The following is a 56,351-nucleotide window of genomic DNA, read 5'->3' on the forward strand; positions in this document are numbered from 1 at the left end:
CACCATCAAGTCGATCACCGATTTCGGTATCTTCATTGGTCTGGACGGCGGCATCGACGGTCTGGTTCACCTGTCGGACATCTCCTGGAACGAAGTCGGCGAAGAAGCCGTGCGTCGCTTCAAGAAAGGCGACGAGCTGGACACTGTAATCCTGTCGGTTGACCCAGAGCGTGAGCGCATCTCGCTGGGTATCAAGCAACTGGAAAGCGATCCGTTCTCCGAGTACGTCACTGTCAATGACAAAGGCGCTATCGTTCGCGGTACCGTTAAAGAAGTTGACGCCAAAGGCGCCATCATCACGCTGGCAGACGACATCGAAGCGACTCTGAAAGCTTCCGAAATCAGCCGTGACCGCGTTGAAGACGCGCGTAACGTTCTGAAAGAAGGCGAAGAGATCGAAGCGAAGATCATCAGCGTTGACCGTAAGAGCCGCGTAATCAGCTTGTCCATCAAGTCGAAAGACGTTGAAGACGAGAAAGAAGCGATTCAGAGCCTGCGTAGCAAGCCTGACACCGCTGAGAACACAGGTCCTACCACTCTGGGCGACCTGCTGCGTGCTCAAATGGAAAAACAGAACTGAGTTCTGTCTGACCATTGAAAAGGGCGACTTCGGTCGCCCTTTTTTGTGGGCGCTGGTTTTTCCGCAAGCTTGGAGGGAGTCTTTCAGTCGCCACAAGGCCCGGTGGGCAAGGGTTGTAAAAAATAATGGCCTACTGCCTGGACTCACTGTTCATATATGTGCATGTGCGGGCTGTTCAAATACTTTCGATCGTGCTAAAACCTTCAAAGCGCTTAACCTAGCTGCTTGAAAAAGAAGGGAAAAATATGACGAAGTCGGAGTTGATCGAACGAATTGTCACCCATCAAGGACTGCTCTCATCAAAGGATGTGGAGCTGGCCATCAAGACCATGCTTGAACAGATGTCGCAATGCCTCGCAACAGGCGACCGTATTGAAATACGGGGCTTTGGCAGCTTTTCGCTGCACTACCGTGCGCCACGCGTGGGTCGTAATCCAAAAACCGGTCAATCCGTCAGTCTCGACGGAAAATTCGTTCCTCACTTCAAGCCCGGAAAAGAACTGCGCGATCGAGTGAACGAAGAGGAGGAGCACGGGCTCCAATGATTTTCTGAAGGAGCGCTGAATGCGAAATCTCAAACGCCTGATTTTCTTCGTCGTTGTCGTGCTGATCGTTGCGGCAACGGTGGTCTTCATGCTGGAAAATCAGCAGCCTGTGGCGTTGGTGTTTTTTGGCTGGTCTGCTCCCGAGCTTTCGGTTGCGGTGCCAGTGATTCTGGCGTTGTTGGTGGGTATGTCGATCGGACCGGTTCTGGCCTGGATGACCCGCTTTCGCAAAAAGCCCAAACCGTCTCGTTTCGCATGATCAAGCTGCTCTCAAGGCACGAATTCCCTCTCGTGTCCTGAGGGAAGTGTTCCTGAGTATTTCCGAAAACTCTCGAAAAACTTAACGACTGAAGAAGGTGTTCAGTCCCGTTAAGCTGCTCCGCTTTCCAAGGTAGTGAAGCGAGAGGGAGCCTCATGAAATACCCAGAAATCATCCATCACGGCGCTGGAGAGGGTGTAACAGGGTCTTGCCACGAACTGCGGGTCGACGCTGGCTTCGGTCTTCTAGTTGACTGCGGACTGTTTCAGGGCGATGAAGCTGAGCTGATGGCGCGTTTCGGCGAAACAGCCTCCAGCATTGATTTTGAAGTTTCCCATCTCAAGTTGTTGATCGTTACTCACGTCCATGCCGATCACATCGGGCGTATTCCTGAGTTGCTATCGGCCGGGTTCAAGGGGCCGATCCTGTGCAGCGAGCCGTCGGCCCAACTGTTGCCGTTGATGCTTGAAGACTCACTCCGCGTCGGGCCGGGGTACGATGAGCATCAGATCGAACGATGCCTCAAGCAGGTGCAGCAGAGAATCATCGCGGCTCCATTTGACGCATGGCTGGGTGTGCTCGATACGCCGACAGCTTCCTGTCGAATTCGTTTGCAGCGTGCTGGCCATGTGCTGGGTTCTGCTTATGTCGAGTGCGATGTTGGCTATCCGCAAGCGCAAAAAAATCAGCGGATCGTGTTTTCCGGCGACCTGGGCTCGTCCCATGTGCCCATTCTTCCTGAACCAAAATCTCCCGAAAAAGCCGATCTTCTAGTATTGGAAAGTACGTACGGGGACCGGTTGCATGAAGATCGCGCTACGCGAAAGGCGCGTCTTGAAGCGGTCATCGATAAGGCCCTGGCTGACCATGGCACGGTGCTCATTCCTGCATTCAGCATCGGTCGGGCCCAGGAGTTGTTGTACGAGATCGAAGACATTCTCCATCGCAAGTCGCTGTCTTGTGCGATTGATGAGGGACGTGACGCAGCTCTTCCTGTTAACTGGCCGCAGCTACCAGTATTGCTGGACTCGCCGCTGGCCGAGCTTTTGACTCAGGTCTATCGATCATTCGATGACATTTGGGACGACGAGGCGACCGAGCGACTGAAGGAAGGGCGCAGACCTTTGGGCTTCAAGCAACTGATCACGATCGATACCCACGCCAGGCATTTGCAGACGGTCAATTACCTGGCAAGCACGGGACGTCCCGCAATTGTCATCGCAGGTCACGGCATGTGTGCAGGTGGGCGCATCGTCAATTACCTGAAAGCCATGCTGGGGGATTCTCGACACAATGTCGTGTTCGTGGGGTATCAGGCCAAAGGCACTCCGGGTGCTGCCATCCAGAAACATGGCCCGGTGGGTGGTTACGTGACGCTCGATAAAGAGCGCTATGCAATCAAGGCTGGCGTTGAATCTCTTGGCGGGTACTCCGCTCACGCGGATCAGAGGGAACTGGTGGACTTTGTGACGGGGATGAGTGATTGGCCCTCCGAGATTCGCCTGGTTCATGGGCAGGATCTGGCGAAGAAGAAGCTTGAACAGGTTCTGCAGCGGCAATATGCATCCCGATCCAGGCAGGTTGTGATTCGGTAGTCGGGATGAATCCGTCGTCTTGCGATAAAGTCCGCAGCGCTCTATTTCAACGGGCGGCTGAGAGATTGAACTACCTTTTTGCTATCATCCAGCCCCTGTGATTCAAGGGTAAAGGGATCTCCTTCCGCTCAGCTACAAAGAAATTTATGGTCGCGTGGATAACAAATCTTCGTTTTAAGTGCCTAACCCCTCGCCTCAGCATTGAGCGAGGGTGCGCGCGGCCTGAGGATCGGGCCGTTTTATACTGAGCCAAGAAGCCGATGGGCTTCTTTTGTCGCATAGGTTTTTACACATGAATTCCGTCTATCCCGCTATTCAGACACGCTGCTTCAAGGCTTACGATATCCGTGGCCAGGTCCCCAATGATCTGGATGCCGACATCGCGTACCGCATTGGTCGGGCGATGGTTGTTGAACTGAGCGCCAAAAATATCGTGGTCGGTCGGGACATGCGTCTTGAAAGTCCTTCGTTGGCTCTAGCGCTGACCAGAGGTATTCAGGATGCTGGTGCCGATGTCATCGACATCGGCTTGTGTGGCACCGAAGAAGTTTATTTCGCCACCAGTCACTATGTCGCCGACGGTGGGGTGATGGTTACGGCCAGTCATAACCCTAAAGGGTATAACGGCATGAAGCTGGTTCAGCGCGAGTCGCGTCCGATCAGTGGAGACACCGGGTTGGATGCCATCAGGCAGCGCGTCGATGCGGGGAATTTCGGCAGCGTTGCTGCGCAGAAGGGTGGTGTCACGCACGCTCCGGACAAGTCGGCGTACATCGAGCACTTGCTGGGGTACGTCAAAGATGCTGACCTCCGTCCTTTGAAAATTCTGGCCGATCCCGGAAACGGTGCTGTCGGCCCTGCCTTGGATACGATCAGATCGCGACTGCCGTTTGAATGGGTCATCATTAATGCTGTGCCTGATGGCAACTTCCCTAATGGTGTTCCGAACCCCCTGTTGCCCGAAAATCGCAACATCACTCGGGATGCGCTAATCAAACATGGTTGTGATCTGGGGCTGGCGTGGGATGGCGACTTTGACCGTTGTTTCTTTTTTGATGAAAAGGGCCGGTTTGTCGAAGGCTATTATCTGGTCGGTCTTTTGGCCGAGATGCTTCTCAAGCAGCATCCGGGCTCAAGGATCATCCATGATCCGCGCCTGACCTGGAACACGATCGACCAAGTCAAACTGGCAGGCGGTACGCCGGTATTGTGCAAAACCGGACACGCATTCATTAAAGAGCGTATGCGCAAAGAAGATGCGGTGTACGGCGGCGAGATGAGTGCTCACCATTACTTCCGTGATTTTGCCTACTGTGACAGTGGCATGATCCCTTGGCTTTTGGTAACCGCGTTGATGTCGGTGTCCGGCAAGTCGTTCTCCCAACTAGTGGATGAGCGTATGGCCGCTTACCCTTGCAGTGGCGAAATCAACTATAAAGTCGACGACGTCAAGACCGTCTTGAACAAGGTGCTGGAGCATTATTCGCCTTCGTGCTCCCACATCGACAAGACCGATGGCATCAGCCTTGAGTTTGCCGACTGGCGCTTTAACTTGCGCGGTTCAAACACTGAGCCGTTGTTACGTTTGAATGTCGAGAGTCGACGTAACGCTGAACTGGTCGCGTCGAAGGTGAGGGAAATCGAGGCGTTGCTTAGCAGTAAGTAATCGTTTGCAAGCCACGGGCCTGGGCAGTCTTGCGCCAGGCTCGTGTGCGTTTTAACGGAATGATTGAATATGATCAGAAAGGTCCTGGTGACAGGAAGCGCCGGGCTGGTCGGTCGTGCGTTGGTCAGCACGCTTGCGAGCCTTCCCGAAGCTGGCGTCGTCGCCGTTTCGAGGGGCGGTGAGCACCCTGCCGTGCCGGGCGTGGAGTACCGGAATGTCGGCAATATCGACGCTCAAACTCCATGGGAGTCTCACCTGGCGGACGTGGACTGCGTGATTCACGCTGCCGCTCGTGTGCATGTTATGCGCGATACTGCTGCGGACCCGCTTGTGCTCTTTCGGGAGGTTAACACAGCAGGGACGCTCAACCTTGCAAGGCAGGCGGCGCAAGCGGGTGTACGGCGCTTCATCTTCATCAGTTCGGTCAAGGTGAACGGAGAGTCCACCGAGAAAGACGTGGCGTTTCGCCCAGATGATAACCCCAAACCTTCCGATCCTTACGCCATTTCCAAGTACGAAGCAGAGCAGGGGCTTCTGGCACTTGCCGAACAGTGTGAGATGGACGTCGTGATCATTCGTCCCGTGCTCGTTTACGGGCCGGGAGTCAAAGCCAATTTCCTGCATCTCATGCGGCTTGTGTACAAAGGTATTCCTCTTCCGTTAGGCAGCATAAATAATGCGCGCAGCCTGGTCGGACTGGACAATCTCGTCGACTTCATTCGTGTATGCATTGATCATCCCGCGGCGGCCAACCAGATATTCCTGGTCAGCGATGGACATGATTTGTCCACCGCCGGATTGATCCAAGGGCTGAGAGCGCACATGCCGACATCGGGCTGGTTGGTACCGGTCCCGCAATCCTTACTGTATTTAGGGGCTACGTTGTTTGGGCGGCGGGCTGCCGCGCAACGGGTATTGGGGTCATTGCGCGTGGACATCGCGAAAAGTCGTGAGCTATTGCAGTGGTCACCTCCGGTATCCGTCGATCAGGGCCTGAGAAAAACCGTAGAGCACTTTCTAGCATCGGATCAAAAATGAATCATGGGTCGTTAGTTTTAGCGTTGGTCGGGTTTTCATTCGTTCTCACGTATTACCTCCGGCGGTATGCGTTGCAAAGAAGTTTGCTTGATATCCCCAATGACAGGAGTTCACACACGATCCCGACGCCCCGGGGAGGTGGAGTAGCGATTGTCATCGTTTTTCTGCTGGCGCTGGCAGGGTCGCTGGGAGTTGGGACTCTTGCCTTTCCCGAATTTCTGGCATTGTTTGGCGCAGGCTCGTTCATTGCGGCGCTGGGTTTTCTGGATGATCACGGTCATATCGCCGCGCGTTGGCGCCTGTTGGGGCATTTTTTTGCTGCAGGCTGGGTGTTGTTGTGGCTGGGAGGGTTTCCGGCGATTACGGTGCTGGGCGCATCGCTCGACCTGGGCGTCCCGGGCCATGTGCTGGCGGCGTTTTATCTCGTTTGGTTGCTCAATCTTTATAACTTCATGGATGGCATTGATGGCATTGCCAGTGTCGAGGCCATCAGCGTTTGCGCGGGCGCTGCGTTGATGTATGCAATGAGCGGAGTCTTCGGGCCAGTTTGGCTGCTGGTGATGCTCGGCAGTTCGGTTGCAGGCTTTCTTATCTGGAACTTTCCACCTGCGAAGATCTTCATGGGGGATGCAGGCAGTGGCTTTTTGGGCATCATCCTTGGGGGGTTGTCGCTTCAGGCTGCATGGATTTCCTCGCAGTTCTTCTGGGCATGGCTTATTCTCCTGGGGGTTTTCATCGTAGACGCTACAGTTACCCTCATTCGTCGACTCGTTCGAGGCGACAAGGTCTATGAGGCTCACCGAAGCCATGCTTACCAATACGCCTCTCGCAGGTTCGGTCGGCATCTTCCAGTGACGTCCGCAGTCGGTGTAATCAACCTGTGTTGGCTTTTGCCTGTTGCCATCTGCGTTACCCGTTTTGGGCTGGATGGCGTTGTAGGCGTGGGGATTGCATATGTCCCGCTTGTGATTCTCGCCATACGTTTTAATGCAGGAAAGCTGGAAAGACATGACGTGTGAATGTCAGTTGGGGCGACTAATCGGTTTTAGGCGGCCAGCAGGAATCAAGAGTCGCTTTAAGGGTCGATAAGAGGGAGTTTTGAACGCGTGTTTGAGGGAAGCATGGATAGATTACGCGCATCGTTATTGGGGCTGCCCCGGCGCAGAAAACGTGTCATACAAGTCGCCACCGACATATGTCTGGTGTGGTTCGCCTTGTGGATGGCGTTCGTGGTTCGTCTTGGAATCGACGACCTCATCAATCCGTTGCAAATCCACACCTGGCTGTTCATCAGCGCCCCCATCGTCGCGATTCCGTTGTTCATTCGGATTGGTATGTACCGCGCGGTCATGCGCTACTTCGGTAATGATGCGCTCATTGCCATTATCAAGGCCGTCAGCCTTTCTGCTTTGATTCTGGGCGTCGTCGTCTATCTGTACAGTAACCATCAGCACGTCGTGCCCCGATCTGTGATGTTCAACTATTGGTGGTTGAGTCTGGTGATGATCGGTGGCCTGCGCCTTGCGATGCGCCAGTATTTTCTCGGGGACTGGTTTTCGGCGGCCCAGCACGTGCCGTTCACCACCCGTGATGACGGGCTGCCGAAGGTGGCGGTGTATGGCGCAGGAGCCGCAGGTAACCAACTGGTGGCCGCGCTTCGAATGGGCCGCTCGATGCGTCCGGTCGCCTTTATCGATGACGATGACTCCATCTCGAATCGGGTGATTTCGGGCCTTCAGGTCTATAAACCCAAGCATATTCAGCAGATGATCGACGTGACGGGCGCACAGGAAATTCTCTTGGCGATTCCCTCGTCTGCCAGGGCGCGTCGCCGGGAGATCCTAGGTTTTCTCGAAGGTTTTCCGCTGCACGTGCGCAGCGTGCCGAATTTTTCCGATCTTGCCACCGGTCGGGTGAGAGTCGATGATCTTCAGGAAGTGGACATTGCGGATCTGCTGGGGCGCGATGCGGTTCCGGCGCAAGATGAGCTGTTGGAGCATTGCATCAAGAATCAGTGCGTGTTGGTGACGGGAGCGGGCGGTTCGATCGGTTCTGAGCTGTGTCGGCAGATCATCGCGCTCAAACCCACGACGTTGTTGTTGCTCGATCACAGTGAATTCAATCTCTACTCCATCTTGACCGAGCTGGAGCGGCGGATCGAGCGCGAGTCGTTGAAGGTCACGCTTGTGCCGATGCTCGGGTCGGTGCGCAATCACGGCAAGTTGCTGGACTTGATGAAGACCTGGAAGGTCGATACGGTTTATCACGCTGCGGCGTATAAGCATGTGCCGATGGTTGAGCACAATATCGAGGAGGGTGTGCTCAATAACGTGGTGGGGACCCTGAATGCGGCGCAAGCGGCCCTACAGGCGGGGGTGGCTAACTTTGTGCTGATTTCCACCGACAAGGCCGTACGCCCCACGAATGTCATGGGCAGCACCAAGCGTCTCGCAGAATTGGTGCTTCAAGCACTGAGTCGGGAAACGGCACCGGTCATGTTCGGTGACCGCGCCAATGTGCATCAGGTCAACAAGACCCGATTCATTATGGTGCGTTTCGGTAACGTGCTGGGGTCGTCCGGCTCGGTCATTCCGCTGTTTCACCAGCAGATCAAATCGGGCGGACCGTTGACGGTCACGCACCCCAAGATCACCCGGTATTTCATGACCATCCCCGAGGCCGCGCAACTGGTCATTCAGGCGGGTTCGATGGGGCAGGGTGGCGACGTGTTCGTGCTCGATATGGGCGAACCGGTGCGGATTATCGAGCTGGCGGAAAAGATGGTTCACTTGTCGGGTTTGAGCATTCGCTCCGAAAAGAACCCACTAGGGGACATTGCCATCGAGTTCACGGGGCTGCGTCCGGGTGAAAAACTCTATGAAGAGTTGCTGATCGGTGACAACGTTTCCGAGACTCGTCACCCGATGATCATGAGCGCTCAAGAAGACTACCTGTCGTGGGATGTTTTCAAACAAAACCTGTCGTTATTGTTGAAGGCGCTGGATGAGGATGATTACAACAAAGTTCGTCAGATCCTTCGAGACACGGTGAGCGGATATGCGCCAGACGGTGACATCGTTGACTGGATTTATCAGCAGCGCCGTCGTGAGCCCTAGGCGCTTCATCCTTCGTGAAATGTTTGTTTACGCTGTTTCTTGCGATGTCTGTGTCGGGATCTGCCCCGTATCACTGCGTGATCGCGGTCCTACATAATCGGTAACCGATCACCGCGTTGACGTGATCTCCTCGTCATCTACGTTTGGAAAGCAGCTCAGGAATGCTGCTTTCCAACCCAACGATGACATGGAGCATGACTCAATGCGCACTTCCTATCTCTCGTCCCTCATCTTCGCCCTGTTCGCCAGTACGTCTGTAGCCGTCAATGCCGCGCCGGGAACCTCCGCGCCTTCGCCTTCCTCAACCATTTCCGTTCAAGTCCCATCGCCCGAATCGTCGCACAAGGTCAACATCAACAACGCGACTGCAGAAACCTTACAGAAGGAGCTGTCGGGCATTGGTTCTGCTAAAGCATCGGCGATCGTCGCCTATCGTGAGGAGAATGGAGCCTTCACGTCCGTAGATGAACTGATTGAGGTAAAGGGAATCGGCAAGGCGCTGCTGGACAAAAACCGGGACAAGCTTTCCCTCGATTGACGTAGCGCCGAGCACGAAAAAGACCGATCAGCTGATCGGTCTTTTTTTGCACGTCTACAGTCAAGCGTGTTCCTTCTGTGTTTTCTGCTCTTGACATAAAAAATGTCGGGCGACATATAATTCGCAAAATTACGAGCGTAATATCAGCCCGTTGCTACTCTCAATCCCCACGGAGAAATGCCCCATGAGCACCAACAGCACCCTCGGTACAGCCCTCATCACTGGCGCCTCGTCAGGTATCGGCGCCACATACGCGGACCGCCTGGCCAAACGCGGTTTTGACTTGCTGCTGGTTGCTCGCGATCAGGCACGTCTGGAAACGATCGCGTCCGATTTGCGCGCCAAGGCCTCGGTCAAGGTTGAGGTGCTGAAGGCCGATTTGACGGATGCCACAGACGTTGCAGGGCTTGAGCAGCGCTTGCGCGAGGATGCATCGATCACCCTACTGTTGAACAACGCGGGTGTGGCGTTGAGCACGCCGCTGTCGCAAGCGAATCTGGGGGAGGTGGATCGTCTGATCCAGTTGAACATCGTAGCCTTGACCCACCTGTCCTCTGCGGCGGCGGGGGCATTTGCTGCGAAAGGGGCGGGGGCGATCATCAATATTGCGTCGGTGGTCCCCATGATCCCTGAGCGCTTCAACGCGGTGTATGCGGCCAGCAAGGCCTATGTGTTGAGCCTGACTCAATCGCTCAACGCTGAGATTGGCGAGAAAGGTGTCCAGATTCAGGCGGTGATGCCGGGAGCGACGCGCACCGAGATCTGGGAGCGTTCGGGTCTGGACATCAATGCTTTTCCGGCCGAGATGGTGATGGATGTCAACGAGATGGTGGACGCTGCGCTGAGCGGTTTCGATCAGAAAGAACTGGTGACCATCCCGTCGCTGCCCAACGCCGCCGATTGGCAGACGTTCGTCAATGCGCGCCTGGCGTTGGGGCCGAATCTTTCTTTGCAGCATGCGGCAGACCGTTACAAGACCACTGGCGCTTGATTCGCGTCCGTGACCGTTCTGAAAGTGAAAAGGTGAAGGCATGAGCGAACGTCGCATCGTAGTGACGGGGATGGGGTTGGTGACGCCATTGGGCACTGGCGTCGAAGCGGTCTGGCAACGTTTGTTGCAGGGCCGCTCCGGCATCGTGCGGTTGCCTGAAGAGACCGTGGCGGATCTGCCTGGCAAGGTCGGCGGGTTGGTGCCGCTGTTGGCCGACGATGCTGAAGCGGGCTTCGATGCGGATTTGGCCGCACCGCCGAAAGAGCAGAAGAAAATGGACCGCTTCATTCTGTTCGCGCTGGCGGCGGCTCAGCAGGCGATCACCCAAGCGGGTTGGGCGCCGTCGACCGATGAAGAGCGTGAGCGTACGGCGACCGTCATTGGTTCGGGGATCGGTGGGTTTGTCACCATCGCCGAAGCGGTACGCACCACTGACAGCCGTGGCCCTCGCAAGCTGTCACCGTTTACGGTCCCCGCTTTTCTGGTCAATCTGGCTGCCGGGCATGTGTCGATCCAGCATGGTTTCAAGGGCCCGCTTGGCGCTCCGGTCACGGCTTGTGCCGCCGGGGTGCAGGCCATCGGTGACGCCGCCCGGATGATCCTTGCGGGTGAAGTGGATATCGCCGTTTGCGGTGGTGCCGAAGCCTGCGTCGATCGTGTGTCATTGGGCGGTTTTGCGGCCGCCCGGGCGTTGTCCAGTGGCTTCAATGACAACCCCGAGCGGGCCTCTCGTCCGTTTGATCGCGACCGCGACGGCTTTGTCATGGGAGAGGGCGCCGGAATAGTGGTGATCGAAACCCTGGAGCATGCGTTGGCGCGAGGCGCGACCCCCATCGTCGAACTGGTGGGTTACGGCACCAGTGCTGATGCCTACCACCTCACGGCCGGGCCGGAGGATGGCAGCGGTGCTCGCCGGGCCATGCAGGCTGCCATTCGCCAGGCCGGCATCAAACCGTCGGACATTCAGCACCTCAATGCCCATGCCACCTCCACCCCGGTAGGGGACAAAGGGGAGATGGCAGCGATCAAAACGGTATTCGGTGATCAGAACGGCGTTGCGGTGACCTCGACCAAATCGGCGACCGGGCATTTGCTGGGCGCAGCGGGCGGGATCGAGGCGATTTTCACCGCCCTGGCGATTCGCGATCAGATCGCACCGATGACACTCAATCTGGAGAACCCGGACGAAGCGGCAGAGGGTATCGACCTTATCCGGGGTGAAGCCCGGCCCATGAAGATCGATTACGCGTTGTCGAACGGATTTGGATTTGGTGGCGTTAACGCCAGCGTGTTGTTCCGCCGCTGGCAGCCCTGATGCAGAAAAGCCCCTGAGGTCAGGGGCTTTTTCATTTCAGGCGGTAGCGACTCAGGCAGAGGCCACTTGCTGCTTGAGTTGTGCGCAGGTGGTTTTCAGGATGCGTTCGGCCAGTTGTGGATCTTTGGCACCGCGCGCAAGGACGATGGCACCCACCAGACTGGACATGATCATCACGCACTTGTCGCTGTCTTGCTGATCGGCGGGCAGACCCGCCTCCAGTGTCGCCAGCATCTTTTGAATCAACTCGTCGGTGATTTCGCTCGGCTGGCCACGCTGGCCCAGTTCCGACGACATGGTCGGCAACGGGCAGCCACTTTCAGGGGCCGAGCGATGTTCCGCCGACAGGTAATTTTCAATGAATGCTTCAGCCGACGGAGCCACAGGCGCGGCAGCAGTCTGGGCTTCAGTCAGTTGGTCCACTGCGCAACGCAGTGCCTTTTCGACCAGGTCATCCTTGGATTTGAAATGGGCATAGAACCCGCCATGGGTCAGGCCCAGTGCCTTCATCAGTGGCTGCAAACCGGTCGCGCCGATACCGTCACGACGAAAGCGTGCGGCTGCTTCGTGAAGGATGCGCTGATGGGTCTGGGCTTTGTGATCTTCGGCGTAACGCATTGAACGAGCCTCCCGACTTGGCTCTTGAAATGGTGATCGACATTTTTACATGGTTGGCATGCCGATGCAGTATCCACTTTTCGAGCCAGGTTGCCATTGGTCAGAAGGTCACAGCTCAGCGTCACAGCCCGGCAGCGTTATCTGGGTCCCATCATCTTTGCCAGCACCTCCGGCCTTGGCGCGCCCTGTTGTTGCTGCACCTGGCCGTTCTCGTCCTTGTAGAAAATCGACGGTGTCGCCGAAAGCCCCATGTCATCCATGAGTTTCATGTTGGCGTCGAGTTTGGCCTGAATATCTTTCGGGATCGTTGCCATCGCCTTGAGTGTGCTGCTCTTGCCGGCCTGCTCATGCTTTTGCAGGGCCACTTCGGGGTTAGCGTCGGCCAGCAATGTCGCGGCCTTGGCGGCGCTGTCTTCGCGAATGACGCCGACCATGATGTGGCGCAATTGCACTTTGCCGGATTTGACCCAAGGGCGCGCCTGTTCCCAGAACATATTGCAGTAGGGACAGTTGGCGTCGCTGAACAGGTAGATCACTTTGGGCGCGGTCTTGGCACCGTCGGCGATCCAGGTGCTGTTTTCCATCTGGCTCCACATGGCCTTGGTCATCGGGTCGTAGACGAGTTTTTGCAGCGGCGCTTCGCTGAGGTCCACGCCCTTCTCATCGAACAGGTTGCCTGCCAGCACATGTTTGCCATCCGGTGTCAGATACAGCGCCATGCCTTGACGCTGGTATTCGGCGGCATAACCCTTGAGTCCACCGGGGGCATCGAATGCGCCTTTGATCGTCGCGCCCTTGGCTTGCAGTGCCTTGATCGGCTCGGGCAGTTCTTCGGCCAGTGACAAGCTGCTGTTCATGGCGAGCAAACTCGCGACCGCGAGGGTGGAAAAACGCATGAAACTCATTGAGTACTCCTGGAAGGTAAAGGCGCCTCTGTGGCACTGAATGTGCTCAGCGCGTGCTTCAGGCTGGCGTCGGACAGCTCGCCCACGTGGCTACCGGTCAGACGAGCGTTCGAGGCATAAAAAAGCGTTGTGGGCAGGCCGGACGACCCCACCTGTCGCGCCAGCGTTGCGCTGCTGTCGAACAGAACGTTGTCCAGATGCAGACCTTGCCCGGCGAGAAAAGTCGCGACCTCCCGAGGACTTTCAGCCTGATTCACAAACAGGAACGTCACGTCGGGATGGCCCTGTTGAGCCGCTGCCAAAACGGGCATTTCACGACGACACGGCGGACACCATGCTGCCCAGAGGTTGATCACCAGTGGCTTGCCCCGATAATCGCGCAGGTGAACGGCCTCGCCGTTGGCGTTGCGCAGGATCAGGTCCGGCAGTTGAGTGGCGTCTTGCCGGGCGTTCAGCCCGATATTGCTCAGGCCCCAGAACACCAGTCCACTGGCGACCGCCAAGCCCATGGGCATTCGCTGCGCAGGGTGGTTCCAGCCGTATGTCACGGCGCCGATCAATATCGCAATCACACCGGGCCAGATGAGAAATCCGCCGTCGCGAATATCAGCGATGCTCAAGGGGGCAGGCTGATATTGCGTCCAGTACGCGAGCACGAAAGCGAGTCTGGCGAACAGCAGCCCCAACAGGAACAGACCAAACAGCGCCCGCTCGGGATTGACCTTCCGCCGCCGTCCGCTGAGCCAGCCCACCAGCGTGGCCAGTGCCAGCGCGACGAACAACAGCACGTGGTTCAACGCCAACACGAACGGACCGACCGAAACGCTCAGCATCAGCCTCGCTCCCGGGTCGTTTGCCACTGCCGGAGAAAGCCTGCGTCGTCGACTTCGCCTGTGATCCGCCGCTCCCGGCGTTCGCTGCCGTCAGGTCCCAGCCAGAGCAGTGTGGGAGGGCCGGGCACTTGATAGCGTTTCAGCAACGCGCGGCTGAGGTCGCTATCAGCGGTGACATCCAGGCGCAGCAAACGCACGCCGTTCAAGGCCTGGATCACCTCGGGTTTACCGAAAACGGTTTTTTCCATGATCTTGCAGGACACGCACCAGTCAGCGTAGTAGTCGATCAGCACCCATTGGCCTGCTGCTTGTGCGGTCGCCAGTTCTCGATCCAGCGCGGCGGGGTCCTTGATCGTGGTGAAGGCATCTGAATGCTCGGTGCTTGTTCCAGAGCGTGCGCCGCTGTAGACCTTCAGCGGTTGCCACGGATCGTCCGCGCCACCCGCCGCACCTATCAGCATCATCGAGCCCCACAAACCGAGAATCAGTCCGGCTGGCGCGCCAATCAATGCCACGCGCTTCATTGCCCGTGTTTGCAGTGCGACGCTGAACGCCACGATCAACAGCAGGCTACCGAACAGCGCCAGCCACAGCGGTTCAGCCAACAAAGGTCTGATCATGATCAGCGCGGTGCCCAACAGCAGAAAGCCAAACACGCCTTTGACCATGTCCATCCACGCGCCAGGCTTGGGAAGAAAGCGGTTGCCGACCGTCACCAACAGCAGCAGGGGAAGGCCGATCCCCAGCCCGAGCGCGAACAGTACAAGGCCACCCTGCAGTGCGTTCCCGCTCTGCGCGATATAAAGCAGCGCGCCTGCCAGCGGAGCGGTCATGCACGGGCCGACCATCAGTCCCGACAGGGCACCGAGAATACTCGCGCCCAGCAGGCTGCCGCCCTGGCGCTGACGTCCGGCGCTTTCGAGACGATCCCGTACAAACGTTGGCAGTTGCAGCTCGAAGAAACCGAACATCGGCAGCGAAAGCAGCACGAACAATCCGGCGAAACTGCCCAGCAGCCACGGTTGTTGCAGGGTCGATTGCAGATTGCCGCCCAGCAAGGCCGCGACGACACCAAGCCCGGCATAGATCAAGGCCATGCTCAGCACATAGGCGCTGGCCAGAGCGAAACCTCGTCGTGGACGCGCGCCGCTGCCGACGACGACCCCTGCGAGGATCGGCAGCATCGGCAGTGAGCAAGGGGTGAACGCCAGCAACAGGCCCAAACCGAAGAAGATCAGCAGGCTCCAGCCCAGCGAACGCTCCTGTAGCGTGCTGGCCAACGCCTGATCCTGCGCCTGACCGTCGATGATCGTGGGGTGGGCACCGCCCAGGTCAACAATCTGGCTCTGGGGCGGATAGCACAGGCCGGCGTCAGCGCAGCCCTGCCAACCGACTTTGACCTGGCCACCGGCCGAGGCTGGAATCACCAGTTCCAGACCCTGGCGGTACACCTGCTGCTGGCCGAAATATTCGTCGTTGTGGTCTTCGCCAGCCGGCAAGACAGGTTGCCGGTCGGCGCCAAGCCCTTCGAATTTGAGGCGCTTCTGATACAGGTAATAGCCATCCGCGATTTGCCAGTACAGGCGGGTTTCGCCTGTCGGCAAGCGTTCCGAGCTGAACATGAAGGCCTGTTCGACAGGCAGAAAATCGGGCTTTTTGAACAAGTCCCCGCCCGGCAACGCCTGTGCCCACAGCGGAAAAAACAGCAATAACAGCACCCACAACTTACGCATGCCAACCTCGGCCCAACATCAATGGCGCAAGGATGATGAGCGGTGATTAAGGGGCTATTAACGGCCTGCGAATACCTCCGCGTTCCGAGTCCATGCATAATCCACCCTTAATCCCGCCCTGATTCAATCGCCTTTTTTATCGAGGCCGCCCATGCACGTATTGCTTTGTGAAGACGACGACCTGATCGCCAGTGGCATTGTGGCCGGGCTGGACGCCCAGGGGCTGACCGTGGACCGGGTGGCGACGGCGTCGGCCGCACGAGCGATGCTGTCGGCGGCACATTTCGACGTCATGGTGCTCGACCTTGGATTGCCCGATGAGGACGGACTCAAGCTGCTGCGTCAGTTGCGTCAGCAGGGCAACGACATTCCCGTGTTGATTCTGACGGCGCGAGACACCGTCACCGATCGCGTCGACGGCCTGCAGGCCGGGGCTGATGATTATCTGCTCAAACCCTTCGACCTGCGCGAACTCAGCGCACGTCTGCACACGCTGGTGCGGCGCATGGCCGGACGCAGCGTGAATGTGATCGAGCACGGTCCGCTGACGTACGACCCCAGCAGCCGTGAAACCCGTCTTGGCGGGCAGCCGGTTGATTTATCGCGACGCGAGCAGGCCCTGCTGCAAGCGTTGCTAAATAACCACGGCCGGGTGCTGTCCAGCGAGCAACTCAAGGACTGCGTGTACGGGTTCGGCGACGAAGTGGAGAGCAACGCCCTCAACGTTCACATCCATCATCTGCGGCGCAAGCTCGGCGGCGGCATCATCGAAACGGTGCGTGGCCTTGGTTATCGGCTCGGGCCTGCGGGTGACCTGTCGGAGTCACAGGGATGATGAGCCTCAGAACCCGCTTGAGCCTGACCCTGGGCTCGGCATTCATCGTGATCTGGGTGTTGGCCGCTGCGTGGATGCTGCGTGACCTGCGCACACAGATGATGCAATCCCTCGACCAGCGTCTGGAGGCTTCGGCGCGGATGGTGGCCGGATTGCTTGAACAAATGCAGATGCCTGCCAATGACAGTGACGGCAAGTCGCTGCGTGCTGGAGATCTGGGCATTCCCAATGGCATGGCCTGCCAGCTCAGTTCGTTGCGCGGCCAAGTACTCGCGCGCACTGAAAGCTCGCCCGCCGAACCCTTGAAGGCGGATTCCAGCGGGTTTGTCGACCAGATGATCAACGGCGAGCACTGGCGGGTGTACACCATGATGCACGGCAGTGTGCGGGTCAGTACGGCCGACCGCCAGATTGAGCGGGACGTGCTGGGCCACTCGGTGTTGCTGGCAGCCTCGGTGCCGGTACTTGTGGCGTTGTTCGGCAGTTTGATTCTGGTGTGGTTCGGCATTGGGCGAGGGCTGGCGCCGCTGAATCGAATGCGTGACGCGCTCAATAGACACAGCGCCGATTCGGTCGAGCCGCTGGACGTTCCGAACCTGCCCAGCGAATTGCAACCATTGTTAAAGAGCCAGAACCAGCTATTCCAGCGCATTGCCCAGACCCTTGAGCGCGAGCGCAGGCTGACCGGCGACGCGGCCCATGAGTTGCGCAGCCCGCTGACCGCCATCAAGACTCACCTGCAAGTGGCGCGCATGACCGAGGGTGACAAGCGCGACAGGGCACTGGCTCATGCGGAAGAGGGTGCCGACCGGATGCACCGGACCCTTGAACAGTTGCTATTGCTGGCGCGAGTCGAGGGCAGCCTTTCGTTCGATGATGGTGTGCAATGTGATGCCGAAAAGGTGGCCCGGTTGGCGATTCACGATGCCAATCACGGCGACGATGAGCGTATCGAGTTGATCCTGCCGTCGCAGTTGTCCACCGCGCCCGTCGAGATGCCTGCGGCGCTGGCAGTGGCGGCGCTGCGCAACTTGCTGGACAACGCGTTGCGCCACACGCAAGTAGGCGCGCGGGTCGAATTGAGCCTGGAAACATTCGACGGTCAGGCGCATTTTCGGGTGCGGGACTATGGGCCGGGGATTCCCGAGCCGGATCTGGACAAACTCACCCAGCGTTTCTGGCGCAATGGCAAGAGTCCGGGCGCAGGGTTGGGGCTGGCGATCGTGCAGGCCATCGTTCAGCGCTGCTCCTGCTCACTGAAATTCGACAGCCGCAGCGACGGCTTGCGGGTAGAGCTGAGTGTGCCGTTGCGACAAACGCAGATTGAAGCCTAGCCCCGTGTCGTCCGAAAGCTGCCACTGACCTTGGCCGGGCACGATTTCGACCCAGGAGTGCTCATCCAGATCGACACGTTTGGCCGTGCGGAAAGAGGTGTCGAGGGCAAACTCGGGTTTGCTGTCGCCAAACGGGTCGCTCTGGCCGTGCAACTGCCCAAGGGGGTGAGTCAGTGAGTTCATGGGGCGGTGCAAGCTCCGTTCAATAAAGATGACCCCGTCCGATCACGGTGCTCGGGATGAGCTGTGCTGGGCTGTGATGTGATGTGGAACGTGGTTGACTGTCGGCTAGGCTGTGCCAGGCACGCAGCACCGCATAACTTCGCCAGGGGCGCCAGCGTTGCGCAGCCTGTTCGGCCGCTTTGGCCGTGCCGACCTTAAGAGCTTTTTGCAGCGCCACGTCGCCTGCGGGAAATGCATCGGGCCAGCGCAGAGCGCGCATGGCGATGTATTGCGCCGTCCAGTCGCCGATGCCGGGCAGCTTGCGCAAATCGGCACACGTCATCGCGACATCGCCCCCGGGGCTCAACACCAGTTGTCCACTGAGTACCGCTTCCGATAGTCCATGCAGTGCAGCCTGACGTTGCCGGGTGATGCCCAGTCGACCCAATGCGTCCGGGCCTGCCGCTGCCAGCGCGGCAGGTGTCGGAAACAGCCGATTCAGCCCTGCAACGGGCGTCTCGACAGGTTCTCCGAACGCGCCCACCAGACGCGCGCCGAGCGTGCGGGCCGCAGCCACCGTGATTTGTTGCCCCAGCACCGCGCGTACCGCCAGTTCGAAGCCGTCCAGTGTGCCGGGCACGCGCAAGCCGTCACAGAGGGGAAAGTCGTCATGTAGCGTGGCATTGATCGCTATCGGATCGGCGTCCAGATCGAATGCGGCCCGCACGCGGTTGATCAGCGCAGGCAGGGCAGCCGCCAATGAGTCGCTGAGGGTGACCACCGCCATTGCACACGCCTCATCGAAGCGGACACGTATCCAGCCTTGGCGGGTTTGTCCATCCTGAATCACGTGCAGCGTGCGCCAATAGTCCTGACCCTCTACGTACTCGACACCGGCAAGGCCGCGAAAGTGGAGGAAATTCAGCATCGCGGCCACATCATAGGGTGGGCGCCACCCCAGCTTGACGCTGACGCCTTGACCGTCAGGTGCTTGCTTGGCACGTCGAAGGGCGCTGGGGTTCAGGCCGTAATGCTGCGAAAACGCATCGTTGAAGCGCCGCACACTGGAGAAGCCACTAGACAAGGCCACCTGGGCCATGGGCAAGCGGGTGTCGGCAATCAGCTGTTTGGCCGCCAGCAAGCGACGAGTCTGCAAATATTGAAGCGGCGAGACACCGAAGTGGGCCTCGAAAATGCGGCGCAAATGCCGATCGCTTACCCCGAGCCGTTGCGCCACGCGGGCCATCAGGCCGCCTCTTGTGGGCATCGAAACGTCATCCGCAGGGGATGACGTGCTGCTCCAGACCTGTGGCTCGTCCATCATGCGGGCCGCCTGCAACGCGAGTATGCGGGAGGCATCCTCGGTGCTCCAGGACACCGCGTGCGGCGCCAGCTCCGGGCGGCATCGCAGACAGGGCCTGAACCCTGCCGCCTCTGCCTGGGCGGCATGACGATAGAAATGAATGTTCTCGCGCCGCGGGGTTTTCACGCGGCACACCGGTCGGCAGTAAATGCCAGTGCTTGTGACGGCCGCAAAGAATGACCCATCGAATCGCGCATCGTGCGCTTTCAATGCCAGGTAGCAGGCGTCACTTTCAGGGGAGGCGATGATGTTTTGCATGAAAGGCATCATACCGGTGACCGATCATTGCGACTGGCCATTTTCGGACATCTGCGTAGGTTTTCATTATTGCGTGGAACGACACTCATGACATTAGGGGACAGATAGCGCTACCGGTCAGCATTCTTGGAATCGGTTTTCAAAAAAATTGGTACCAGCTCTCAGATTTTTGCAATAAATAAACATGAGAGCGTCGTCCCTCGTCTGCCCACCGCACAGACGAAATCAGTCCAGGCCAGACGACGCGTCGGTCAAGCCAGTTGAGACTCGATAATTCAGACATTCTCTCCGATAGTATCCAAGGGATTAATGCTGAGTGGGGGAGACGAGGACATACCAGGTCGGGGGAGTTTTGAGCCGTCAGATAGAAGCTGAGACTAAGCTCGTCCATTGACCTCAGACGCCGGAGAATAATGAAAACTTAGTTTGTTTGTGCTGAGATAGCGGTTGATGTCGCCATCATGCCCTGTTGTAATGTCGTGCACGTTAACACCGCCAGTTCTCTCAGGCATGCCGAGCTCTCGATCCAGCGACAGCCCGTTATTGTGAGCTAATAACAGACGACCGTCCGGATCCCTATGAACGTATGCAGTGTGCACCAAGCGTCCTTCCGTAGCGCTGTGAAAGTTTAAGAAGCCTGATTCCGGGATGTCTGTGGAATTAAAGTCCAGTCGCTTCGACTGTTCGCTTATCCCCATAAGCTTAAGGTAACTGGGGGGATAGTTTTTCCCTTCATTAAGAGCTTTCTCCGCATCTTTAGTGATCGCGTTTCCGGCACGTGCGGCATGAACCGCGGCGCGGTAGCAGATGTCAGGCTGCTGATCACGGCCCGCAAGTTTATCGAAGCGAGGCTGTAAGTTGGCTTTGAACTCTTGCCCGCTCACTGGACCGTCGGAGACTTTATGATTAAGACGGTAGGTAGAAGACGATGGGATCATCCCGCCGGTAATTTTGGATAACGCTTGCATTGTATTTTTCCCATTGATGTTTTTCCTTGAGTGGGCTCAGGCTTGGATTTGGTTCCCAAGACATTCCGTAGACGACGTTGCTGACAGCTGACATGTCTGGGTTTACTGATGGACATCAATTCGCGACCCTGGCTTATGCATAGGCCCTAAGGGTGGAGATGCTGCTGTATTGAGAGCCCGAGCGGGTTGCTGCTCTGGACAGAGCGACTGACATCTAGATGCGCTTCTTAAGCCGTGATGTAGCCTACTGCCGACATCCATTGAGTTTCCGGCTGGAAAAGCGCACTCCATTGGCCCGGTTAAAAAAATCTAGCCAGCGATCGGGGAAATAATGGGAAATCTGGTGGGTTATGCCTATTTGATCGATGCCATGGGGCTGAAGGTGATTGGGGTAAAGAAGCCCGCACGCGTTCAACCGGTTACCCGCATTGAACGGCTCAACGGCGCGCTTGCAGTGCCACGGGCGGTCGCCCCAGAGGCCGGCGATTTTCTCGCCCACATCATTTTTGCGCTCAAACATGAGGGCGTTAACCTTGCTATCTTGGCTCAGGCTCTGCCTCGCATTGAAGATCGAATCCTTATCCAGGCCATGCGTTGTTTGGTTCGCATCTCGGGGTCTTTTTTATGCTTGAGTCGGTGTCAAACAGACCGCTCGGCTGTGCCAAATCCAGCGCCTCCTTACACGATCTGGTGCCGCACTCGCTCGTCGGAAAATGCTGATTCGACGACCATCTCTCCGACAACCCTTTGATTCTGCTCGCCAATCCCGGACAATCGCGCCCCTTTCCCTGTAGAGAACCGGTCAGGGGCGCTGACTGCCGAGCTTTTCGACGCGCTTTTGACCTTGTAGCTATCACCGGCAACGGAGAAATCGACCGGATGAATGATCAGGCCAACAGCGTCGAGCAACCCATCGACGCCGCGCCCGCGAGCGTGACCCCGAACATCACCCAATGGCAGCGCCAGGACACCACCTGGATGCTTGGCCTTTTTGGCACCGCCATCGGCGCAGGCACGCTGTTTCTGCCGATCAACGCAGGCATTGGCGGCTTCTGGCCGCTGCTGATTCTGGCATTGCTGGCGTTCCCCATGACGTTCTATGCACACCGGGGGCTGACCCGTTTCGTGCTGTCCGGTCGCGAAGGCGCCGACATCACCGACGTGGTCGAGCAACATTTCGGCAAGAAGGCCGGTGCGTTGATCACCCTGCTGTATTTCTTCGCAGTGTTTCCGATCCTGCTGATCTATAGCGTGGCGCTGACCAATACCGTGAGCAGCTTCCTTGAGCACCAGTTGCACGTACAGCCACCTCCGCGCGCCCTATTGGCCTTCTTGCTGATCATCGGCCTGCTGACCGTGGTGCGTTGCGGCGAGCAGATGATCGTCAAGGCGATGAGCCTGATGGTTTACCCGTTCATTGCCGCGCTGTTGTTTCTGGCAGTGTTTCTGATTCCGCACTGGACCGGCGGCATCCTGACCACCGCGACCAGCGTGCCCGCGCCTTCGGCATTGGTGCACACCCTGTGGCTGGCGATCCCGGTGATGGTGTTCTCGTTCAACCATTCGCCGATCATTTCCGCGTTCGCCGTGGATCAAAAGCGCCAGTACGGCGAACAGGCCGATGCGCGCAGCTCGCAGATTCTGTCGCGCGCCCACCTGCTGATGGTCGTGATGGTGCTTTTCTTCGTGTTCAGTTGCGTGTTGACGCTGTCGCCTGAACAACTGGCCGAAGCCAAGTCGCAGAACCTGTCGATCCTGTCCTACCTGGCCAACCATTTCAGCAACCCGACCATCGCGTTCGCGGCACCGCTGATTGCCTTTGTGGCGATCACCAAGTCGTTCCTGGGCCACTACATCGGCGCCAGCGAGGGCTTGAAAGGCCTGGTGATCAAGAGCGGCCGACGCCCGTCGCCCCGTGCGCTGGACCGTTTGACCGCAGGTTTCATGCTGGTGGTCTGCTGGCTGGTGGCAACGCTCAACCCGAGCATTCTGGGCATGATCGAAACCTTGGGTGGCCCGGTCATCGCGGCATTGTTGTTCCTCATGCCGATGTACGCCGTGCGTAAAGTGCCTGCGATGCGTCAGTACGCAGGCAAGCTGTCCAACGTGTTCGTTGTCGTGGTTGGGCTGGTGTCGATTTCGGCGCTGATCTATTCGTTGTTGGCGTAAGCCTGGCGGCGGTGATCACGGTCGCAGTTCGTGATCACCGCGCGTCAGTGACCGGGTCAGCCAGTAGTAATTGAAGCTGAACCGCTGAAAGATCACCGTCATGTTGCCCGCGTGCGGCGACAATACCGGTTTCGTCCAGATGAGCGATCGGTTCGGTGTGTGGGGTGACGTTGGCCCGATTCAGGGCCGGATACATCGGGCAGGCGAGCAGCCAGCGCTCCAAACGATTGAATGCATGATCAGGGCGCTGCAGCACCCAATGGGCGGTGCGCTGAGGTATTTCAGGCAACCAACCGTCCGAAAAGTCCCCTTTCTCCTGAGTCTGACCATTGCGCCCTGTCGATAGTGGCAACATGCTGTCGCCACCTCCTTTTCCTGTAAGAAGTGGTCGCCCATGAGTGATGAATCTCTGCCGTCCGGCACTGACAGCGATGTGTACAAGACGCTTCTTGAGTCGACCAAAGCCATTCCATGGCGTATCGACTGGCAGACCATGACGTTCAGCTACATCGGGCCGCAGATTGAAGAGCTGCTGGGGTGGGAGCAGGGCAGTTGGGTGGGGATCAATGACTGGGTCGAGCGGATGCACCCCGACGACCGGGATTACGTGGTCAATTTTTGTGTGTCCCAGTCCAAGGCCGGGGTCGACCACGAAGCGGACTACCGCGCGCTGACCAAGGATGGCGAGTACGTCTGGATTCGCGATGTGGTGCACGTGGTGCGCAAGCAGGGCGAAGTCGAGGCGCTGGTCGGCTTCATGTTCGACATCAGCGAGCGCAAGAAGACCGAAGAACACCTCGTTCGTCTGCAAAAGCAGCTCGAAGCGTTCTCCTATCAGGATGGCCTGACCGGTATTGCCAACCGGCGGATGTTCGACACCGTGCTGGATCGTGAATGGGCCCGCGCACAGGAGACGCGCCAGCCGTTGTCGTTGATCATGATGGATATCGACTATTTCAAGCAGTACAACGACCACTACGGCCACATCAAGGGTGACGAAGCGCTGCGCACGGTGGCCAAGACGCTGTCTCAGGCGGCGAACGATCCGGCTGATTTCATCGCGCGGATCGGCGGCGAGGAGTTCGTCTGGCTATTGCCCGAGACCTCTCAGGACAAGGCCCGCAGGGTGGCGGAAAAGTGCATGCAACTGGTGCGTCAACAGCAGATTCCCCATGAAAAATCCGAAGTGTCGCCGCTGCTGACGTTAAGTCTGGGTGTCGGCACCGTCGTGCCCTCTGTGGGGGAGAGCGCGGTGTCGTTTATCGAGAAAGTCGACGGGCTGCTCTATCACGTCAAGCGCAATGGGCGCATGCGTGCGGAGTATGGGGAGTTCTGATGTGTGCTCGCTATCCGGCGGCAGGACGCAGATCTTGTGGGAGCCGGCTTGCTGGCGAAAGCAGTGGGTCAGTTGCCGAATGAGGTGACTGATGTGTCGCATTCGCCAGCAAGCCGGCTCCCACAGATTCGGCGTCGAACAAACGGCCTGGGTCCGGCGCGGTTATTGTGGAAGCCGCCTTGGTGCGGGCGGCGTTCCGACGAATGCAGTTGATCAGACAACATAGAATCCCCCACAGACACTCGCGAGCCAACCGTGGGTCTTCTGTCTGAAACGCAACGGGCTTCGATAAAACTGGAGATGACCAACGGGTCTCGAATCGACGAGCGGTTCACAGGGCTGGTCTATAGTGAACCGGCGTTGAATCGCGACGCGCATCTTTGGACAGGGAGGCTCAAACATGGCTGACAAATCCGTTGTATTGACGAGCGCTGACATCATGGACTCGTCCGTGTCACAGAAACCCACTGACTTTCCCCGCATCGGGAGATTCAGAGCGGAGTCAGACAATTTCGAGCTGAGCGAACTGAAACCCTGGTTTACCTTAGTGGACGACGAGGAAGAAGAGGAGGAATAGGCACCTTGATACCGCCGAGAAAGGCCAGGGGTGTCACGCGTGTGATCCCCTGGTCACCGACGTTCCGTTTGACATCGTTCAACCGCAGCCTCCATCATCCTGCTCGTTTTTGATCGATTCCGCTTGATGTCGAGGGCTGTATGTCTGCCAACCCCGAAGCGTTTCCCGGTGAGCGCCAGCGTCTGATTACCGAGCGGCTGGCCGCCCATGGCCGTGTGATTGCGGCTGATTTGGCCGCCGAATTCAATGTCTCCGAGCATTCCATTCGCCGCGACCTTGGCGCGCTGGCCGCTGCCGGGCTGTGCAAGCGGGTGTATGGCGGGGCGATTTCACTGGCGTCCGACGGGCCGATCACGGCCCGTATCGAGCATGAACCCAATCGCAAACGTACGCTGGGTGTGGCGGGAGCGGGGTTGATCAGCGCAGGGCAGCATGTGTTCATCGACGGCGGTTCGACCAACCTTGCCATTGCGCGGGCCATCGATCCGCAGATGGCGTTGACGGTGACCACCAACGCCCCTGTCATTGCCGTGGAGCTGATGAAGTTGCCCTTGGTGGAGGTGATTCTGCTGGGCGGGCGACTCAGCCCGGTGGCGGGCAGCACCTACGGTTTCACCACGATCCAGCAACTGACCCATTTCAACTTCGACCTGTGTTTTCTCGGCGCCTGTGCGCTGGATGCCATCAAAGGGGTGACGGCTTTTGACATGGACGTGGCCGAGTTCAAGCGCGCGGTGGTAGCGCGCAGCGGGCAAGTGGTGGTGGCGGTGATCAATGAAAAGCTGGCGAGCATCGCCCACTATCAGGTGGCATCATGCGAGGAGGTGGGCGCGCTGGTGGTGGAGCACGACGCGCCGCAGGACCGGCTGGAGCTGTTCAGGGGCAAAGTGGCGCAGATCGTCAAGGCTCAGGCCGGACTCTGATCATCAGGCGCTTTGCCAGAGCGCCGTGCGGTTACGGCCGTCGTGTTTGGCCATGTAGAGCGCGGCGTCCGCCCGCTCGACGAACTCTTCCATGGTCGGGCACTCCTGCGCCGAACAGCCATAAACCCCCAGGCTGATGCTGACGATGCCGTTGGGGTTGCCCTGATGCTCCAGGCCCCGCGTCAGCACCGCCACGCGAATGCGTTCAGCTAATGCAAAGGCCCCTTGGGCATCGCTGTAGGGCAGGAACACCGCCATCTCCTCGCCACCGTAACGGACGGCCAGGTCCCCCGTGCGATTGAGATTGCCGCGAATGCATTCGGCCACCGCAACGATGCATTTGTCGCCCGCTACATGGCCATAGTTGTCGTTGTAGCTTTTGAAAAAGTCGATATCGATCATGATCAGGCTCAACGGGTGTAGGTTGGGCAGGCCGTTAGGAAACTCCAGCCCCAGAATTTCCTGAAAATGACGGCGGTTGGCCAGCCCGGTCAGGCCGTCCTGCAACGCGAGTTTTTCCAGAGAATGGCTGGCGATGCGCAATTGGGATTCGGCGTTCAGACCGAAGCGGATCTGCTGAAAAAGCAGCACCCCAAACAGCAGATTGGCGACCACCACGCACACAATAATGGCCAGTGAGCGCCACGCATATTGCCGCCATTCATCGAGCACTTCCTGCTCTGACAACCCGGCCAGCACCACCAGAGGATAGCGGTCCAGACGCTTGTAACCATAAATACGCATTTCCTGATCGAGAATGGAGCGCACGGTCGCGGTGCCCTCGTAACGCTCTTTCAGGTATTTGCGAAACAGCTCGCCATCGGCAATCGACGCACCTCTGACGTTTTCCAGCGCGGGGCGGCGGGCGAGGACGATGCCGTCGGCCATGGCCAGAGTGATGACACCTCGCTGACCGATGTCGAAGCGGTCGAAGAAACGGTCGAAATACGCCAGTTCGATGGTCGCCAGCACGACCCCTGCGAAATGACCGGCCGAATCGTTGACCCGTCGTGAAAGGGGGATGATCCAGTCACCCGTGGAGCGGCTGCGAATGGCCTGGCCAATGTGGGGGAGTGTGCTGTCGATGGCTTTGTGAAACTGAAAATACTCGCGGTCGGCGTTGTTGGCGTTGCTCGGCGCATGGCTCAACGAGGTGGCGGCCCAATTGCCGTCTTTGTCATAAATGAACAGGCCTTGGATCTGCTCGACGCTGGCCGCCGTGATGCGCAGGTATTCGTGCATGCGCGAACTGCTGGCCGCGCCGAAGCCGTCGTAATACAGCCGTTCGACGATGCCTGCCACGGGGATGTCCGCCTGATCGAAGGTGTCGTCGGCCTGTTGCGCCATCGAGCGCGAAAGGTTGGCGGCAGTGGTTTCGGCAATTTCCAGTTCGTGGGTGCGTGTCTGGCGCAACTGCCACAGGGTGATGCTGGTAATGGAAAAACACACCAATACGGTAAAAAATCCCGTCAGCCACAGCACAGGCATGCGCTTCAGGCGCCGATGCCTGGCGTCGAAGTCCGTCGCTTCTACTTGTCTCAAGCCCAACCCTCGCTGACGTCTACGATTCAGACCCGCCGTGGGGACGGACGCTTCAAGGTCCGTTCACACGGTATCGCAACAGCGACCGTCTGACACAGAGCGTAGGACAAGTCAGGGATTTTGAAGGGAAATTGCAAATGACTTTCACGATCTGCGGGCACGGATACACCCATGTCGCAGGCGAGGCGGGCCTTTCGTGGTGATGACCGGTATGATCGACGGCATCTACCCGACCTCGGTGCGACATGAACTCTCCGGATTCCGGCAAAGTCCCTTCTCCTGATCGTGATCGTCTGTCCTCGTCCCTGTTGGGCGGAGGTTGCGAACCCGACCCACGTTTTACCCTGGCCAACGAGCGCACGTTTCTGGCGTGGATTCGCACCGCGTTGGCGTTTCTGGCCGGAGGCATTGCCGTCGAAGCGTTTACCGGCGACGTGTTCAGCCCGGGGCTGCGGCGGGCTGTAGCCTTGTCGTTGCTGGTGCTGGCGATGCTGGTCAGCGCCAGCGCCTGCGTGCGATGGCTGAAGGTCGAGCGAGCGATGCGTCTGCGCAAGCCGCTGCCGTTGCCGGTGCTAGTGCCGATTCTCTCGCTGGGTGGTGCACTGGTGGCGGCGGGGCTGATCGTGTTTCTGATTTACGGCGCGTCATGAGCCGTCGTGGTCCCGTTACGCTGAGCCACGACGACCCCGGTCTGCAACCGGAGCGCACGCTGCTGGCCTGGCGCCGCACGCTGATGACGTTGCTGGTGGTGTGTACGATCTTTCTGCGCTGGATTCCGCATTTCGGCTTGATCGCATTGCTGCCGGTCATCGTCTCGCTGATGGCAGGTATCCTCATCCAGATCGGCCTCAACGCCCGTTATCGCAAAAGCGCGAAGGGCTTGAAGCAGGAAAGGATTCCCGCACCGCTGCGTGAAGTGGCGGTACTGGGTGCGACGGTGATCGCATTAAGCGTGGTGGGGATCTACGCGGTCGTGTTCGGCTGACAATCAGAGCGGTGCGGTTGTTGTAGAAGGAGCATGCATGACAGAACGCTGCGCTCAACCTGGAGTCTTCCCCCGTTCTGCGTGGATCACGACATTTGGGGCTGGCGTGATCCTTGTGGGAGCCGCTTTCTGGCGAAGCAATAACCCAGACTGCATCGTTAGCAAGACAGCCACAGGGCACTTGCTCTCAACGAAAAATTTTCCGCAGCCTTGCAATCATCCTGTCGAACACCCGCTAACCTTCGGCATATCGATGGAACCCGGATAGTCCGTGCGCTCTAACCTGACATGAGCCGGGAGCTTGATACGTCATCACGTCAAGACACCACGGAAAAAGATGACAACCTGCAATCCCCTGCTGGTACGTATGATGCTGTGGTGAAAGCGGCTGGCTGCAGGTGCCACAACTGCGGGTGACTGAATCGTGATGGGGCTGCGGCGGACACACCGCTCGCACGTGGGATTTCCTCAGAGGTTCACTATGATCGGGCGCTGTCTGTACGGATTCATGTCCATAACAATCGCACTGCTGCTTCCGGGTGTCGCGATGAGCGAGCCGGCGTGCGATCACCTCACGGCCACCGGCAACGCCGAATACCCCCCCTATCTGTGGCGAGACCCACACGCTCCCGAGCAGCTCATCGGTGCCAACGCTGATCTGATCAAACAATTGGGCAAGCGCCTGGGTCTGCAAATCGAGGTCGTCTATGGCGGGCCGTGGTCGCGAGCGCAGGAGGAGGTGAGGGCGGGGCGCATCGACATGCTGGCCGGTTATTTCCTCACCACCGAGCGGGCGCAAACGCTGAATTTCGTGGATCCTCCGTTTTTGTTCACGCCAAGCATGATCTGGGTGAGGAAGAATGACGGGTTTGCCTATCACCAATGGTCCGACCTGATCGGCCACAGCGGTGGAACGCTGGTCAATAACAGCTACGGCCAAGCCTTCGATGACTACGCGAAGGCGAACCTGTCGCTGGAGGCCGTGCCGACCGCCAGCCAGGCGTTCCAGAAGCTCATGATGAAGCGCAACGACTTCGTGATTTTCGAGCAGTATCCCGGCATGGCGCTGGCCAAAAAACTGGGGATCGACCATGCCGTTCAGGCACTGGAGCCGCCGGTCAGCAGTGAGGGCCTGTATCTGGCGCTGGCGCCTGACTCTCAATGCCTTCATCCGGGCATGCGCGATCGGATCAGTGACGAGATGAAGAAAATGGTGGCAAGCCCACTGCCGCAAGCGCTGGTGAAGTCGAACCTTGAACTGTGGAGCGCGCAGCAGCAGGCCGGGTTGAATCCGTAAATCCAGACAACGCCCGCGATGACGGCTCGCTCAGCGCCGTGTATTTGCCTGGGACCAGTCTGCTGCGTAGAATGCGACTAATTATCACTTATGTATTTGCTGGATTCTCATGCGCAGCGACGATGTACTAGGCACTGTAGATCCAGGGCTGCTCTACAGCACTCACCATTCGTGGTTACACGGCTGGCTAAGCCGACGCACGGGATGCCGTGACCGGGCCGCCGATCTTGCGCAAGACACCTTCGTGCGCGTGCTCAAATCCCGTCAATCAAGCCCTCTGCGTGAACCCCGTGCGTATCTGAGCAGCATCGCCCGCGGGTTGATGATCGATCAGTTTCGTCGTCGTGAACTTGAACGCGCCTACCTTGAGAGCATCGCGCTGCTGCCGCAACGAGAGGTGCCCTCGGAGGAGTGCCGATTGCTGATTCTGGATGCGCTTGAGCGGATCGACCGCATGCTTGACCTGCTCAAACCCCGGGTTCGTCAGGCCTTTCTGCTGGCCCAGCTCGACGGTTTGACCTGCCCGCAAATCGCCGAGAAGCTGGGTGTTTCCCGTGCAACGGTGGAACGCGATCTGGCCAAGGCGCTTCAACATTGCTACCGCTTGCGCTATGCCGAGGGGTGAGCCGTCGCTGGACCCGGCGGTTGTCGATCAGGCGATTCACTGGACGGTGCGCCTGCGCTTCAATCAGGCGGATGAACATACACAGCGTACCTTCGAGCACTGGCTGCAATTGCGCCCGGAGCACGCAGTGGCCTGGCAACGTGTATCAGCGCTTGGGGACGACTTCGCCGGTATTCCGACGCAGCTGGCTCGACGAACGCTGCGGGGCACCCGTCATGGCATGCGTCGCCGGGAAAGCCTGAAACTGCTGGGTCTGCTGGCGACAGTGGGAGGGGCAGCCTGGCTCGGTCGGGATTACACGCCGCTGGCCGCGATGCTGGCCCAGCAACACAGCAGCACTGGCGAGCAGCGGCGTTTCCAGCTCGATGATGGCAGCCAGATACAGCTCAACAGCGACAGCGCCGTCGACAGCGATTTCGATGCACAGCGACGTCTGATCATTCTGCGCCGAGGGGAAATCATCGTGAATGTCGGCGCGGATGCACAGGCTGCACAACCGCGACCGTTCTGGGTGCAAACGCGAGATGGGATCGTACAGGCCAACAGTCCCCGTTTACTGGCCCGCGAGCGCGACGACGGCACGCTGTTAGCGGTGCAGGGTGGCTCGGCGGCGGTCTTTCCCGGAGGCAGTCAGCACCTGACCGACAGCGCCAGCAGCATCCTGACCCGAAACCAAGTGCTGTTTTCTTCCAGCGGTGCCCGTGAGTTTCGTGACAATGGCCTTGATGTCTGGGGTTGGAGCGCGGGGGTGATCAGCGCGCGCAACATGCGTCTGAAGGATTTCATCGGTGAGTTGTCGCGCTATCGCCTCGGTGTAATGCGCTGCGCCGACGAGGTGGCTGAGCGACGGGTCTCCGGCACTTTTCAACTCGCCGACCTCGATCAGGTACTGGCACTGGTCGCGCAGTCGCTGCGTTTGCGCATCGATTATCGGACCCGATATTGGGTCACCGTGACCGCTGCCAACCTGGCCTGATGGCACGTTATCGAAAGCTGAAAAAATATTTGAGGTGATTTCTCATTCTCGTTCGACCTGTAAGGAAGGCCGGAATACAGGCCAGTTTGCCGATACCTTTCTACGGAGCGAGAGAGAGAAATGAGTGTGTCCCCGGTTCCACAGCGCCACCGATTGAATCAAGCCCTGAACGGCGCAATGTTGGGTCTGATCGTCAGCAGCTATGCGCTGCCGTCGCTGGCGCACGCCGCGAGCGTTGAACACAGCAACCCGATTCAGCAGTGGAACATCGCTGCCGGTCCCTTGGCACCGGCGCTCGACCGTTTTGCGCGCGAAGCGGGCATCAGCCTGTCTTACGATGCCTCCAGCGTCGCCGACCGCACCACTCGTGGGGTAAAGGGCGCGTTCGACACACCGACCGCGCTGTCTTCCCTGTTGCAAGGCAGCGACTTGCAGATCGAGCAGCAAGGCCCGAACGCTTACTTGCTCATTCCTCAGCCCAAACCCGCCGCTGCGCTCGAACTGGGCGCCACCTCGGTCGATGACTATCGCCTGGCCCCGGTGATCATCAACGCCAAGGTCAAGGTCAGTGCCGACGACGACGCCAACTCGGTGGTGGCTCAGGAACTGTGGGTCGGCGGCAAGGTGGCGACCAGCATCCTCAACACGCCCGCTTCCGTGTCGGTGGTGACGCGCAAGGAAATGGAACAACGCAGCGTCAGCACGACAGAAGAGGCGTTGCAATACACGCCCGGCGTGGTCAGCGACTATTACGGGTCGGATGACCGCAACGATTACTTCCAGATTCGCGGCTTTCAGGCCACCACCTACCGTGACGGCCTGACGCTGAGTTCGATGCGCGGCGTGCGCGAAGACCCGTTCGCCTACGAGCGCATCGAGATTCTGCGTGGCGCCAACTCCACTCTGTTTGGCCCCGCCGATCCGGGTGGCTCGGTGAACTTCGTGACCAAGCAGCCGCGCTTCGAGAAGTTCGGCGAGGGCTATGTGACCTACGGTTCGTATAACCATGCCGAGACGGGCATCGACGTCGGCGACGCGCTGAACGACGATAAAACCGTGGCCGGTCGCTTCACCGCCAAGGTGCAAAACAGCGACCGCGAGTACGACCATTCTCAGGACGACAGCCGGTTGGTAATGGGCGGCCTGACTTGGGCACCGACCGATTACACCTCGGCCACGATGATCGTCGATCACCTGAAAACCGACAGCTCGCCCAACAGCGGCGGCTACCCGCTGGACAAGGAATACAGCCGCGGCAAGTTCTTCGGTGAACCCAGCTTCAACTACCACAACGTCGAGCGCACCAGTGTCAGCGGCAACGTCACCCACGACTTCGACAACGGCTTCGTGCTGCGCGGCAACCTGCGCTACAGCGAGCTGACCGACAACTATGGCTACGTCTACCTGAGCGATTCCGCCTCTCGCGTCGGTACCACGATCCCGCGTTACCTGCTGGGCACCGACAGCGATGCCGACCAGTTCAACGGCAACCTGATGCTGCAATACGATCACCGTTTCGAGAACATCGACAGCAGCACGCTGGTGGGGGTCGAGTACCTTGATTCGTCGGCCAAGGAAAGCTCCATCTACAACCTGGTGTCTTCCATCGACATCGCCAATCCGGTGTTCACCGGCGTGCCCGCTGCGCTTGCGCCGTACACTGAAAAGAAGACCGACACCAAGACCAAGGCCGTTTTCCTTCAGCAAAACCTGTCGTTCTATGATCGCTTCATCGTCACCGCCGGTCTGCGCAACGACAGCATGGACGTGAGCAGCAAGGGCTATAACCTGTACTCCAGCCCGACCCAGTTCGATGACAAGGACAACTTCTCGAAAACCTCCTACCGTGGTGCGCTGACCTACATGGTCAACGATGAACTCTCCACTTACGTGAGCCTGGTGCAATCCGTTTCGCCTCCCCAAGTGGGCGTGAAACCGCAGACCGGCGAACAGTACGAAGTGGGCGTGAAGTACTCGCCGATGGGGATGAACGCGCTGTTCTCGGCAGCCGTGTATGACCTCACCCAAAAAGACGTCGCCATTGCCGTCGTGCTGCCGAGCGGCATCATCGAACAGCAGACAGTGGGCGAGTCGCACATTAGGGGGCTGGATCTTGAGGCCAAGGCGCAAGTGACCCAGAACGTCAGCCTGATCGGAGCCTATTCCTATATGGATTCCGAGGTGATGCGCGGTTCGTTGTATGACGGCACTTCGTTGAAGGGTAACGAGTTCACCACGGCACCGAAGCATTCCGCCTCGCTGTGGAGCTACTACGACATACCCGGCACTGACGTGAGCGTGGGACTGGGCGCGCGTTACGTGGGTTCGTACTACCTGAACGCCGCCAACACCAGCAAAAGCGATGGCACCACGTTGTTCGACGCTGCCTTCAAGTACAAGATCGCGAAGGGCACCGACCTGGCCGTGAACGTCAGCAACCTGTTCAATGAGCAGCACGTGGTCGGTTCCGGCACGGCGAACTACTACAACCCGGCCCGCGAGGTCACCGCCAAGTTGAGTTACAACTGGTAAACCGTTCCAGTTAGCCAGTGGTGCCCACAGGACCGTGGGCATCATTCGGCCGCCAGCCGTGGACACCCACACCTTCAGTTCCGGTCAGACCGTCTCCCCCCGTGGGGCGGTGTCTTCGCGCCGTCTTACTTGACGAACTTGAGGCACGCAAACCCGGTCTTGATTTGCAGCTGTTGAATCGGCTCGAGGCTCTCCTGATCACCGACCGTCTTCACAACGCCCACCCCGCAGAACTGCTCGTCGTGGCTGAAGGTCGACAGAATGCCGGTTCTGGGTTTGCTCCAGGCGCCTTGAATCAACGTGTAAGTGGCGCCGTTTTGTGGCGTGAATGAGAAGGGGATCTTGCACGCATTGCTGCCTGCGATTTGCCAGTAGGTCAGGATCACTTCCTTGTCTGCCGCCACCCGCGATTCGATGTAATCGCCGTTGGAGGGCAGGACCGTGTAACCGGCGTAGCATCCGTCGTCGCTGAACGTCATAGCGTCGAGCCTTGCGCCATTTCCCGCCTTGAGGCGTACGGTGGCAGAGGGTTCATCGGGGCCTGGCACCGCGTACTGTTTGCCCTGTAAAAATGACGTGCAACCGCTGATGACCAACGCACCGGCCAGCAAGACCCAACGGCCGGACTTCTGATTCACGTACATCCATCGCTCCCTGATTTCAGCGGGCACCCTGGCCATTCCAGAGGCCTGAGGCTGTTGAACAGGGGGCGATGGTACTGGATGGGGCAAGACCTCAACCAGTGTTCGGTGCGTGAGACTGGCGTTCAATCAGTGGTGGCTGACCACAGCGGCCTGATCGGCCGAATCGCCTGCGAGGTGATTGCTGACGTTACGGCCCAGCACCAGCACCGTCACCAGACCGCAGCCCACCAGCGCCGTGGCCAGGCTCATCAATACCGAGCTGCCCAACTGGTCGACGATCTGGCCGCCGAAAAAGGACCCCAGCGCGATGATGACCTGGAACATGGCCACGAACAGCGGCATGCCGCGTTCGACATCCTTGGGTGCGACGACGAACATCCAGATGCTGGCGCAGGCCGGGAACGCGCCGAAGGCGAAGCCCCAGAGGCCGATCAGCATCGCCGCGCCGGTCAGGTTCGTGGCGAAATACGGGAACAGCACGGTGCTGATACCGATCATCAGACCGACCAGCATCAAGGTGTGACGCACGCTGCGGTTGGCCGCGAAGCCGGCGAAGATGTTGCCAAACACTCCGGCGATGCCATAGAGCAACAGCAACGAGCCAATGGTCGGCCCGTCGAAACCGGCACTGTGCTTGAAGAACGGTGCAACGTAGGTGTAGGCGGCAAAGTGTGCCAGGCCGATCAGCAACACCGCGATCAGGCCGACTCGCGCGAGTGGATTGATGAACAGCGCCGGAAGGTCACTGACGCGAATCGCCTTGTCCGGGTCAAGCCGTGGCAGCAGGAAGATTTGCGCCAGCAACACCGGCGCGCCCAGCAGAGCGGTGACCAGGAACGTCATGCGCCAGCCCATCAGGTCGCTCAACCAGGTCCCGACCGGTACACCGAGCACGGTGGCCAAGGTCACACCGACCATGATGATCGACGTCGCCTGCGCCACACTCACGCCTCTGGGTGCAAGGCGTCCGCTCAGGGCAATGGCCGTGGCCCAGAAACCACCGATGCTGATGCCCAGCAAAATGCGCCCGAGCAGCAACAGGTTGAAGTTGCTGGCAAAGGACACCGTCAGGTTGGCGATGATCATGATCAGCGTCAGGCTGGTCAGCAGATAACGACGGTCCTGTGCACCGATGATCACCGAAAGGAAAGGCGCAGCGAGGGCGGCCATGATGCCGGGCAGGGTCACCATCAGACCGGCGTGACCGGCACTGATGTTCATCTCGGCGGCGATGTCGTTGAGTACGCCTACCGGCAGAAATTCACTGGTCACCAGCGCAAAGGCGCCCACGGCGACCGAAAGGATGGCTAACCATTGCTGTTTGAGATTTTGCTGGTCATGTTCGGGACGGCCTTGAGTGGCCTGGCTGGCGCTTGGCATGGTGTCGGATTCCAAGTAGGGATGTCGCCTGAAAAGGCGCAGGAGCGGGGGAAAATCGTGGGGCGATTGTAAGAGTCAGATTTGCAGGCCCGACAGGCGGGACGTTCGATAGTAATTATCAGTGTGAGTGATAAGACGGTCTTGATAGAGGTGGATGACGACACCTGTCGAGGCCGCTTATACCTTCGCAACCGTCGCGCGGTGCACGAATTCGCGGCGACCGATTCGGAGTTCGACCTGATCACCCGCCATTTTCTGGCTCCGGATGAGGGGGAAAGGCTTCAGATTGAAATTCGCCGGGTTTGACGTGGCAAGCATTCGGGATTGAATGGTCGGTAACTGCCGTTTGTGGTCGATAGCGCTCCCTCAAAACCACACTTGTTCTGTAATTTTCAGCGGCAAGCTCATCCATTACGCTTCGTTGCCGTCAGGCTGGATTTGACACTGCTGGCCTGGGCCACTCGTGGATTGGCCGATGACTTCGGACTCGGTAAAACAACGGCAGCCCCCACCAGCAGTGCTTCAGCCTAATGACGGCGCTTCTGTCGGTCGATCAAAACACCGACCAGCCAATCCGCGCACTCAGCAACTCCAGCGCCGCCATCCCGGCGAGGGAGTTGCCCGCTGCGTTCAATTCCGGCGACCACACGCACACGGTGAATTGCCCCGGCACGATCGCCACGATCCCGCCGCCCACACCGCTCTTGCCCGGCAAGCCCACGCGGTAGGCGAAATTGCCCGCTTCGTCGTACAGCCCGCTGGTGGCCATGATCGAGTTCACCTGCTGGGTCTGGCGTCGGCTCAGAATCTGTTCGCCGCTGTGCTTGCAGAACCCGTCGTTGGCCAGGAAGCAGAACGCCCGGGCCAGATCCAGGCAACTCATGCGCAGGGCGCAATAACTGAAATAGCTGCGCAGCACGCTTTCGACTTCGTTGTGGAAGTTACCGAACGACTGCATCAGGTACGCCATGGCCGCGTTGCGCGCGCGGAACTGATACTCCGAATCCGCCACACGGGCATCCATCAACACGTGGGGGTTGCCCGACAGCCGCCGAACGAAATCGCGCATCGACAAGGTCGGCGCCGCGAAGCGCGACTGATTGATGTCGCAGATCACCAGCGCACCTGCATTGATGAAGGGGTTGCGCGGACGCCCGCGCTCGAATTCCAGTTGCACCAGTGAGTTGAATGGCTGACCCGACGGTTCATGGCCCAGCCGCTCCCAAATTGCCTCGCCGGAATGACCAATCGCCTGAACCAGACTGAACACCTTGGAAATACTCTGCACCGAGAACGGCACCCGCGCGTCACCCGCGCAGTAGTAACTGCCATCGTTGCCATACACCGCGATGCCCAGTTGCTGCGCCGGCACATCGGCCAGCGCCGGGATGTAATCGGCCACTTTGCCCTGGCCGATCAAAGGACGCACTTCGTCGAGAATCTCGTTCAACAGCGTTTGCATGGGAGGCCCTGTTATTCGTCCCCCATGACGGCTGGGGGTTAGGGTTCTTGACGACGTTGGGGCGGGGGAGATCACACATTTTGCAGACAGGACGAGTGATGGTTCGCGCCCTGTGCGAAGCGTCATTTGAGTGAGCGAGCTATGCTGGCGGTTCGCTCAGGCGTAATGTCTAGCGTCTTTTTCGCAAGTAACATGAGGGTGTATCCGGTCCAGTTCGCGGGTAGCCGGTGCGAGTTGTGCCCCCCTCTCTGGAGCGCTCATGCTGGACAGTCTCAGTGGCATCATGGCCTTTGTGCAGGTCGCAGAAACACGCAGTTTTACCGAAGCAGCCCGTTTGATGGAGATTTCGTCCTCAGCGGTGGGCAAGAGTGTGTCGCGCATGGAAGAGCGCCTGGGCGTGCGTCTGTTTCACCGCAGCACCCGCAGCGTTACCCTCACCGCCGAGGGGGAGCTGTTTCTGGAGCGTTGCAAGCGCATCATTCAAGAGGCCGAGCAGGCGGAAATCGAGCTGTCGCAGTTGGCGGATGAGCCACGCGGTAAATTACGCATCAGCGTACCGTTGCAGAACACGCTGATCTTTCCGCTGCTGACCGGTTTCATGCAGGCCTATCCGCAGATCGAGCTGGACGTGGACCTCTCGGATCGGATGGTGGACGTGATCGAGGAGGGCTTCGATGCCGTGGTCCGGACCGGGCAGCCATCGGATTCGCGGCTCATGGCGCGCAAGTTAGGGGAATACAAGCTTGAACTGGTGGCCTCACCGGCCTATCTGGCGCGTCGTGGTCGACCGACGCATCCGGACCAGTTGCGCAATCACGCCTGCCTGCTGCACAAGTTTCCTGCCACCGGTTCCCTTGAACGCTGGCCGGTGCGCGACCCGGACGCCGATAGCGATCCGGAACTGGGCAGAGTCATCGCGTGCACCACCACCGACGCGCTCACCCACATGGCGCTGGAAGGGTTGGGCATCGCTTGCCTGGCGGACTTCTCGACGATTCAAGCGCTGCGGGACGGCAAGCTCGAACGTGTGCTGCCGGAATTCACCGACCATCGGGGTTCGCTGTGGATGCTCTGGCCGTCCGGCCGCAACGCCACGCCCAAGCTGCGGGTGTTGATCGACTATTTCAAACAGCACATCGCAGCGGTGCCTCAACCCCGACGTGAAGATTCGGTAACACCCTGACGATGTCACCGATAGAGGGGATTACAGCCGAATAGTCCGAATTGTTGTGACGGTTGGGCTGTTTATCTCGTTCAGGAAAAGCCTTGTACTGGCGGCCAGCGCCCGACCCGTGAAAGCCATGCTGACTTTCGGGCGGGCAAGCGTCTTTTCCCTATCCGAACGAGGCAATCATGTCCAAGCTCCATTCGCCGGTCACCATCGGCCCATTCACGTTTTCCCACCGCGTCGTACTGGCGCCTTTGACCCGCATGCGTGCCGAAGAGGGTGCACGTCCCGGTCCCTTGATGGCTGAGTACTATGCACAGCGCGCCTCCGAAGGCGGCCTTCTCATTAGTGAGGCGACCATCGCGGCGCCCAATGGCAACGGCTATCTGGGCGCACCGGGCCTGTTCGACGACAGCCAGATCGCCGGCTGGAAACAGGTCACCGACGCCGTGCACGCCAAGGGCGCGAAGATCTTCTTGCAGCTCTACCACGCAGGTCGTCAGTCCAACAGCGAAGTCCAGCCGCAGGGCAGCATTCCGGTCGGACCATCGGAAGTGCCCCATGGCGGCGTGGCGTACACCCAGGAAGGTTGGGTGCCGAACACGCCTAACCGTGCACTGACGATCGAGGAAATTGCCGAACTGGTCGAGCGCTTCCGCACCGCAGCCGAACGTGGCGTCAAAGCCGGTTTCGACGGCGTCGAACTGCACGGCGCCAACGGTTATCTGGTGGACCAATTCCTTCAAGACAACAGCAACAAGCGCACCGACCGCTACGGTGGCTCGTTCGAAAACCGCGCGCGCTTTTTGCTGGAAGTGACGAACGCGCTGATTTCAGTCTGGGGCGCCAACCGCGTCGCCGTGCGCCTGGGTCCAAGCGGGACGTGGGGAGATATGGGCGATGCTGATCCGGAGGGCCTGTTCACCTACGTCGCTCAGCAATTGGCGCCGCTGAACCTGGCGTACCTGCACCTGATCGAGCCGCGTATTCTGGGCAACGTCGAAGATGAAAACGCCGACCCTGCCCCGGTGGCCGCACGAATGATACGCAAGCATTTCCCGGGCGTGATCATCGCGGCGGGTGGTTTTGATGGCGACGGCGCAGAGGCGATCATCCGTGCTGGCGATGCCGACCTGGTGGCGTTCGGTCGTCACTTCATCGCCAACCCTGATCTCCCGGAAAGGCTGCGTCTCAAACTTCCGTTGAACGCCTATGACCGTCCGACCTTTTTCGGCGGCACGGAAGTCGGCTACATCGACTATCCCTTCTACGAAGCTGCCACTGTGGTGTGATCCAACAGCGGTACAGCCCAGCCGACGGCGATCTATCGCTGTCGGCTTTTTTGTGCGTGAAGGACAAGCGCAATCACCCGCCAGATATCGCCCAATAAAAAGCCCGATGGTGTGCATCGGGCATTGAAAGGGAGGCGTGGGATCGCGTTAGCTCACAGTGACCACGATACGGCCAAGGTGCAGATTCTTCTCCAGTTCACGGTGCGCCTCGACCATCTCGTCGAAGGCGAATGTCTTGGCAATCACAGTGCGCAGTTCGCCCGACTGCAAACTCTTGAATACGTACTCAGTCGCCTTGCGCTGACGTTCGGGGTCGGTGGTGGTGCCGAACAGGTTGTAGCCACGAATCACCAGGGACTTGGCGATCATTGTCAGCAACGGTAAAGGTGTGATGTCCTCGCTCAAGGCGCCGTAGATGAACACCGTGCCCCCGACGCGTAGCGCTTCCAGCAGTTTGGGAAAATTGGCGCCCCCGACAGCTTCGAACACGATGTCCGCCCCGCGACCTTCGGTGATGTGGTTGACCGCTGACACCAGGTCCTCCTCATCGGTCACGATCACGTGACTCGCACCCGCGGCCAGCAGTTGTTCGCGTTTGGCGCGGGTGCGTGTCAGCGCGACCGGAATGCCGCCTGCGGCGCGAACCACTTGCAGCGTGCCGAGGCCGACCGAGCTGGAGGCCGCTGGCACCAACACCACATCGCCGACGTTGAGCTGGCCGTTCTCGATCAGTGCGCCATAGGGTGTGATGAACACATTCCAGATAGCAGTGGCCTGTTCGAACGACACCGAATCAGGCAGCTTCACCACGGCATGAGCGGGCGCCAGCACTTCTTCGCCGTACAGGCCGTAATCGTTCAAGGAGAACGACGGCACGGTGCTGACCCGGTCGCCCACAGCGAGGTGTTCGACGCCCGCACCAACGGCGGCGATCACGCCCGCTGATTCATACCCCAGGCGAGCCGGGAGTTTGACCGGTTCGACATAGTTGCCTTGTCGCCACATGGATTCGGCGCGGTTCAAACCGATGGCGCGGACCCGGATCAGCACCTCGTTTGCGGCCGGGGCCGGCGTCTCAATGGTTTGATAGCGCAGCACGTCTGGGCTGCCGTATTCGGTGAAATGGATAATGCGAGGCATGAGAATCTCCAGGGATGGACAGAAAGGAAGCGACGGTTCGCCCAGAACAAGGCGAACCGTCAGGGTGCCCTCGGGGTGGAGGGCGATCGCGAACGCGGGTGTGCTTCAGACGGCACACACCAGCGCTGCACTGCTCGACACTTTTCGACGAATCAGCAGGTGCAGAATCAGACCGGACACTTCACAGCCCGCCGCCACCCAGCCCAGTGCCGTCACGGAGGCGAAGCCCAATGTCAGCGAACCGAGCGCGGCGCCCAGCGAAAAGCCCAGGTACATGAATGAGGCATTGAGGGACAGCGCAATGGGCGTCCCTTTGATACCGGCGATGCCGATCAGGCCAGCTTGCTGCGCCGGATAAAACGACCAATGGGCCACGCCCCACACCAACACCCCGACCACGACGGGGACCAGTGCCTGATCAACGGAAAACGTATCGGCGCTCAGAGACAGGATCACGAACGAGATGATCATCGCCGTCAGGCAATGGGGAATGACCCGGCGCGCGCCGAGACGATCCACCAGTTTGCCGCCGACGATCACACCGACCCCGGCGGCCACACCCCAGGCAAAAAACACATACCCGACTTGACTGCCCGTCAGTGACGTCGTATCGACGATGAACAGCGCCAGGTAGGTGTAAACCGTGTACGCGCCGGTCGCCCAGAGCGTGGTCACCAACAGGCTGAGCAGAATGACCGGGCGGCGGGCTGTTTCGAGTCGTTCGCGCAATGAGGCCACTGGCAAGCCGTGGCCGATGTCGGCAGGCAGCCCCACGATCAGGCCAAGGCTGGCCATTGCGGAAAGCGCCGCCACCCCGGCGAACGTCATGCGCCAGCCCAGATACTCACCCACGACGGAACCCAGCGGCACACCGAACGCAACGGCGAGGGTGATGCCGCCGTTGACGATGGCCAGCGCCGTGCCGCGTTTGTCAGGACCGGCGATGGCGCCCGCCAGCGCGTTGGCCCCCGGTACGAACAGCCCTGCCGTAAACGCCAGCAGCACCCGGGCGAACATCAGCACCCAGTAGTCAGGTGCCATGAAGGCAATCAGGTTCGCCAGGGTGAAACCCAGCAGGGTGAAAATCATCAGCGTTCGGCGGCTGACCCGGCCCGTCAAGGCGGTCAATATGGGCGAGCTGAAGGCGTACGCCAGGGCGAACACGGTCACCAGTTGGCCGGTGGCGACGACAGTCGTTGCCAGGTCGGTGGCAATATCGGGTAACAGCCCCGCGAGCATGAAGCTTTCCGTACCCACGGCGAAGGTGCCCAGTGCTAGCCAGTACAAGGGCACGAGTGAAATCGATGAGCTGTTCATCGGTGTGATCCTTCTGAAGAGTCGGTGCTAGAAAATGGCGGTCACCGGCCATTTTTTTCAGCGCCGTAATCGGGAAAGTCGATGTAGTGCTGTGTCGTGCCACCCCAGAACGCGTCGCGCACATAAGGTGTCAGCGGCCAGTCATGGCGCAGGCGCTCAGGCAGGTCCGGGTTGGCGCTGAAGTGACGACCGAACGCCACCAAATCAGCCGCCCCGGATTGCAGAATCGCCTCGGCACCTCCCCGATCGAAGCCGCCGGCCGCGATGATCGGTCCGTCGAAAAAGGGGCGCAGAAAGGCCGCTGCCACGGGTGGGCGGTCGGGCTCGATTTCATCGGTGCCTTTGATGCGCGGCTCAATGACGTGCAGGTAGGCCAGCCCATATTCATTCAGCCGGCGCGCGAAATATTCGAAGGTGGCTTGCGGGTTGCTGTCGGAAATCGAACCCCACTGACCGCTCGGCGACACGCGAACGCCCACCCGATCCGCACCCCAGACCGACACCAGTGCATCGAGCACCTGCAACGGGAATCGCACGCGGTTTTCGATGGGGCCGCCGTACTCATCGGTGCGTTTGTTCGTGCCGTCTTGCAGGAAGGTGTCCAGCAAGTAGCCGTTTGCGTTGTGCAGCTCGACGCCGTCAAAGCCTGCGTCCAGTGCCCGCTGGGCGCTTTGCCGATAGCTTTCGACCAGCGCCGGCAGTTCGTCCTTTTCCACTGCACGGTGCGGCGAGACCGGCACCCAGCCGTTTTGAGTAAAGGCGTTGGTTTCAAACGGCACGACCGAAGGTGCAATGGGCGGTTTGCCGTTGCTCAAGTCGCTGTGAGACTGACGGCCGTCATGGCCGAGTTGCAAAAACACCACGCCGCCCTTGGCGTGCACGGCCTCGACGATAGGTTTCCAGGCGTCCCGATGGGCATCGGTGTAGAGGCCCGGCGCCCCGAGGTAACCCCGGCTGTCCGCTGAAGGGTGAGTGGATTCGACGATCAGCAGACCGCCTCGGGAGGCCCGTTGTTCGTAGTAGCGCTGCATCATTTGACTCGGACTGTCATCGCGGTCCGCGCGCAGCCGGGTCATGGGCGCATGCACCACGCGATGGTTGAGGCGATAGGGGCCAACAATGGCGTCGGATAACAGCTTCAATGGCGATGAAGAGGTCATGGGGATCTCCAGAATGGGTCAGGCAACCGGGGATAGAGAATTCAAAGGGCGAGCAGTGCTCGACGGCCGGTCTGCGATGAGGTCAGCACACCATCGAGCAGCTTGTGCATGCGCACGGCGTCCTGAAACGTCGCCGCCGCATGAGTGCCTTCGGCAAGGTCCTGGGCATAAACGTGATACAGCTCGGCCAGTTCAAGCACCGACGAAGGCAGGTCCGCAGACGGCAGGCGCGAATAGCTGGCGGGAATGGGCAGCACTTCCAGCGGTAGGTGATCGCCGTGCGCGCCTTCGATCACGTAGTCCTGCCCTGTATCACCGAACGCCGAGACGTTGGTGATGCGCAAATCGCCTTCGTGGCCGGTGATTTCGATCTGTACCCCGGAGCCGTTGCGCTTGCCGCCTTCGATATGAACCGAGAGCAAGGCGCCGTCTTCCAGTTGCCCGGCGAGGACCATTTGATCCGGTGCGGTACTACTCAATCGTTCGCCGGTTTCTTTGATAGTGACGGTGTCGAACTGGTTGACCATCAGTGCGCTGACACTCACTGGCCAGCCCATCGCGGTGAATAGCATGTCGAGAAAGTGACCGGCGTAGATCGAAATCACGCTGGAGAAGTTCTCCACCGGTACGGTCCAGCGCAGCGCGTTGGGGCGCAGCGCCTGGAAGTAATTCATGCTCACGTGGATGCGCACCGAGCGCACTTTTCCGACGTAGCCTTGTTGCAGCAAATCCTGCAAATAGCGGTTATGCGGTGCATGGCGACGCTGCAAGCCGACGAGGGTTCGCACACCTGCCTGCCTCGCCAGGCAGGCCAGCTCCTGAGAGACCGCAGTGCTGGTGGTCAGCGGCCACTCGCAATACACGTTCTTTCCAGCAGCGATAGCGGCGCGTACCGCCTCTTCGTGCTGTGGGGCAATCGTCAGGACCACCACCAGATCGACCTCGGGGTGGTTGACCAACTCATCCAGAGATTCAGCCACATAGGGAATGTCCCACTGCGCCGCCGCGACTTGCGCACTGTCCAGCCGCTGGCTGTAAACGGCACTGATGGAGTATTGAGGCAGCAACGAGAGCACGCGGACATGGCCGTGCATGGCCCAGTTGCCAAGACCGACCAGGCCGACGCGGATGGGGGAAGCAGAAGGGCGCATGGCGAACTCCAGAGATTCACGGAACAGGCTTCGAAGTCTAGGGAGAGAGAAGAAGGGGAAAAACAGGCCAGATATCCAAACATTCCGGACAAAATAGCTTTAATGGATGACTGCTGGGTCGATAAGCAGCGAAGCGGAGCGCGCAGGTCGGCGGGCGATTGCAGCCTTTTTGTCCGATGTGTCTGGAGACATGGCCGGTTTTTCCGGGCACGTCGATTGCCTACCCTGCGGGCTTTCTCACCTGATGGGACGAGACCTGAATGCGCATGTCATGTTTCTTCTCCGCTTCGCAGGAGGCCTGCCCATGGACCTGTTCTTCGCCATGAAAGTGTTCACCCGAGTGGTGGAGTCCAACAGCTTCACCAAGGCGGCGGACACGCTGCACATTCCCAAGGCGTCAGCGACCATCGCTATTCAGCAGCTCGAAGCCCACCTGAAGATTCGGCTGTTGCAACGCACCACCCGCCGCCTCGGACTGACGCCGGACGGCGCAGCGTATTACGAACGTTGCGTGAGGATTCTGGCGGACATCGAAGAGGCCGAACATGCGCTTGTGGCAAAAGCGGACACGCCTCGCGGCACCTTGCGCATCGACATGCCGACATCACTGGGCAAGCTGCTGGTGTTGCCGGGTCTTTACGACTTTCATCAGCGCTACCCCGACATCGCGCTGATGGCGGGCTTTGGAGACAAGCCCGTGGATCTCATTCAGGACAGCGTCGATTGCGTGATTCGCGTGGGCGAACTGCCGACATCCAACATGGTGGCACGACGCATTGGCCTCTACCGGCCAGTCACGGTGGCCAGCCCGGATTACCTGACGCGCTACGGCATGCCCACGGCGCTGGACGACCTCAAGCACCATGTCGCCATCAATTATTTCTGGGGACGCCATGGCAAGCTGATGAACTTCAGCTTCACCGTCGATGGCCAGTTCGTCGAGACGCTTTTGCGAGGCAACCTGGCTGTGAACGACACGGAAGTGTGGATGAACGCTTGCTTGAGAGGGGTGGGGATTATTCAGGCGCCGCGGTTTATGGCAGCGCCTTATCTGGCGTCCGGTGAACTGGTGGACGTATTGAACGCCTACGTTCCACCGTCCATGCCGATTTCAGTCGTCTATCCGCAAAACAGACACCTTTCACCGACGGTCAGGGTGTTCGTCGACTGGATCGCCGAGCGGTTTGAGCATCATCCGCTCTTGATGGAATGAACCCTCCCTCCAACGCAACGACTTCGCTGATCTGATACACCGGCAACGCGTTTGTGAAGTTGGCGATGTCGTTTTCCAGTTCCGCGCCATGGGGCGCAATACCGGCTTGAAACGCTTCGACGGATTCACAGTAAAGGTGACACATGCCGACGTACAAGGGCGTGCTGTCCGGCTCCATGCCCGACAGTCCCTTGTCGATGCTGTAGGAGAGGAGGTAGGTTCCCAGTCGCTTTTTCACCAGCGGCATGTGCACGTCACGGTAATAACGGTGATTGAAGTGAACGTCGCGGCCGATCGGGTACATCACACTGATTTTGATCACGTCAGCACCTCTGGGTCAGCGGCTTTTATAAATGGCGGCGAAACGTTTGGCGAACGCTTCGATAGAGGTGCCACCAAACGGCGCCTTCGTTTCGAAGAAGTGTTCGAACAGAAGGCCTTTGTCGAGGGTGTCGAACATTTCGACGTAATCATTTGCCGCCCCGTTGGCGAAACCGTAACCCAGCAGCACCTGGCGGAAATCCTCTTTCTCGAACTTTTCCCATTTCAGGTGTGGGATACCGATTTCCTGACCGATCAGCGCAGCAATTTCATCGGTGCCCGTGAGGTCGCTGATCACGTACTGATAGGTATGGCCCTTGAAGTTTTGTGTGGCCAGCGCCGCCGCCGCGATGCGGGCGATGTCTTCGGGGTCGACGACCGTGAATCGCCCCTGAGGGATTGCGAACATGTTGCCCATGTGACCGGATTTTTTGATCAGGTCGATGGACAACAGCAAGTTAGTGTAGAAGTAGCCCGTGCGCAGGCTCAGCACGTTCACGTCGGAACCCAATGTGTTGAGCACATCTTCCGCCAGGCCCATGCCGCTGATAGGGCCGGCATCCGTCTGGCGATCAGCACCGTAGCTGCTGAGGAACACCACGTTTTTAACGCCCGTCGCTTCGATGGCAGCTTTGAAGTTGTGCGCGTACTCGGTGCTTTGTTTCTTCTGGTCTTGCGAGTTCCACATCGGCGGCAACATCAGGTAAACCCCATCCGCCCCTTTCAATGTGTCTGTCAAGAAAGCCACATCTTCCATGTCGCCAATCGCGGCGTTCGCGCCTTGTTTGACTAGCGCGGCGATGTTTTCGGCGTTGCGACTGACGACACTGACTTGATGTCCAGCCGCCAGAAGCAATTCGGTCAATGGCCTGGAGACGTTACCGGCGCTGCCTGTTACGACGATTTTCATATGGAGTATCCCGTAGTGAGAGAAGGTTGCCGCATTCACTGTGATGAGTGCGGCAGAGGTGGAGCGACGATACGGGGACGATGAATCGGGATAAATCGACGTACACGTTAAACAGAATTCATTCGGGCCAAACAATGTCTTGATCGTCGGATGGACAAAGCGACGATGGAATAACAGACAAAAACGCCGAAGTGACTGGACCATTACACCGTTTATTGCGAATGGGGCATCGCTCATTCTGCAGGCCGTTACCTTCTGATCAACGGGGTCCTCATGAACGGTCTGTTTTCAGCATTGCAAGTGCGCGGTCTCACGTTGCCCAACCGCATTGTCGTCTCGCCCATGTGCCAGTACTGCGCAGTCGATGGTTTGGCTAACGCCTGGCATGTTGCACACCTTACGCAACTGGCCATTTCCGGTGCCGGTATGCTGACCATCGAGTCCACAGCGGTTGAACCCGAAGGGCGAATCACCCCCGGTGATCTCGGGTTGTGGAGCGATGACACCGAGGCGGCTCTCGGCACGGTCATTCAAGCGATCAGGGACCATTCGCAGATCCCTGTCGCCCTGCAGCTGGCCCACGCCGGCCGCAAGGCCTCCAGTTACGAACCGTGGCGCGGTGGCCAGCTCATCCCTGTTTCAGAGGGCGGGTGGAAGACCGTCGCACCGTCCGCGATACCTCACAAAGAGGGCGAGGCGGCGCCTGTCGAACTGACGAAAGCCGACATCGTGCGCCTTCGTGATGCTTTCGTCGCCTCGACCCGGCGCGCCGTCCGTTTAGGTGTGGATGCGCTGGAACTGCACGGCGGCCATGGCTACCTGATCCACCAGTTCCTCTCTCCGATCGCCAATCAGCGCACCGACGAGTGCGGTGGGTCGCTGGAAAATCGCATGCGCTTTCTGCTGGAAGTCTTCGACGCCGTGCGCGACGCCTGGCCGGAAGATCGCCCGCTTGGCGTGAAACTCTCGGCGTCCGATTGGGTGGAGGGCGGGCTGGACATCGAGGCGACGGTGGCCATTTCTCACGCCCTGAAAGCGCATGGGGCGGATTGGGTGGTGTCGTCCTCGGGCGGTATTTCCCCGATGCAAAAGATCGCGCCTGCCCCCGGCTATCAGGTGCCGTTCGCTTCAAAAGTGAAGCAAGAGACCGGGCTGCTCTCGACCGCCGTGGGCCTGATCACCGACCCCCGTCAAGCCGACGAGATCGTCCGGTCGGGCAAGGCCGACCTGGTGGCCATCGCCCGCGCGATGCTCAATGACCCCCGTTGGCCATGGCGGGCGGCGGCAGAGTTGGGCGCCAAGGTTGCAGCCCCCCCGCAATACTGGCGCGCACTTCCCCAAGGTCACGCCGACATTTTCGAGAACCCCGTATTTGGCGCCCGTTGAGCGGGTGCGAGACGCTGAACCCAATCTGGAGAATCATGATGAGCAGCCCTGTGAACAACAGCAACGATACGCCGGTAGCACTGATAACAGGCGCGCTGGCAGGCATTGGCCGAGCGACAGCCATCGCCTTTGGGCAAGCGGGCTACCGGGTGGTGATTTCGGGGCGTCGCGACGACGCGGGGCAAACGCTGCTCGCGGAACTGCAAGCGCTGGGCGCGCAGGCAATTTTTCAGCGTGCGGATGTGCGCGATGAAAGCGAGATCGAACGTCTCGTTGATGTGACCGTTTCCACATTTGGTCGATTGGACGCGGCTGTGAATAACGCGGGGGTGGACGGCAAGTTCGCACCCATTCAGGAAGTGACACCTGCCGAATACAAGCAGGTGTTTGCCGCTAACGTGCTGGGCACACTGTTGTCGATGAAGCACGAAATGCGCGTGATGCGAGCGCAAGGGTTCGGCAGTATCATCAATCTGTCATCGAGCATGGGCATCAAGGGCGCGCCCAATGCGTCCCTGTACGCCGGCAGCAAACACGCGGTGGAAGGGATCACTAAATCGGTGGCTCTGGAAGCCGCGCCGTTTGGCATTCGGGTCAACGCCGTGGCACCCGGCCCTGTGCAAACCGAAATGTTCGATCGGATTGCCGCTGATGAGGCAGGAAGAGAACGCATGATCGAAGGTGTGCCGATGAGGCGCATCGGCACAGCGCAGGAGATTGCTCAAATGATCGTCTTCGTGGCCTCGGGGGCGGTACCTTTCCTGACCGGCGAGATCGTGCGCGTGAATGGCGGCAAGACGGCTTGAGGGTGACAGGAGGCCAGCAGATGGCGAATGCCGAATGGATCGTGTTGGGCAGTCAAACAATGGGTTGCTTGCTGGTGCGTGCTACTGCGTTAGATCTGAACATGTCTGCAAGGCCACACTTCGCCCCCAACAGGGCACGCGATTGCTGGCACCCCATCTGTGATGCCACAATGCCGCTCCTGCCTTGCTCGCTAAACGATAAGCGCGATTCACGGACCCTCCACTATGCCCAGCCTCCGTAGCGGCTCTAATACGCCAGGTCAGCCGGATAAACGTCTGTCGGGTCGGCTGCGTCGGCTACTGTGTTTCGTGCTGTTGTTCCCGGCTCAGGCGGCGTGGGCGAGCCCGGTTACCCAGCAGAATGGTGCCGTGCAGGTGATTGATATGCAGCTGCGCTGGAAACATCAGTTTCAGTTCGCCGGCTACTACGCTGCCGTGGCGCAAGGCTATTACCGCGAAGAGGGGTTGGACGTACGCATTCACGAAGGTGGTCCTAACGTCACACCCGTCGAAGAAGTGCTTTCCGGGCGTGCGCAGTACGGTGAGGCCAACAGCGAGTTACTCTTCGCTCGCCTGCATGGAAAGCCTCTGGTGGCGCTGGCGGTGATTTTTCAGCATTCGCCCTCCGTGCTTCTGGCGCGCACCGACAAAGGTGTTCGCACCGTGCACGACCTGATCGGCAAGCCTGTGATGTTGATGGATGCCCAGACCGATGCCGACTTTCTAGCGATGTTCCGCAGCGAGGGGATACCCCTCGAAAAAATGCAACTGCTGCCCAGCAGCTACCAAATTGAGGACTTGGCCAGCGGCAAGGTCACGGCCTTCAACTCGTACCTGACCAACGAACCCTTCTACCTGCAACAGCGTGGTGTGGACTACAACGTGATCTCGCCCGTCACCTACGGGATCGACTTCTACAGCGACATCCTGTTCACCACCCAAGCCGAGATCGATGAGCACCCTCAGCGGGTCGAGGCTTTCCGTCGCGCGACGCTGCGCGGCTGGCGTTACGCGATGGATCACCCCGAAGAAATCATCGACCTGCTGCTCAAGCACTATTCGGTGGAGAAAAGCCGCGCTCACCTGGCGTTCGAAGCCCAAGCCATGCGTCCACTGGTGCAGTCCGACTTGATCGAGATTGGCCATATGAATCCGGGGCGCTGGCAACGTATGGCTGAAACCTTCCTCGGACTGGGCATGGTCGACAGCATCGACGGTCTGGAAAACTTCATCTACGACCCCAACCCGCCACAGCTCGTCGAGCGGCTGCGCAAGACGATTATCCTGATCAGCATCGGTGGCGTGTTGATCCTGATGTTCACGCTGGTGCTGTTGAATGCCCAGCGCCATCTGCGCAAAGAGATCAAGTTGCGCAAACTCGCTGAAGAGGAGGTCCGCAAGCTGGCGTTCTATGACAGCCTGACTGGCTTGCCCAATCGCAACCGTTTTATTCCCTTCGTCACCCAGAAATTGCTCGGCGCCAAGAGCCGAGGAGAGCATCTGGCCCTGTGTTATATCGACTTGGATAATTTCAAGCAGATCAATGATCGTTTTGGCCACCAGGCGGGCGACGCCGTGCTGATCCATGTCGCCTCGGCCATCAAACCCCATATTCGCGAGTTCGAAATTGCCGCGCGCATGGGCGGCGATGAATTTGTCTTGCTGCTCGACGGCGCGCATCACAAACACGATATCCAACGCATCACCCAGGACATCTGCAAGGCTATCGAGCGGCCCATGCCTTGGAGGGACAACCAGATCCAAGTCAGCGCCAGCCTTGGTGTGGCCTGGTATCCGGAAGATGGCGAACTCCTCGACGAGCTGATGTTCAAGGCCGATGCCGCCATGTTCCAAAGTAAAGCCAGTAACGCTGCGCAAGCCTGAGGCTTGTTTACGAGCTGTTCTGCGGTATGGGCGCTGACAGCGAGCACGGCAAACGAAGACACGTTATACATATCCCCCGAGACTTGCCCTGAAGGGTGTCCAACGGACCATCCAGAAAGAAGGGTTTCAGCAGTTTCTCACGGCAAATGCAGGCCCAACGCAGGGGGAGAACCTCTCTGGCTTCTTTCGTCCCATCATGAGCGTGACTAATATTTTTTTGAGATAAATTCGTTTTTGTTCATGTAGCCCCCGCTTTAAGCTGCCCCCAGCTCTTCACCAAGGCCAGGCTTATGGTCATCGAGTGAGGAAACCGACGATGGGCAGAAGCTGAAGCAGCCAGAAGCTGATTCAGATTTGCCTGAAAAATTAGGGTGCCAGCTACGATGAACAACGAATTCACATTTGCGATCAAGAGCATTTGTTTCGACGAGCATTACGCTCCGTCAAACAACACGCGGATCACCACTAACTTTGCCAATCTGGCTCGGGGTGAAAGCCGTCGGGAGAACCTGCGCAACACATTGAAGATGATCGATAACCGCTTCAACGCGCTGGCCCATTGGGACAACCCTACCGGTGATCGTTACACGGTCGAGCTGAACATCATTTCCGCCGAGATGAATATTGATGCGGGCAGCAGCGAACATGCCATCCCGTTGATTGAAATTCTGAAAACGACGATTGTTGATCGCCACACCCACGAGCGCATCAGTGGCATCGTGGGGAACAACTTCTCCTCTTACGTACGGGACTATGATTTCAGCGTGCGTCTGTTGGAGCACAACAAGAACCAGGCCGGTTTCAGCACGCCAGAAGATTTTGGTGATCTGCATGGCAAGCTGTTCAAGTGCTTCGTCAATTCCGCCACTTATAAAGAGCATTTCGACAAGCCGCCGGTCATCTGCCTGAGCGTGTCGAGTACGCGTACTTACCACCGCACCGAGAATCAGCACCCGGTATTGGGCTTTGAGTACCAACAGGATGCGTATTCTCTGACCGACGAATATTTCCGGAAAATGGGCATGACCGTGCGTTACTTCATGCCGCCGAACAGTGCTGCGCCGTTGGCGTTTTATTTCTCGGGTGACCTGCTGGCGGACTACTCCAACCTTGAGTTGATTGCCACCATCAGCACCATGGACACGTTCCAGAAGATTTACCGGCCCGAGATCTACAACGCGAACTCGGCAGCAGGCAAATCCTATCAACCGAGCCTGAAGCATCAGGACTACTCCTTGACCCGAATTGTGTATGACCGGGAAGAGCGCAGTCGTCTGGCGGTGGAGCAGGGCAAGTTTGCCGAAGAGCACTTCATCAAGCCTTATCAGGCCGTGCTCGAGCAGTGGTCTGTCAGTTGCGCCTTTTGATCAATTCAAAGCCAAGGTTATTTCCCATGAAAAAGTTGTTGCCCACATCCACGGCGGGTAGTTTGCCCAAGCCCTCCTGGCTCGCTCAGCCCGAGACACTTTGGTCACCCTGGAAACTGCAAGATGAAGCGCTGATTGAAGGTAAGCAGGATGCGCTGTGTCTGGCGCTGCAAGAACAGCAACATGCCGGTATCGATATCGTCAGTGACGGCGAACAAACCCGTCAGCACTTTGTGACGACGTTCATCGAGCACCTTGAAGGCGTTGATTTCGAAAAACGCGAAACCGTTCGAATTCGTGATCGCTATGACGCGAGTGTTCCGACCGTCGTGGGTGCTGTTGAGCGTAAAAAACCGGTGTTCGTCGAAGACGCCAGGTTTCTGCGTTCGCAAACTCATCAGCCCATCAAATGGGCCCTGCCTGGCCCGATGACGATGATTGACACCCTTTACGACGCTCACTACAAGAGCCGTGAGAAACTGGCGTGGGAATTTGCCAAGATCCTCAATCAGGAAGCCAAGGAGCTGGAGGCTGCCGGGGTCGACATCATTCAATTCGACGAACCTGCTTTCAACGTGTTCTTCGATGAGGTGAACGAGTGGGGCGTTGCCACGCTGGAGCGCGCCATCGAGGGCTTGAAGTGCGAAACCGCCGTACATATTTGCTACGGCTACGGCATTAAAGCCAATACCGACTGGAAAAAGACATTGGGTTCAGAGTGGCGCCAGTACGAAGAGGCGTTCCCTAAACTGCAAAAGTCCAGCATCGACATCGTTTCGCTGGAATGCCACAACTCTCACGTTCCGATGGGCCTGATCGAGCTCATTCGCGGCAAGAAAGTAATGGTCGGGGCAATTGACGTGGCCAACCATGCCATCGAAACGCCTGAAGAAGTCGCTAACACCCTGCGCAAAGCACTGCAATTCGTCGATGCCGACAAGCTCTATCCGTGTACCAACTGCGGTATGGCACCTTTGCCGCGCCAGGTTGCCCGGGGCAAGCTGAATGCGTTGAGTGCTGGCGCAGATATCGTTCGCCGAGAACTCTCCCGTTAGGATCAGGATCTGCCATGTCGCTTTCTGCTAAGGCCATCGAGCCACTGAGCTTTCGCGAGGCGCTCGGGCACTACGCCTCGGGCATCACGGTGATCACCTCGCAGGTCGATGGTGAGCCGATCGGCTTCACGTGTCAGTCGTTCTACAGCGTGTCGATGAGTCCGCCGCTGGTGTCATTCAGCGTCATGTGCAGCTCGGCCAGCTACCCGAAAATCCGTCAGGCCGGTCGCTTTGCGGTCAACATCCTGTCGGGTGAGCAGGTGGATATTTCCAACCAGTTCGCCCGTAGGGGGACAGACAAGTGGCAGGGTGTTGACTGGCATGCGTCGCCGCTGGGCAATCCGGTCATCGCCGGAAGCCTGCACTGGCTGGATTGTGAGATTCACGCCGAACACGCCGCAGGTGATCACCTGATCGTGATTGGTGAAGTGAAAGCATTGAACCTGCAAGAGGTGACCGCAACTCAGCCATTGCTGTACTTCAAAGGGCATTACCGCAATCTCGCTGCGCATGCTCCGGCGTGAGCACATGGAAGCAGCGAGGTTGAGACAGCATGGACAACGGAGTGGCCGCAGCTCACTCCATTATCCGGTTGATCGCTGCGCTTAAATGCTGGAAGCCTTGCGTGACGGGAACAGCGCCTGTTCGGCGACCTTGCCGAAGATCAGGCCCAGACTGGTCCAAAGGACGACTTGAATGCCCAGCGACGCTGTACGGAATTTCTACAGCAACACGGCAGAGAAGTTTTCCGGCACTTCGTTGATGGTCGGAAACAGGTACGCAGCCACCGACACGATGACCAGATAAAGTGCAACGCCACTGATAGCGCCGCTCCAGGTGCCATGGCGTGCGATCAGCTTGCGTCCGGCATTCACCGAAATGACTGCGGCAATGATCGATACCAGCATGATCAGGAAGAACAGCTGGGTGCGCAGTCCGATGGTGTCCGGGTTACCCACTGAAGGTGGGTTGGGCGGATACTTCAAGCCTGGGATCAGAAACACCACTGCAAAAGCGGCCAGCGCCAGCAGTGCAGCCAGGCCACGAGGGCCAACACGGCCAATACGGCCCAGCGCATAGGCGAAAACCAGCGAAAAAATGCCGCCAAGCGATACGCTGTACACGACCACGCCGGTCAACAGACCCACGCTACCTTGCACCTAGCGGCTGACCAGCTCTTCCTCTTCTTCTGCATCACCGTGCACGTGCGCCATGCTTTCTTCAAAGGCGATTGCCTTGTCCACCTGAGGTTCACCAAACACCTTGGCAAACCCAAATGCCAGAAGGCCTGCAATCAGACCGACGAGCATGCCCCTGACGAGTAAACGACCAGTCATGTGAAAGACCTCAAGCAATCAGTGGCAGGGGAAACCCAGAAGATGGCGACCGTCGTGCACGAACTCGTGAACGTACGCACCGGAGAAGATCGCGGTGGCACCTTGCTCCGCGCCGACAAAATAGATGGCCAGCATCAGCAGCAGCCCACCAAAGATTGCCCACGGCAGCACTTCACCCACGGGAATGGTGGGAATGGAAACATCGGTATCGGTTGCAGCGGTATAAGCCATGACGACCTCTTGGGATTTCGCGTCCCGGTGACGGTGGGGAAGATCAAGGTAAGGTCGGGCTTTCGGCGTTGAGCCGACTACAGTGGCGCGACCGCGTCGGAATTTGATCGACTTCTACTTCCTAACATAAAGATACAGCTCGGCTGGTGTAGCCTGAGTGCATCCAGGCACCACAGGAATTTCGATATGGCTCTACGCTTGACGCTGATCGCTCATGCCAGGACTCTGGCTCAAAAACAGGCACGCTTCCCCCTGGACGAGCCTGTGGAGATCGACTGGGAGCAGAAGAAGGGCGAGTGGTCAAAGATGTTTGGTCGGCAGACCCGGTTTGTGTGCGGGCCTGAACTGAGAGCCCGACAGACTGCTGCGCTGTTCTCAGGCACTGTCGAAATCACCGAAGCCCTTCGCGATTGTGATTTTGGGGACTGGAAGGGACGGCAGGTTGAAGCGATAGGGCCCGCCGCGATGGGTGCCTGGATTCAAGACTGGCAGGCAGCTCCCCACGGAGGCGAGTCCATTCATGGCGTGTGCCTGCGCGTTAACGACTGGCTGGATTCATTGTCAGGCACCGGCCATATTGTTGCTGTCACGCATCCGTTCTTGATGCGTGCAGCGTTACTCAAGGTGCTGCGTTGCCCACCCGCCTCATTTCATGCCATCGATATCGAGCCCCTTTCGGCAGTGGATCTCAGGTTTAACGGGATCTGGAGAATGAGAGCGGTTGGCCTGGGTGCCTTACCGCAGGCTCTTTGCTAACTCGTATCTCATGGCTCGCCCCCGGCTGAGTACGTGGTGGCGCAATTTGCACCGCTGATTGCAGTTTCCTCCAGCTTGGCAGCAACCGAGTTGCTGCGTTTCACATGGTGCACGCGGGGAGATGACTGAGCGCGAGTGTTCGATTTTGGCCGATTGCAGCCAGTGACGAACGCAGATTCCCAGCACTGCATCTGCCCCCTACCAGAGAGGGCAGATGCCTCTTCGCTTCACTTTTGTGGCGCGCCGCGCTCTACCATTGCTCGCCACTCTTGGACGCTTGGTCTCTCTTGCATTCTTACATGCCATGCTCGCAACGCTTCACATTCGTCCGGTATGGGAAGCTTAACCAGAGCGGCGAAAATCATGCCGCCCAGGACCGCGATATCGGCCATGGTGAACCTGTCGCCCGCAACGAACGGTTGATTTTTCAGGACACTGTCGAAATAACGCATGCCTCGTACTGCTTTGTCGCGCATGTGATTGCCCCATTCGGGGTTCTGGTAAACCTCTACCTGCGGGCCCAGCCCCGGCGTTGCGTGATGAAAGTAAACGCTGACCGCGTCGAGAAACTCGATTTCGGCGCGCTTGGTCATCATGTGGATGAGGCCCTTTTCTACCGGGGTTCGCCCGCTGCGGTTCTCCGCCACGCTGGTTGATCGGGCTGAAGTCCATCAGCATCTTGCCCGTCGGGCCAGGACCGTAGCAGATGCTCAGGATGATCACGTCGCGCTCATCCCCCTGAACGTTCTCCAGGTTC

Annotated in this window: 54 protein-coding genes and 3 pseudogenes (1 of these 57 running past the window's edge); 33 read left to right on the forward strand and 24 right to left on the reverse strand. The window is 58.8% G+C overall.

Translation table 11 applies throughout. The features are described 5' to 3' along the window. From ACI2KB_RS27565 to fabF, 11 genes are all read left to right on the forward strand, one after another. On the forward strand, positions 1-580 hold a 580-nt coding region (locus ACI2KB_RS27565), incomplete at its 5' end, for a S1 RNA-binding domain-containing protein (protein ID WP_404640004.1). Positions 581-825: 245 nt separating this feature from the next. Beyond that, entirely contained in the window at positions 826-1,125 is a 300-nt protein-coding gene (ihfB, locus tag ACI2KB_RS27570) for an integration host factor subunit beta (protein WP_108237235.1), read from the forward strand. Positions 1,126-1,144: 19 nt separating this feature from the next. Further along, complete coding sequence (locus tag ACI2KB_RS27575) at positions 1,145-1,384, forward strand: lipopolysaccharide assembly protein LapA domain-containing protein (RefSeq protein ID WP_404640006.1); 240 nt, start codon at positions 1,145-1,147, stop codon at positions 1,382-1,384. Between the two features lie 155 nt (positions 1,385-1,539). Next, entirely contained in the window at positions 1,540-2,979 is a 1,440-nt protein-coding gene (locus tag ACI2KB_RS27580; protein ID WP_404640008.1) for an MBL fold metallo-hydrolase, read from the forward strand. A 292-nt stretch (positions 2,980-3,271) separates the two neighbouring features. Continuing rightward, positions 3,272-4,645 carry a phosphomannomutase gene (locus ACI2KB_RS27585; protein ID WP_404640010.1) on the forward strand — a complete coding sequence of 458 codons (1,374 nt, stop codon included), beginning with the start codon at positions 3,272-3,274 and terminating at the stop codon, positions 4,643-4,645. Positions 4,646-4,714: 69 nt separating this feature from the next. Then, positions 4,715-5,683: a UDP-glucose 4-epimerase family protein gene (locus ACI2KB_RS27590; protein WP_404640012.1), complete on the forward strand. Its 969-nt coding sequence runs from the start codon at positions 4,715-4,717 to the stop codon at positions 5,681-5,683. Further along, positions 5,680-6,702 (forward strand): glycosyltransferase family 4 protein, encoded by a 1,023-nt coding sequence (locus tag ACI2KB_RS27595; protein ID WP_404640014.1) that lies wholly within the window; start codon positions 5,680-5,682, stop codon positions 6,700-6,702. The genes ACI2KB_RS27590 and ACI2KB_RS27595 overlap by 4 nt, the downstream gene beginning before the upstream one ends. 102 nt (positions 6,703-6,804) lie before the next feature. After that, on the forward strand, positions 6,805-8,799 hold the full coding sequence (locus ACI2KB_RS27600) for a polysaccharide biosynthesis protein (protein WP_404640016.1): 1,995 nt from the start codon (positions 6,805-6,807) through the stop codon (positions 8,797-8,799). 202 nt (positions 8,800-9,001) lie between these two features. Then, entirely contained in the window at positions 9,002-9,337 is a 336-nt protein-coding gene (locus ACI2KB_RS27605) for a ComEA family DNA-binding protein (RefSeq protein ID WP_404640018.1), read from the forward strand. 184 nt (positions 9,338-9,521) lie between these two features. Continuing rightward, the gene (locus ACI2KB_RS27610) at positions 9,522-10,328 is read left to right on the forward strand and encodes an SDR family NAD(P)-dependent oxidoreductase (RefSeq protein WP_404640020.1); all 807 of its coding nucleotides are present in this window, start codon (positions 9,522-9,524) and stop codon (positions 10,326-10,328) included. A gap of 40 nt (positions 10,329-10,368) precedes the next feature. Then, a complete protein-coding gene (gene fabF, locus ACI2KB_RS27615) occupies positions 10,369-11,643 on the forward strand; it encodes a beta-ketoacyl-ACP synthase II (RefSeq protein WP_404640022.1) in 1,275 nt (424 codons plus the stop codon). Between the two features lie 51 nt (positions 11,644-11,694). On the opposite strand, the gene ACI2KB_RS27620 is transcribed toward fabF, so the two are convergent. From ACI2KB_RS27620 to dsbD, 4 genes are all read right to left on the reverse strand, one after another. Continuing rightward, on the reverse strand, positions 11,695-12,261 hold the full coding sequence (locus ACI2KB_RS27620; RefSeq protein WP_404640024.1) for a TetR/AcrR family transcriptional regulator: 567 nt from the start codon (positions 12,259-12,261) through the stop codon (positions 11,695-11,697). A 137-nt stretch (positions 12,262-12,398) separates the two neighbouring features. Continuing rightward, a complete protein-coding gene (gene dsbG, locus ACI2KB_RS27625) occupies positions 12,399-13,157 on the reverse strand; it encodes a thiol:disulfide interchange protein DsbG (protein WP_404640124.1) in 759 nt (252 codons plus the stop codon). A gap of 5 nt (positions 13,158-13,162) precedes the next feature. After that, on the reverse strand, positions 13,163-13,999 hold the full coding sequence (locus ACI2KB_RS27630) for a TlpA family protein disulfide reductase (RefSeq protein WP_404640026.1): 837 nt from the start codon (positions 13,997-13,999) through the stop codon (positions 13,163-13,165). Next, positions 13,999-15,732, reverse strand: coding sequence for a protein-disulfide reductase DsbD (gene dsbD, locus ACI2KB_RS27635; RefSeq protein WP_404640028.1), 1,734 nt, complete (start codon positions 15,730-15,732; stop codon positions 13,999-14,001). The genes ACI2KB_RS27630 and dsbD overlap by 1 nt, the downstream gene beginning before the upstream one ends. Before the next feature lie 151 nt (positions 15,733-15,883). On the opposite strand from dsbD, the gene ACI2KB_RS27640 reads away from it, so the two are divergent. Next, on the forward strand, positions 15,884-16,567 hold the full coding sequence (locus ACI2KB_RS27640) for a response regulator (protein WP_404640030.1): 684 nt from the start codon (positions 15,884-15,886) through the stop codon (positions 16,565-16,567). Then, on the forward strand, positions 16,564-17,901 hold the full coding sequence (locus tag ACI2KB_RS27645; protein WP_404640032.1) for an ATP-binding protein: 1,338 nt from the start codon (positions 16,564-16,566) through the stop codon (positions 17,899-17,901). Before ACI2KB_RS27640 ends, ACI2KB_RS27645 begins: the two co-directional genes overlap by 4 nt. Here the strand turns inward: ACI2KB_RS27645 and ACI2KB_RS27650 are convergent. The 4 genes from ACI2KB_RS27650 to ACI2KB_RS27665 all read right to left on the reverse strand — a co-directional run bounded on the left by ACI2KB_RS27650 (position 17,821) and on the right by ACI2KB_RS27665 (position 21,172). Then, on the reverse strand, positions 17,821-18,084 hold the full coding sequence (locus ACI2KB_RS27650) for a hypothetical protein (protein ID WP_404640034.1): 264 nt from the start codon (positions 18,082-18,084) through the stop codon (positions 17,821-17,823). The two genes, ACI2KB_RS27645 and ACI2KB_RS27650, sit on opposite strands and share 81 nt — an antisense overlap. Before the next feature lie 19 nt (positions 18,085-18,103). Next, a complete protein-coding gene (locus ACI2KB_RS27655) occupies positions 18,104-19,684 on the reverse strand; it encodes an AlkA N-terminal domain-containing protein (RefSeq protein WP_404640036.1) in 1,581 nt (526 codons plus the stop codon). A gap of 377 nt (positions 19,685-20,061) precedes the next feature. Continuing rightward, positions 20,062-20,652: a hypothetical protein gene (locus ACI2KB_RS27660; RefSeq protein ID WP_404640038.1), complete on the reverse strand. Its 591-nt coding sequence runs from the start codon at positions 20,650-20,652 to the stop codon at positions 20,062-20,064. 244 nt (positions 20,653-20,896) lie between these two features. Continuing rightward, positions 20,897-21,172 (reverse strand): hypothetical protein, encoded by a 276-nt coding sequence (locus tag ACI2KB_RS27665; protein WP_404640040.1) that lies wholly within the window; start codon positions 21,170-21,172, stop codon positions 20,897-20,899. Positions 21,173-21,531: 359 nt separating this feature from the next. Here ACI2KB_RS27665 and ACI2KB_RS27670 point away from each other — a divergent pair, with 359 nt between their 5' ends. Next, on the forward strand, positions 21,532-22,821 hold the full coding sequence (locus tag ACI2KB_RS27670) for a serine/threonine transporter (RefSeq protein ID WP_404640042.1): 1,290 nt from the start codon (positions 21,532-21,534) through the stop codon (positions 22,819-22,821). A gap of 34 nt (positions 22,822-22,855) precedes the next feature. On the opposite strand, the gene ACI2KB_RS27675 is transcribed toward ACI2KB_RS27670, so the two are convergent. Next, positions 22,856-23,176, reverse strand: a complete 321-nt coding sequence (locus tag ACI2KB_RS27675) for a hypothetical protein (RefSeq protein WP_404640044.1) — start codon at positions 23,174-23,176, stop codon at positions 22,856-22,858. Between the two features lie 39 nt (positions 23,177-23,215). Here ACI2KB_RS27675 and ACI2KB_RS27680 point away from each other — a divergent pair, with 39 nt between their 5' ends. Further along, positions 23,216-24,157, forward strand: coding sequence for a diguanylate cyclase domain-containing protein (locus tag ACI2KB_RS27680; RefSeq protein WP_404640046.1), 942 nt, complete (start codon positions 23,216-23,218; stop codon positions 24,155-24,157). Between the two features lie 717 nt (positions 24,158-24,874). Next, a complete protein-coding gene (locus tag ACI2KB_RS27685; protein ID WP_404640048.1) occupies positions 24,875-25,657 on the forward strand; it encodes a DeoR/GlpR family DNA-binding transcription regulator in 783 nt (260 codons plus the stop codon). A gap of 3 nt (positions 25,658-25,660) precedes the next feature. Here the strand turns inward: ACI2KB_RS27685 and ACI2KB_RS27690 are convergent, their stop codons facing one another. After that, entirely contained in the window at positions 25,661-27,199 is a 1,539-nt protein-coding gene (locus tag ACI2KB_RS27690) for a diguanylate cyclase (RefSeq protein ID WP_404640050.1), read from the reverse strand. A gap of 245 nt (positions 27,200-27,444) precedes the next feature. On the opposite strand from ACI2KB_RS27690, the gene ACI2KB_RS27695 reads away from it, so the two are divergent. The 6 genes from ACI2KB_RS27695 to ACI2KB_RS27720 all read left to right on the forward strand — a co-directional run bounded on the left by ACI2KB_RS27695 (position 27,445) and on the right by ACI2KB_RS27720 (position 33,614). Then, positions 27,445-27,849, forward strand: a complete 405-nt coding sequence (locus ACI2KB_RS27695; RefSeq protein WP_404640052.1) for a YidH family protein — start codon at positions 27,445-27,447, stop codon at positions 27,847-27,849. After that, positions 27,846-28,184, forward strand: coding sequence for a DUF202 domain-containing protein (locus tag ACI2KB_RS27700; protein ID WP_404640054.1), 339 nt, complete (start codon positions 27,846-27,848; stop codon positions 28,182-28,184). The genes ACI2KB_RS27695 and ACI2KB_RS27700 overlap by 4 nt, the downstream gene beginning before the upstream one ends. A 481-nt stretch (positions 28,185-28,665) precedes the next feature. After that, positions 28,666-29,481: a substrate-binding periplasmic protein gene (locus ACI2KB_RS27705; protein ID WP_404640056.1), complete on the forward strand. Its 816-nt coding sequence runs from the start codon at positions 28,666-28,668 to the stop codon at positions 29,479-29,481. Positions 29,482-29,590: 109 nt separating this feature from the next. Further along, on the forward strand, positions 29,591-30,106 hold the full coding sequence (locus tag ACI2KB_RS27710) for a sigma-70 family RNA polymerase sigma factor (RefSeq protein WP_404640058.1): 516 nt from the start codon (positions 29,591-29,593) through the stop codon (positions 30,104-30,106). Continuing rightward, positions 30,093-31,082, forward strand: coding sequence for a FecR domain-containing protein (locus tag ACI2KB_RS27715; protein ID WP_404640060.1), 990 nt, complete (start codon positions 30,093-30,095; stop codon positions 31,080-31,082). The genes ACI2KB_RS27710 and ACI2KB_RS27715 overlap by 14 nt, the downstream gene beginning before the upstream one ends. Positions 31,083-31,202: 120 nt before the next feature. Next, on the forward strand, positions 31,203-33,614 hold the full coding sequence (locus tag ACI2KB_RS27720; protein ID WP_404640062.1) for a TonB-dependent siderophore receptor: 2,412 nt from the start codon (positions 31,203-31,205) through the stop codon (positions 33,612-33,614). 125 nt (positions 33,615-33,739) lie between these two features. Here ACI2KB_RS27720 and ACI2KB_RS27725 read toward each other — a convergent pair whose 3' ends face one another. Together ACI2KB_RS27725 and ACI2KB_RS27730 are read right to left on the reverse strand one after the other, a co-directional pair. Then, the gene (locus ACI2KB_RS27725) at positions 33,740-34,258 is read right to left on the reverse strand and encodes a hypothetical protein (protein WP_404640064.1); all 519 of its coding nucleotides are present in this window, start codon (positions 34,256-34,258) and stop codon (positions 33,740-33,742) included. Between the two features lie 126 nt (positions 34,259-34,384). Continuing rightward, positions 34,385-35,638 (reverse strand): MFS transporter, encoded by a 1,254-nt coding sequence (locus ACI2KB_RS27730; protein WP_404640066.1) that lies wholly within the window; start codon positions 35,636-35,638, stop codon positions 34,385-34,387. Between the two features lie 144 nt (positions 35,639-35,782). Here ACI2KB_RS27730 and ACI2KB_RS27735 point away from each other — a divergent pair. After that, positions 35,783-35,944: pseudogene (locus tag ACI2KB_RS27735) on the forward strand (ATP-binding protein); the annotation flags it as partial. On the opposite strand, the gene ACI2KB_RS27740 reads toward ACI2KB_RS27735, so the two are convergent. Both ACI2KB_RS27740 and glsB read right to left on the reverse strand, forming a co-directional pair. Further along, positions 35,880-36,050 carry a hypothetical protein gene (locus tag ACI2KB_RS27740; RefSeq protein ID WP_404640127.1) on the reverse strand — a complete coding sequence of 57 codons (171 nt, stop codon included), beginning with the start codon at positions 36,048-36,050 and terminating at the stop codon, positions 35,880-35,882. The pseudogene ACI2KB_RS27735 and the gene ACI2KB_RS27740 overlap by 65 nt on opposite strands. A 141-nt stretch (positions 36,051-36,191) precedes the next feature. Beyond that, a complete protein-coding gene (gene glsB / locus ACI2KB_RS27745; protein ID WP_404640068.1) occupies positions 36,192-37,100 on the reverse strand; it encodes a glutaminase B in 909 nt (302 codons plus the stop codon). A gap of 262 nt (positions 37,101-37,362) precedes the next feature. Between glsB and ACI2KB_RS27750 the strand changes: the two genes are divergently transcribed. After that, positions 37,363-38,283, forward strand: coding sequence for a LysR family transcriptional regulator (locus ACI2KB_RS27750; protein ID WP_404640125.1), 921 nt, complete (start codon positions 37,363-37,365; stop codon positions 38,281-38,283). A gap of 170 nt (positions 38,284-38,453) precedes the next feature. Next, positions 38,454-39,560: an alkene reductase gene (locus tag ACI2KB_RS27755; protein ID WP_404640070.1), complete on the forward strand. Its 1,107-nt coding sequence runs from the start codon at positions 38,454-38,456 to the stop codon at positions 39,558-39,560. A gap of 147 nt (positions 39,561-39,707) precedes the next feature. Here the strand turns inward: ACI2KB_RS27755 and ACI2KB_RS27760 are convergent, their stop codons facing one another. The 4 genes from ACI2KB_RS27760 to ACI2KB_RS27775 form a co-directional block, all read right to left on the reverse strand. Further along, positions 39,708-40,700 carry a zinc-dependent alcohol dehydrogenase family protein gene (locus ACI2KB_RS27760; protein WP_404640072.1) on the reverse strand — a complete coding sequence of 331 codons (993 nt, stop codon included), beginning with the start codon at positions 40,698-40,700 and terminating at the stop codon, positions 39,708-39,710. 105 nt (positions 40,701-40,805) lie between these two features. After that, a complete protein-coding gene (locus tag ACI2KB_RS27765) occupies positions 40,806-42,017 on the reverse strand; it encodes an MFS transporter (protein ID WP_404640074.1) in 1,212 nt (403 codons plus the stop codon). 41 nt (positions 42,018-42,058) lie between these two features. Further along, positions 42,059-43,177 (reverse strand): alkene reductase, encoded by a 1,119-nt coding sequence (locus ACI2KB_RS27770; RefSeq protein ID WP_404640076.1) that lies wholly within the window; start codon positions 43,175-43,177, stop codon positions 42,059-42,061. 41 nt (positions 43,178-43,218) lie between these two features. Beyond that, positions 43,219-44,328: a Gfo/Idh/MocA family protein gene (locus tag ACI2KB_RS27775; RefSeq protein ID WP_404640078.1), complete on the reverse strand. Its 1,110-nt coding sequence runs from the start codon at positions 44,326-44,328 to the stop codon at positions 43,219-43,221. A gap of 304 nt (positions 44,329-44,632) precedes the next feature. Between ACI2KB_RS27775 and ACI2KB_RS27780 the strand changes: the two genes are divergently transcribed. Beyond that, positions 44,633-45,541, forward strand: coding sequence for a LysR substrate-binding domain-containing protein (locus ACI2KB_RS27780; RefSeq protein ID WP_404640080.1), 909 nt, complete (start codon positions 44,633-44,635; stop codon positions 45,539-45,541). Here the strand turns inward: ACI2KB_RS27780 and ACI2KB_RS27785 are convergent. Continuing rightward, positions 45,480-45,863, reverse strand: a complete 384-nt coding sequence (locus ACI2KB_RS27785; protein ID WP_404640082.1) for an EthD family reductase — start codon at positions 45,861-45,863, stop codon at positions 45,480-45,482. The two genes, ACI2KB_RS27780 and ACI2KB_RS27785, sit on opposite strands and share 62 nt — an antisense overlap. 15 nt (positions 45,864-45,878) lie before the next feature. Then, the gene (locus tag ACI2KB_RS27790) at positions 45,879-47,009 is read right to left on the reverse strand and encodes an NAD(P)H-binding protein (protein ID WP_404640084.1); all 1,131 of its coding nucleotides are present in this window, start codon (positions 47,007-47,009) and stop codon (positions 45,879-45,881) included. A 36-nt stretch (positions 47,010-47,045) separates the two neighbouring features. Here ACI2KB_RS27790 and ACI2KB_RS27795 point away from each other — a divergent pair, with 36 nt between their 5' ends. The 6 genes from ACI2KB_RS27795 (at position 47,046) to ACI2KB_RS27820 (ending at position 53,794) form a co-directional block, all read left to right on the forward strand. Further along, positions 47,046-48,158, forward strand: coding sequence for an NADH:flavin oxidoreductase/NADH oxidase (locus ACI2KB_RS27795; protein ID WP_404640086.1), 1,113 nt, complete (start codon positions 47,046-47,048; stop codon positions 48,156-48,158). 35 nt (positions 48,159-48,193) lie between these two features. Continuing rightward, positions 48,194-48,964: an SDR family NAD(P)-dependent oxidoreductase gene (locus ACI2KB_RS27800; protein ID WP_404640088.1), complete on the forward strand. Its 771-nt coding sequence runs from the start codon at positions 48,194-48,196 to the stop codon at positions 48,962-48,964. Positions 48,965-49,189: 225 nt separating this feature from the next. After that, positions 49,190-50,848, forward strand: a complete 1,659-nt coding sequence (locus tag ACI2KB_RS27805) for an ABC transporter substrate-binding protein (RefSeq protein WP_404640090.1) — start codon at positions 49,190-49,192, stop codon at positions 50,846-50,848. 383 nt (positions 50,849-51,231) lie between these two features. Then, a complete protein-coding gene (locus ACI2KB_RS27810) occupies positions 51,232-52,215 on the forward strand; it encodes a DUF1852 domain-containing protein (protein WP_404640092.1) in 984 nt (327 codons plus the stop codon). A gap of 26 nt (positions 52,216-52,241) precedes the next feature. Continuing rightward, positions 52,242-53,270 (forward strand): methionine synthase, encoded by a 1,029-nt coding sequence (locus ACI2KB_RS27815; RefSeq protein ID WP_404640094.1) that lies wholly within the window; start codon positions 52,242-52,244, stop codon positions 53,268-53,270. A gap of 14 nt (positions 53,271-53,284) precedes the next feature. Beyond that, positions 53,285-53,794: a flavin reductase family protein gene (locus ACI2KB_RS27820; protein WP_404640096.1), complete on the forward strand. Its 510-nt coding sequence runs from the start codon at positions 53,285-53,287 to the stop codon at positions 53,792-53,794. Positions 53,795-53,875: 81 nt separating this feature from the next. Here ACI2KB_RS27820 and ACI2KB_RS27825 read toward each other — a convergent pair. Beyond that, positions 53,876-54,607: pseudogene (locus ACI2KB_RS27825) on the reverse strand (CbtA family protein). 18 nt (positions 54,608-54,625) lie between these two features. Next, positions 54,626-54,838: a CbtB-domain containing protein gene (locus ACI2KB_RS27830; RefSeq protein WP_404640098.1), complete on the reverse strand. Its 213-nt coding sequence runs from the start codon at positions 54,836-54,838 to the stop codon at positions 54,626-54,628. Between the two features lie 186 nt (positions 54,839-55,024). Between ACI2KB_RS27830 and ACI2KB_RS27835 the strand changes: the two genes are divergently transcribed. After that, positions 55,025-55,594, forward strand: a complete 570-nt coding sequence (locus ACI2KB_RS27835) for a histidine phosphatase family protein (protein WP_404640100.1) — start codon at positions 55,025-55,027, stop codon at positions 55,592-55,594. Positions 55,595-55,821: 227 nt separating this feature from the next. Here ACI2KB_RS27835 and ACI2KB_RS27840 read toward each other — a convergent pair. Together ACI2KB_RS27840 and ACI2KB_RS27845 are read right to left on the reverse strand one after the other, a co-directional pair. Then, a pseudogene (locus ACI2KB_RS27840) lies at positions 55,822-56,226 on the reverse strand (glutathione S-transferase family protein); the annotation flags it as partial. Between the two features lie 87 nt (positions 56,227-56,313). Next, positions 56,314-56,351, reverse strand: the final stretch of a protein-coding gene (locus tag ACI2KB_RS27845) for a hypothetical protein (RefSeq protein ID WP_404640129.1). Its footprint extends 244 nt past the window's final position; only the last 38 of its 282 coding nucleotides appear in the window; its start codon lies beyond the right edge, outside the window; it ends in the stop codon at positions 56,314-56,316.

The organism is Pseudomonas sp. NPDC088444, assembly GCF_044900175.1.
GTDB lineage: Bacteria > Pseudomonadota > Gammaproteobacteria > Pseudomonadales > Pseudomonadaceae > Aquipseudomonas.

Excerpts from the sequence above, each read along its gene's own strand:
- ihfB (WP_108237235.1), top strand. The coding sequence starts at position 826 with ATGACGAAGTCGGAGTTGATCGAACGAATTGTCACCCATCAAGGACTG.
- ACI2KB_RS27575 (WP_404640006.1), top strand. The coding sequence starts at position 1,145 with ATGCGAAATCTCAAACGCCTGATTTTCTTCGTCGTTGTCGTGCTGATC.
- ACI2KB_RS27580 (WP_404640008.1), top strand. The coding sequence starts at position 1,540 with ATGAAATACCCAGAAATCATCCATCACGGCGCTGGAGAGGGTGTAACA.
- ACI2KB_RS27585 (WP_404640010.1), top strand. The coding sequence starts at position 3,272 with ATGAATTCCGTCTATCCCGCTATTCAGACACGCTGCTTCAAGGCTTAC.
- ACI2KB_RS27590 (WP_404640012.1), top strand. The coding sequence starts at position 4,715 with ATGATCAGAAAGGTCCTGGTGACAGGAAGCGCCGGGCTGGTCGGTCGT.
- ACI2KB_RS27595 (WP_404640014.1), top strand. The coding sequence starts at position 5,680 with ATGAATCATGGGTCGTTAGTTTTAGCGTTGGTCGGGTTTTCATTCGTT.
- ACI2KB_RS27600 (WP_404640016.1), top strand. The coding sequence starts at position 6,805 with ATGGATAGATTACGCGCATCGTTATTGGGGCTGCCCCGGCGCAGAAAA.
- ACI2KB_RS27605 (WP_404640018.1), top strand. The coding sequence starts at position 9,002 with ATGCGCACTTCCTATCTCTCGTCCCTCATCTTCGCCCTGTTCGCCAGT.
- ACI2KB_RS27610 (WP_404640020.1), top strand. The coding sequence starts at position 9,522 with ATGAGCACCAACAGCACCCTCGGTACAGCCCTCATCACTGGCGCCTCG.
- fabF (WP_404640022.1), top strand. The coding sequence starts at position 10,369 with ATGAGCGAACGTCGCATCGTAGTGACGGGGATGGGGTTGGTGACGCCA.
- ACI2KB_RS27620 (WP_404640024.1), bottom strand. The coding sequence starts at position 12,261 with ATGCGTTACGCCGAAGATCACAAAGCCCAGACCCATCAGCGCATCCTT.
- dsbG (WP_404640124.1), bottom strand. The coding sequence starts at position 13,157 with ATGCGTTTTTCCACCCTCGCGGTCGCGAGTTTGCTCGCCATGAACAGC.
- ACI2KB_RS27630 (WP_404640026.1), bottom strand. The coding sequence starts at position 13,999 with ATGCTGAGCGTTTCGGTCGGTCCGTTCGTGTTGGCGTTGAACCACGTG.
- dsbD (WP_404640028.1), bottom strand. The coding sequence starts at position 15,732 with ATGCGTAAGTTGTGGGTGCTGTTATTGCTGTTTTTTCCGCTGTGGGCA.
- ACI2KB_RS27640 (WP_404640030.1), top strand. The coding sequence starts at position 15,884 with ATGCACGTATTGCTTTGTGAAGACGACGACCTGATCGCCAGTGGCATT.
- ACI2KB_RS27645 (WP_404640032.1), top strand. The coding sequence starts at position 16,564 with ATGATGAGCCTCAGAACCCGCTTGAGCCTGACCCTGGGCTCGGCATTC.
- ACI2KB_RS27650 (WP_404640034.1), bottom strand. The coding sequence starts at position 18,084 with ATGAACTCACTGACTCACCCCCTTGGGCAGTTGCACGGCCAGAGCGAC.
- ACI2KB_RS27655 (WP_404640036.1), bottom strand. The coding sequence starts at position 19,684 with ATGCAAAACATCATCGCCTCCCCTGAAAGTGACGCCTGCTACCTGGCA.
- ACI2KB_RS27660 (WP_404640038.1), bottom strand. The coding sequence starts at position 20,652 with ATGCAAGCGTTATCCAAAATTACCGGCGGGATGATCCCATCGTCTTCT.
- ACI2KB_RS27665 (WP_404640040.1), bottom strand. The coding sequence starts at position 21,172 with ATGTTTGAGCGCAAAAATGATGTGGGCGAGAAAATCGCCGGCCTCTGG.
- ACI2KB_RS27670 (WP_404640042.1), top strand. The coding sequence starts at position 21,532 with ATGAATGATCAGGCCAACAGCGTCGAGCAACCCATCGACGCCGCGCCC.
- ACI2KB_RS27675 (WP_404640044.1), bottom strand. The coding sequence starts at position 23,176 with ATGTTGCCACTATCGACAGGGCGCAATGGTCAGACTCAGGAGAAAGGG.
- ACI2KB_RS27680 (WP_404640046.1), top strand. The coding sequence starts at position 23,216 with ATGAGTGATGAATCTCTGCCGTCCGGCACTGACAGCGATGTGTACAAG.
- ACI2KB_RS27685 (WP_404640048.1), top strand. The coding sequence starts at position 24,875 with ATGTCTGCCAACCCCGAAGCGTTTCCCGGTGAGCGCCAGCGTCTGATT.
- ACI2KB_RS27695 (WP_404640052.1), top strand. The coding sequence starts at position 27,445 with ATGAACTCTCCGGATTCCGGCAAAGTCCCTTCTCCTGATCGTGATCGT.
- ACI2KB_RS27700 (WP_404640054.1), top strand. The coding sequence starts at position 27,846 with ATGAGCCGTCGTGGTCCCGTTACGCTGAGCCACGACGACCCCGGTCTG.
- ACI2KB_RS27705 (WP_404640056.1), top strand. The coding sequence starts at position 28,666 with ATGATCGGGCGCTGTCTGTACGGATTCATGTCCATAACAATCGCACTG.
- ACI2KB_RS27710 (WP_404640058.1), top strand. The coding sequence starts at position 29,591 with ATGCGCAGCGACGATGTACTAGGCACTGTAGATCCAGGGCTGCTCTAC.
- ACI2KB_RS27715 (WP_404640060.1), top strand. The coding sequence starts at position 30,093 with ATGCCGAGGGGTGAGCCGTCGCTGGACCCGGCGGTTGTCGATCAGGCG.
- ACI2KB_RS27720 (WP_404640062.1), top strand. The coding sequence starts at position 31,203 with ATGAGTGTGTCCCCGGTTCCACAGCGCCACCGATTGAATCAAGCCCTG.
- ACI2KB_RS27725 (WP_404640064.1), bottom strand. The coding sequence starts at position 34,258 with ATGTACGTGAATCAGAAGTCCGGCCGTTGGGTCTTGCTGGCCGGTGCG.
- ACI2KB_RS27730 (WP_404640066.1), bottom strand. The coding sequence starts at position 35,638 with ATGCCAAGCGCCAGCCAGGCCACTCAAGGCCGTCCCGAACATGACCAG.
- ACI2KB_RS27740 (WP_404640127.1), bottom strand. The coding sequence starts at position 36,050 with ATGGATGAGCTTGCCGCTGAAAATTACAGAACAAGTGTGGTTTTGAGG.
- glsB (WP_404640068.1), bottom strand. The coding sequence starts at position 37,100 with ATGCAAACGCTGTTGAACGAGATTCTCGACGAAGTGCGTCCTTTGATC.
- ACI2KB_RS27755 (WP_404640070.1), top strand. The coding sequence starts at position 38,454 with ATGTCCAAGCTCCATTCGCCGGTCACCATCGGCCCATTCACGTTTTCC.
- ACI2KB_RS27760 (WP_404640072.1), bottom strand. The coding sequence starts at position 40,700 with ATGCCTCGCATTATCCATTTCACCGAATACGGCAGCCCAGACGTGCTG.
- ACI2KB_RS27765 (WP_404640074.1), bottom strand. The coding sequence starts at position 42,017 with ATGAACAGCTCATCGATTTCACTCGTGCCCTTGTACTGGCTAGCACTG.
- ACI2KB_RS27770 (WP_404640076.1), bottom strand. The coding sequence starts at position 43,177 with ATGACCTCTTCATCGCCATTGAAGCTGTTATCCGACGCCATTGTTGGC.
- ACI2KB_RS27775 (WP_404640078.1), bottom strand. The coding sequence starts at position 44,328 with ATGCGCCCTTCTGCTTCCCCCATCCGCGTCGGCCTGGTCGGTCTTGGC.
- ACI2KB_RS27780 (WP_404640080.1), top strand. The coding sequence starts at position 44,633 with ATGGACCTGTTCTTCGCCATGAAAGTGTTCACCCGAGTGGTGGAGTCC.
- ACI2KB_RS27790 (WP_404640084.1), bottom strand. The coding sequence starts at position 47,009 with ATGAGCGATGCCCCATTCGCAATAAACGGTGTAATGGTCCAGTCACTT.
- ACI2KB_RS27795 (WP_404640086.1), top strand. The coding sequence starts at position 47,046 with ATGAACGGTCTGTTTTCAGCATTGCAAGTGCGCGGTCTCACGTTGCCC.
- ACI2KB_RS27800 (WP_404640088.1), top strand. The coding sequence starts at position 48,194 with ATGATGAGCAGCCCTGTGAACAACAGCAACGATACGCCGGTAGCACTG.
- ACI2KB_RS27805 (WP_404640090.1), top strand. The coding sequence starts at position 49,190 with ATGCCCAGCCTCCGTAGCGGCTCTAATACGCCAGGTCAGCCGGATAAA.
- ACI2KB_RS27810 (WP_404640092.1), top strand. The coding sequence starts at position 51,232 with ATGAACAACGAATTCACATTTGCGATCAAGAGCATTTGTTTCGACGAG.
- ACI2KB_RS27815 (WP_404640094.1), top strand. The coding sequence starts at position 52,242 with ATGAAAAAGTTGTTGCCCACATCCACGGCGGGTAGTTTGCCCAAGCCC.
- ACI2KB_RS27820 (WP_404640096.1), top strand. The coding sequence starts at position 53,285 with ATGTCGCTTTCTGCTAAGGCCATCGAGCCACTGAGCTTTCGCGAGGCG.
- ACI2KB_RS27830 (WP_404640098.1), bottom strand. The coding sequence starts at position 54,838 with ATGGCTTATACCGCTGCAACCGATACCGATGTTTCCATTCCCACCATT.
- ACI2KB_RS27835 (WP_404640100.1), top strand. The coding sequence starts at position 55,025 with ATGGCTCTACGCTTGACGCTGATCGCTCATGCCAGGACTCTGGCTCAA.